We start from the raw sequence: 57671 nt of genomic DNA, 5'->3' as shown, positions 1-57671 counted from the left end.
AAAACCTTTAACGGGTCAGTGGAATTATGATGGTGAAAACCGAAAAAAACTACCCAAAAATCATAAACCAACGCCGCCATTGGTTTTTGATAATAATGTTACTCAAATCGTATCTGAAATTGCGAAAACCGATGTTAAAACCATTGGAAACATTGATGCTACCCATTTTGTTTGGCCGATAAATAGAAAACAGTCGTTGGAATTAGTAGAATTTTTTGTTATAGAATGTTTGCCTTTGTTTGGAAGTTATCAAGATGCGATGACACCCAACGAATGGTCGTTGTATCATGCGCGAGTTTCCTTTTCTATGAATGTAAAAATGATTTCGCCACAAGAAGTAATAAACAGAGCTATCAAGGAATGGGAAGATAGAAAAGACGAAATTGAATACCATCAACTCGAAGGATTTGTGAGACAAATAATTGGTTGGCGCGAATACATGCGAGGCATTTATTGGTTAAAAATGCCCGAATATGAAACGATGAATTTTTTCAATAATCAAGAAAAATTGCCTACTTGGTTTTGGACGGGAAAAACCAAAATGAATTGTTTGAAAGATGCCATCACCCAATCGTTAGATTATGCTTATGCGCATCACATTCAGCGTTTAATGATTACGGGAAATTTTGCTTTGTTGGCCGGAATTCATCCCGATGAAGTGGATGAATGGTATTTAGGAATTTATATTGATGCTATTCAATGGGTAGAAATTACCAATACACGTGGCATGAGCCAATTTGCCGATGGCGGAATTGTAGGAACAAAACCGTATGTGAGTTCGGCGAGTTATATCGATAAAATGAGTCATTATTGTGGCAGTTGTTTTTATGATAAATCTGTTAAAACGGGCAAGAAATCATGTCCCTTTAATAGTTTGTACTGGAATTTTTATGATAAAAATGAAGATAAATTAGCCAAAAATCCAAGAATTGGAATGATGTATAATGTGTGGCGAAAAATGCAACCCGAAGCAAAAGTGGCTTTATTAGAACAAGCTGATTTTTATTTAAAAAATATAGATGATTTATGAAAACAGCTATAGTTTGGTTTAAAACCGATTTAAGATTACATGATAACGAAACATTAGTAAAGGCCATTGCCAAGAGTGATGAAGTTATACCAGTGTATTGTTTTGATGATTCTCATTTTCACGAAACGGAGTATGGATTTCAAAAAACTGGCAGTTTCAGGGCACAATTTCTATTGGAAGCGGTTGCCGATTTAGATAAAAATCTACGTGAGTTGGGTTCGGGATTGATTGTTATTAAAGGTAAACCCGAAATCGAAATTCCTAAAATTGTTCAAGAATATAAAGCGTACAAAGTATTTGCCAAGAGAGAAGTTGCTTATGAAGAAAAACAAACTGATGCTTTGGTTCAAGCCGAATTGTTTAAAGTGAAATGTGAATTTGAAACCTTTAGCACCAGCACTTTGTATCATGCCGAAGATTTACCTTTTTCGATTAAAGATATTCCAGATGTGTTCAGTAATTTCAGAAAAAAAGTAGAAAAAGACTCTACTATTAGAACTGTTTTTGATAGACCAAAAGCCATCAAATCGCCAGAAATTCCCGAAGCTAAAATTCCTTCTTTGGCTGAACTTGGTTTATCGTTTTCAAAAATTGACAAAAGAGCAGCTATCATTTTTAAAGGTGGCGAAAGTGCAGTATTAAAAAGAATGAGTCATTATTTTGAAGGAACAAATGCCATTTCCCAATATAAAGAAACCCGCAACGGATTAATTGGTGCAGATTATTCCTCAAAATTTTCTGCTTGGTTGGCTTTAGGATGTTTATCGTCTAGAGAAATTTATTTTGAATTGAAAAAATATGAGTCTCAACTTGGCGCTAATGATTCGACCTATTGGTTGGTTTTTGAATTGTTGTGGAGAGATTATTTTCGGTTTATGATGAAGAAATATTCTAATAAATTTTTTCAACAAAGTGGCATTCAAGACAAAGGAATTATTGTCAATAAACACAATATTCAACAATTGCAAAGTTGGATTGATGGCACAACAGGCGTTGATTTTGTTGATGCTAATATGCTTGAATTAAAACTAACAGGTTTCATGAGCAATAGAGGACGACAAAATGTGGCCAGTTATTTCTGCAACGATTTGAAACTCGATTGGCGTTATGGTGCAGCTTATTTCGAACAACAATTAATTGATTATGACGTGTCGAGCAATTGGGGAAATTGGGCGTATCTTGCAGGTGTTGGAAATGATCCAAGAGGAAATCGCTACTTTAATATTGACAAACAAGCACAGGATTATGATAGGAATAAATCCTATAGAAAATTGTGGTTGAAAGTATAAAATTTATACTTAAAACTCTTTTATATTTGTTGCTTTATTACAAACATGGAAAAAATTTTCAACAACACACAAGTTGCTTTTGCGTTAAAAAGCGATACCGAGTTAGATAGAGCTTATTTTTTATTCAAAATGATTGCCAATGAGCCGTTAGTTCGAATCGGAACAGCAGTTACCAATTTTGCTTTGAAAGCACATTTACCTGTTGAAGGATTAATAAGGGCTACGGTTTTTGACCATTTTTGTGGGGGAACAACTGAGGATGATTGCCTTTCGGTTGTTGATAAAATGTATGTAAATGGGGTGTCATCAGTCTTAGATTATTCCGTAGAAGGAAAAGAAGAAGAAGAACAGTTTGATGCTGCCTTAGAAATGACCTTAAAAACGGTTGAGTTTGCCAAAGAAAGAAAAGCCATTCCGTTTGCCGTTTTTAAACCTACAGGTTTGGGGCGTTTTTATTTATATGAAAAAATAGGAGAGAAGCAGCCACTAACTATAGAAGAGCAAAAAGAATGGAACCGTGTAGTAAATAGATTTGAATTGATTTGCAAAACAGCTTACGAAAAGGATGTTGCACTTTTGATTGATGGAGAAGAAAGTTGGATGCAAGACGCAGCAGACGAATTGGTTACTGCAATGATGAAAAAGTATAATAAAGAGAAAGCCATAGTTTTTAATACACTACAATTGTACCGTTGGGATAGATTAGACTACCTAAAAAAATTACACAAACAAGCAAAAGAAGAAGGATTTTTTATTGGAATGAAATTGGTTCGAGGTGCTTATATGGAAAAAGAAAATAAAAGAGCCGAAGAAAATGGATATCCAACACCAATTTGTGAAAGCAAAGAAGCTACAGATATCAATTATGACACTACAGTGGAATATATGATGGAGCATTTGGACAGTATGTGCATTTTTGCTGGCACTCATAACGAGGAGAGTTCTTATAAGGTTATGGAGTTGATGAAATCTAAAGGAATTTCAAAGAACGATAATCGAATTTGGTTTGGACAATTATATGGAATGAGTGATAATATCAGTTTTAATTTGGCTTCACACGGTTATAATGTTGCTAAATATTTGCCATTTGGACCGGTTAGAGATGTTATGCCCTATTTAATTCGTCGTGCTGAGGAAAATACTTCTGTAGCAGGACAAACTAGTAGAGAATTAAATTTATTGAAAGCAGAAAGAAAAAGAAGAAAAACGGAAAAGTAATACAAAACCTCATTCATTTGAGGTTTTTTCATTATATTTTCTAGAAATGCTTAAATTTTTTAGTAGAAATATTTATCATTAGTTATCTGATGTTTAATGTATTATGTTTATATTGCTAACCAAAATTGTTCCCCAAATTAATTACTAAATATGTTCATAATGAATTGCAAATCAATACTTAAAAATATATTTATACTAGCATTTTTCTTCAATGCTATTCAAATACAATCCCAAAATTTACTGGTTAATGGTAACTTTGAATCCGGATCTGTTCTTGGTTTCTTTTCAAATGGAGCTGGATATACGAGACTTACGCCACCTTTTTCTGGCTCAACAAATGCTGGAAATTGGGCATTGACTACAAATCCACAGTTAATCAATACAACTTCTTTTGTTTCATCAGGAGATCATACCTCTGGAGCGGGTTTCATGATGGTTATTGATGGAAATACAACGGGTGGACAACAAAATTTTTGGGAAGCAGGAAATGGTGGCGGTGGAGTTTGTGGTTTGACTATTGGTTCAACTTATACTTTTAGTTATTGGATTAGATCTGTTTACGGACCAGTATCAGGAACTCCAACACCAGCCATTATTGGGGTTCAAATTTTAAACGCAAATTCAGTTACACTTGTTTCAGGTAGTTTAACTGCTCCTCCAACAGCAAATGGTTGGCAACAAGTGGTTTTCACTTTTAGACCTAATGGTAGTTGTGTAAATATTAAATTATTCAATAACAATACTAATTTTGATGGTAATGATTTTGCCATTGATGATATGTCGGTAACAGCAATTGCTAACAACGGTCAATTAGGTTTTTGTTCAGGAAGTAAAGGTGAACCGGTTTTTAAAGAAAATTTTGGAAGCGGAACAAACTATGGACCACAACTGCCGGCGGGAACAACAAACTATACATACGTTGGTAGCGGATTTCCACAAGATGGACAATATACGTTGAATTACATAACTAATTTGATTCCAAATTCTCAAAACTGGCATACTTCTTTAGACCATACACCAGATACTGAAATCGATGGTACAAATGGCAAATCATTGATTGTGAATGCAAGCTTTACAACTGGCGAATTTTTCAAAAGAACGGTAACTGGATTGTGTATAAACACAAGATTTGAATTTTCGGCTTGGGTATTGAATATCTACAATTCTGCATCTGGAGGATGTCCTGGAACTGGAATCCCTATCAATATTAGTTTCGAGATATGGAATGACACCGAAACTGTACTTTTACAATCTGGAAATACGGGAGATATTGCAGGAACGCCAACACCAAACTGGATACAATATGGGTTGGTATTTACTACAACAAACCAAACTTCTGTAGTTCTAAAAATGAAGAATAATGGAGCTGGTGGATGTGGTAATGACTTAGCCATTGATGATATCATGTTCCGTTCTTGCGGTGATTTGACTACAGTTTCAAGTCCTTCAGCAATAGGAACCACTTATAGCATTTGTCAAGGATCTAGTCCAGTAAACATTACTCTTCAAGCTAACACGTCTGGGACTTCTAATTATTTTTATCAATGGCAACAAAGCTCAGATAACATCACTTGGACTGATATTCCAGGAGCGAATTCAACAACTTACATTACTCCTGGGATTACTTCTCAAAGATATTACAGAACCAAGGTGGCGCAAGATATAGCCAATTTAAATAATAGTTTCTGTTCAACAATATCCGACATTTTTACAGTTTCCTTTTTACCTTCACCAAATCCACCTACAAGCAATGGCAACGTTACAATTTGTGCTAACCAAACCATTCCTGTTTTATCTGTTACAGCTAATGCAAATCTTGGAGTAAATTGGTATGATGCAGCAACAGGTGGCAATTTATTGCTTTCAAATTCTCTCAGCTATTTACCCACAATTGCGGGGACATATTATGCCGAAACATTCACTTTGAGTGATAATTGCAGAAGTGCAACAAGGACTCCTGTTACATTAACAATAAACCCACTACCAATAGCTATAGTGTCTGTTACACAACAACCAACTTGTACAATAAATACTGGGACTATTGTTTTTACAAGTCCAACAAATACAGGACCGTTACCAACGCCATCAGACTTATTTATTTCAGAAGTGACAGATGAAGATGTAGGCTCATTAACCTATATAGAGATTTATAATGGTACTGGCGCTCCAAGAAATTTATCAAGTTATAAACTCAAAATTTATAATAATGGAAACACATTCACCTCTTGTGAGTTTCCATTAACAGGAATATTAAATAATAATTCGGTTTATGTAATATCTGTGGGCAGTGTTACAAATCAAGGAGGTGTTGTCCCAAATTTAGTAGTTGCTTCCTGTGCAGGAGTAAATAATAATGATAATATTAGATTAACTTCTAGTACGGATATTGAAATAGATATATGGGGAAGAACAGATGGTGTTGTTTTTACGCCCGCAAACCTTCCGGGTTTTACATACAGAAGAAATGTAACTGCTCCACATCCATCAATGACATGGAATCCTGCTGATTGGACTGCTTTAGATCCACAAGATTATACAAATGTGGGGTCATATTCGTATCAATTAAATAATTATCAATACAGTGTTAACGGAACGACTTATCAAGCGAGTCCAACATTTATAGGGTTGGTTCCAGGAACTTATAATGTGACAGTTAAAGATTTAGTTTCTGGTTGTATTTCAACTCCAATTGCTTTAGTAGTAAATCCAATTCCAACAATTGCTGCACCAACAGTCACTCCAATAACCTATTGTCAAAATGCTGTTGCTTCACCTTTAACAGCTACGCCAAGTACTGGAGGAACTCTAAACTGGTATGGAACAAATGCTACTGGAGGAACTGCTTCTGGAACAGCTCCAACTCCATCAACGGCAACAGTAGGAGTTACAACCTATTATGTAAGTCAAACAGTTGGTGGTTGCGAAAGCCCTAGAGCTGCAATTGTAGTAACAGTTGGAAATCAAGCACCAACGCAACCACCATCTTTATTTTGTGATACAGCAAATTCAACGGCAACTGCTGTAGCTTTTGATTTTAATAATATCGGTCAAACTAGTTTTACCTATAGTTATTCTATAAATGGTGGACCTATAGTTACGGGTTCATTAGTTTCTCCATCCAATTTTGTTGTGAATGGAGTAACACCGGGTCAAACAGTTACCTTTACACTTACATGGAATGGCGTTTGTACCCCAAGTCAAACAGCTTCTACAGTAGTACCAACCTTCAATCAAGTTGGACCTATTTGTTCAGGACAATCACTATCACCATTACCAACAACCTCTTTAAACGGTAAGGTAGGAACGTGGTCACCTGCATTAAATAACACGGCAACTACTACCTATACATTCACACCCAATGTGGCGCAATGTGCTTCAATAGCAACAATGACAATTGTTGTGAATCCAAATACCAATCCAACCTTTAATCCTGTAGCTCCAATTTGTAGCGGACAACCTTTGAGTGCATTGCCTACTACTTCATTAAACGGAATAACGGGAACTTGGTCACCAGCATTGAATAATACCACAACAACTACTTATACTTTTACACCAACAGCAGGGCAATGTAGCGCAACAACAACGTTAACAATTACAGTTAACCCAAATGTTACTCCAACATTCAATGCGGTTGCTCCAATATGTTCAGGACAACCTTTGAGTGCACTACCAACAACTTCATTAAATGCAATAACGGGATCGTGGTCACCAGTATTGAATAACTCTGCAACAACTACTTATACTTTTACGCCAACTGTTGGACAATGTGCTACTTCAACAACTTTGACTATTACGGTTAACCCAAATGTTACTCCAACATTCAATCCAGTTGCTCCAGTATGTTTAGGACAAACTTTGACTCCATTACCAACAACTTCATTAAATGGAATAACAGGAACGTGGTTACCAGCATTGAACAATACGGCAACAACTACTTATACATTTACACCAACAGTAGGACAATGTAGTACTACTGCAACGTTAACAATTACAGTTAATCCAAATGTTACTCCTACATTCAATCTTGTTGCTCCAATTTGTTCTGGACAAACATTGAGTCCACTACCAACAACATCTCTTAATGGAATATCAGGAACGTGGTCACCAGCATTAAATAATACTGCTACAACAACGTATACTTTTACCCCAAATACAGGTCAATGTGGTTTGTCTACCACTTTACAAATTCTTGTAAATCCTAATACTATTCCAACTTTTACTACAGTTCCGCCTACTTGTACTGGTTCAGTTATAGCGCCACTACCAACAACTTCATTAAATGGAATAACAGGAACATGGTCACCAGCATTAAATAATACTGCAACAACAACTTATACATTTACTCCTAATGCAGGTCAATGTGCCACCTCAACTACTTTAGTAATTACAATTTTGCAAAAAGTTACTCCAACTTTTAGCCCTGTTCAACCTATATGTGCCGGCGCAACTTTAAACCCATTACCAACAACCTCTTTAAATGGAATTACAGGAACGTGGTCACCTGCTTTGAATAACACGTCTACGACTACATACACATTTACTCCAAATCCAACTGAATGTGCTAACCCAGCCACACTCCAAATTGTAGTTGTTCCGCAGATTGACCCAGTACTTTCTATCGTTGAATCTTGTAATGCTAATTCAGTTACGGTTACTAATCCGATAGGTTTAAATTATCAATATTCTTTGGATGGCAATCCTTATCAAACTAGTCCAGTATTTTTTAATCTTACCGCTGGTAACCATTCAATAGTTGCCCAACAAATAGTAGCGAATTGTTTTTCAAATCCAACTAATTTTGTAATTAATCCTGTTATTAATGATATTGTTGTCAATCCAAATCCGCAACCACTGCGCGAATGTGATGCCAATAATGATGGATTTGCAGATTTTGATTTGACACAAGCGATAAACAATATTACGGGCGGTGTTTCATATACAGTGACTTTTCATGAAACTATTACAGATGCTAACATTGATGGAACAGCTATTCCAAATCCAACAGTCTATTCAAATATCAACCTTTGGACACAAACTATTTATGTAAGAGTCGAGTCTATTACCACAAGTTGTTATGAAGTAGTCCAACTCCAATTAATCGTCGATCCAACGCCAGAAGCCACCACACCATCACCATACGCACTATGTGATTACACAGGCGCTACAGGATTTGAGAGTTTTGACTTAACCACTACGGTACCACAAATATTAGGCAGTATCAACCCAGCACTAACCACAGTAACTTTCCATACCACCCAAGCCGATGCCAATGCAGACACCAATGCCATTAGCAATGTAACGAGCTACATCAACCAAACCATTTGGAACCAAACCCTGTATGTTAGAGTAGAGACTATCGCTACAGGCTGTTATGATACTGTGGAATTAAACTTAATCGTTAACCCAATTCCAAACTCCCTACAACCGAACTACCCACAATACTCCTTATGTGATTACATAGGAGCCATAGGCTTTGAGACCTTTGACTTGGCGTCACAAGTAGCTCCAATTTTGTTAGGACAAACCGGAATGAGTGTTACCTTCTATCCAAGTCTGACCGATGCACAGAATGGTACCAATGCCATTACCAATTTACAATACCAAAACCAAATCATTTACGTTCAAACGTTAGGCGTAAAAATCACCAACACCAATACCGGTTGTTCGGTAATCTCTACGATGGACATCAGAGTAGAACCACTGCCAACACCAATCCCACCAACACAACCTTACACACTTTGTGATGACAACCAAGACGGCTTCACTAGCTTTGATTTAACCACACTAATCCCCGACCTATTACAAGGCGCTGTATACACCATCACCTTCCATGAAACCCTATCCGATGCACAATTGGGCAGCAGTCCTATTGACACCACACAACTTTATGACAACATCAATCCGTTTGTACAACTACTCTACGTAAGAGCCGTTGACCCCAACACTGGCTGTTGGAGTGTCATTACCATAGAACTCAATGTAAACCCAAGCCCAATAGCCCCAGTAGCCTTAAACAACATCGTGGTGTGTGATGATGACAACAACCCACAAAATGCCATTACTGGAGTGGATTTAACCCAACGCACCCCAGATGTGTTAGCCCAACAACCCGCTACAGGCAGTTACACCGTTACCTACTACAACAGTCAACTCGCAGCGCAAGACGGTACAGCACCGATTATACCTGCTACGAACTACATAGGAGCTAATGGAGAGACCATATGGGTTAGAGTAGAAGACAACGCCACGGGATGTTACAACCTAGGAAGCTTCCAGTTAGTCATCAATACCCCATTACAACTCACCACACCAGCGCCATTGAGTGTTTGTGATGACGATGCCAATCCTAATAATCAATTCCACAGTTTTGATTTAACCGTAAAGACAGCCGAAATCACCCAAAACTTACCAGGTTATACCGTAAGCTATTATCCAAGTTTGGCAGATGCCCAAAACAACACCAATGTGATTACCACCCCAACAGCGTACACCAATATCTTCCCAGCAGTACAAACCTTAGGCGTAGTAGTTACCACACCAGCACCAGCCAACTGTCAAAGCATAACTACCTTAGACATTAGAGTATTGCCAGTACCCACACCACGCACCAATCCACCTAGTTTAGGCGCCAAGTGTGACGACAACAACCCAGGCGATTTATTGGAAATCTTTAATCTAACCTTAAATGCCGCCTATATTGCCAATGGCGATCCGAATGTTACCCTACATTATTTCCCAACGCTAGCCGATGCCCAAAACAATGTAGTGGCCAATGAAATACTTACCCCAACAGCCGCATTAGTAGGTGGTAACGTATGGATACGTGTAGAGAACAACAGAGTAGACTACCAAGGCAACCGTTGCGCAGTACTAGTAGAACAACCGCTAACCGTAAATCCATTACCAACGGTTATCCAACCACTAGCACCGTATAGAGTATGTGATAATGATGCCGATGGTATTGCCATTTTTGATATGACCGATCCACAATTGGCGACCGCTATTTTAGGCACTACCCAAAGTCCATCCAACTTTACCATTACCTATTATGCTACCGCACAAGGAGCCAACCCAGTAACCAATACCGGTCAAACCCCACTGCCAGCAAACTATCAAAATACCACACCTAATACACAAAACATCTACATCAGAGTAGTGAACAATGCCACAGGATGTGTTAATGCCACAGGCGTATTGACCTTAGCCGTAGAAGAGTATGCACAAGCGACAGGACCACAAACCTTTGCCAGTTGTGACGATTATCTTGATCCATATGACGGCGTGTACCAATTGGATTTAACCCAATACAACACCGCCATCCTAAACGGACAAAACCCAGCCATTTTCCTCATTAGCTACTATCATACCCAAGCCGATGCTATAGCAGGCACTAATGCCATACCATTAGCCCAAGTTCAAGCCTATATCACCACACCAGACACCGATCAGATATGGGTGAAAGTAGAAAACAGCAGCAACACCATCACACCGTTGTGTTATGCCTTAACAACTATAGACATCACGATAGAGCGTTACCCGAACCCTATTATCACTACACCAAACGGCGTAGATACCATCTGTGTGGACTATGCTAGCAATGTAGTCGTACGACCACTCACTTTGAACAGTGGTATCACCAATGCATCGGCCTATACCTTTGAGTGGTTTGAAGACAACTCCACCACACCAATTACAGGCGCTACAGGACCAACGTATACTGTAGACACCGCATCACCAACAGGTGCTACCCGAACCTACACTGTAAGAGCCACTAGTGTTAGTCCACTAGGATGTGCCACAACATCGGCAGCATTATCCGTGATACAATCAGGACAAGCCGCTATACCAGCAGGCACAGTAGGGTATACCGTAACCAATGCGTTTACCACTAGCCAAATCATAACGGTAACCATAGAAGGCTATGGCACGTATGAATACAGTTTAGACGATGGACCAAGACAAACGAGCAATATCTTTGAAAACGTATCCTTAGGCAGTCATGTCATCCATGTTTGGGATACCGAAGGCGGCATTTACAGTTGTGAAGAACTGATTATCCAAGACGTTCAAATCATCGATTACCCACATTACTTCACCCCAAATGGAGATGGTATACACGACACTTGGAATATTGTTGGACTAGCAGGACAACCGTCAGCTAAGATCTACATCTTTGACCGCTACGGAAAACTAATCAAACAACTTAGTTCCACAGGAACTGGATGGGATGGTACCTACAACGGTCAACTACTACCTTCAACGGATTACTGGTTTAGTGTAGATTATGTAGAACAAAACGTAGCCAAACAATTTAAAGCGCATTTCTCACTGAAGAGATAAAGATATAAGTATGTAAATCAACAAAAGAGCCACTCATTAGAGTGGCTCTTTTGATTTTATAAAGTAAAAATAAATTTACTTTTGATTATAAACTTGTAAAGCATCTTTTAAGATAGCTACAGAACGAATTAAATCATCTTTCTTCAAAACATAAGCAATTCGAACTTCATCCAAGCCTACATTAGGTGTGGAATAAAAACCTGCCGCCGGAGCAACCATAACAGTTTCACCATTATTGTCATAGGTTTCTAATAGCCATTGGGCAAAATCATCAGCATTTTTTACAGGTAATTTGGCTATACAATAAAAAGCTCCTTTTGGAGTAGCTACTTTTACACCTTCAATTTTTTGTAATTCAGCAATTAATGTATCTCTTCTGTCTTTATACTCGGCAATAACATCATCAAAATAACTTTGTGGAGTTTCAAGAGCCGCTTCACTTGCAATTTGAGCATAAGTAGGTGGACTTAATCTCGCTTGTGCAAATTTCATAGCAGTTGCCATCAAAGCTTTGTTTTTTGATACAATACAACCAATACGAGCACCACACATACTATATCTTTTGGAAACAGAATCAATCATGATAGCATGTTCTTCCAATCCGGGAACATTCATTACAGAATAGTGTTTATCATTTTCATCATAGATAAACTCTCTATATACTTCATCGGCTATCAAAAACAAATCGTGTTTCTTAACCAATGCTGCCAATTGCATGATTTCTTCTTGAGAATACAAATAACCAGTTGGATTTCCTGGATTACAAATCAAGATAGCTTTTGTTTTTGGGGTAATCAATTTTTCAAAAGCAGCAATTGGTGGCAAAGCAAACCCTTCATCAATAGTTGAAATAACAGGAACTACTTTTACACCCGAAGCGGTTGAAAATCCATTATAATTGGCATAAAAAGGTTCAGGAATGATAATTTCATCACCCGAGTCCATAGTGCTTCCCATAGCAAAAAGCAACGCTTCCGAACCACCTGTTGTAATGATGATATCTGCTACATCTATTGGCAAACCATGTGCTTTATAATAAGCAGACAATTTCGTTCTGTAACTTTCAAACCCTGCGGAATGACTGTATTCTAGTACTTTTAAATCGGCATTTTTTACCGCATTCAAAGCAACATCAGGAGTTTTAATATCAGGTTGACCAATATTTAAATGATAGACTTTGTGACCTTTCTTTTTGGCAATTTCGGAGTAAGGAACCAATTTTCTAATTGGTGATTCAGGCATTTGCTGACCTTTTAATGATATCTTAGGCATGATGAATTTATTTGTGGTGCAAATTTGCGACTTTTTTAGTTTGAAAACAATCTCTTTTTTGTTTTAACAATTGTTAAAAAATAGGTTCAGACTATTCTTTTTTATTAAATTTATAAAAAATCAGTACCAATGAGAATTGTTTTTGCGTTTTGTCTATATTTTGTTACCTATTTGACTTGTTTTAGCCAATCTAATTTTCAAATAGCAAACGATAAAAAGAAAATCGTTATTCCCTTCAAACTTATTAATAATCTCATTTTTATCCCTATCAATCTCAATGGTGAATCGCTTACTTTTCTGCTAGATACTGGAGTGGAACAAACCATTCTTTTTAGTCTGGACGATAAAGAGCAAGTTAGTTTATTTCATCTCGAAAAAATAAATCTAAATGGTTTGGGAAGTAATGATGCGATTGAGGCCTATAAATCTTCTGAAAACAAAATGGAAGTTAACGGTTATGTCGATTATGCTCATGTTATATATTTAGTTCTTGACCAAGAATTTAATTTCTCCTCTCAGGTTGGAATTCCGGTAAACGGGATTATGGGGTATCATTTCTTTAGGAATCATCCTATCGAGATTGATTATGAAAGAAAAAAGATAATCGTGTATTCCACAACCAATAAAAAGCTTTCCAAAAAACTAAAACGAAATTTTAAAAAAGACTCTATTTCCATAGAAGAAAACAAACCCTACTATATTTCCAATGTAACCACAACAAATTTAAATTATCCTTCTAAAATGTTACTGGATACCGGTAACAGCGATGCTATTTGGCTGTTTCTTAACAAACCAAGTCTGTTGCAATTACCTCCCAAAACCATTCAAGACTACTTAGGAAGAGGGTTTAGTGGCAATGTGTATGGACAAAGAGCAAGAATTCCAAGTTTCACTTTTGGCAGTAAAACATTTGAAAATGGCATTGGAACCTTTCCCGATTCGACTTCTGTCAAAAGTGTCAATTTTGTAAAAGACCGCGCAGGTTCAATAGGAGGAGAGGTACTTTCGAGATTTCAAATTGTCTTTGATTACCCCAATGGGAAACTGTATTCAAAACCAAATTCAAAAAGCAACGAGCCATTCAACTTCAACATGAGTGGTATTGAAGTGCAACACGACGGGTTAGAGTGGGTGAAGGAAACCTATGAAGACAGCCAAAGTAAATCCTCTACTGTCTATAATGGTTATGCTAACGACTCGCGTTTCCAAGACAATCTAAAAATAAAATTTGAGCTCAAACCTATTTTCAGAATTTATAATGTAAGAGCAGATTCTCCTGCAGCATTGGCCGGATTAAAAACAAAGGACAAAATCATAGCCATCAATAAACAAAAAGCGCATACGCTTTCCATCGAAAAAATTAATGAACTTCTCAAATCAGAGGAAGGGAAGACGATTGAAATAGAAATTGAAAGAAGTTCGAGAGTCTATACTTTTAAATTCCAATTGAAAAAGATACTATAAAAAAAAGTCCTCTCGTTTTTTGGAACTAGAGGACTTACTATTATTGCATCATCGGGCTTTTTGTCTTTTTCTCTAAGAGGTTTTCGACAGGTTTCACAACCACCTCGCCTTTAATCTTCAAAACCACACGACCTTCTTCGGCGTTGACAGCATTCGTCTCAACGGTAATCGTTTTTCTAATCGGTCCCGGATTCATATTGTATTTCACATCAATTTTTCCCGTTTTTCCCGGTTCAATCGGCTCTGTAGGCTTGGATGGAACGGTACAACCACACGTCGACTGCACATTGATAATAATCAACGGAGCATCACCCGTATTGGTGAACTCAAAAGAACGCACACCATTATCATCCTCTTTATTCACCTTACCATAATCAATGGTATTGTCTTTATCCTTAAACTCAATTCTCGGTCCAATTTGGGCGAAAACTGCAGCATTGATAAGGATTGCCGTAATGAGTAAAACTTTTTTCATAGGTCAAATTTTAATATTTGGTTTAGTAAAAATACTCTGTTTAAATTAATACACAAAAATTTAATTCTTAATTTTTTCTAAAGTCTTTATTAATTACTTTTGCAGTATAGTTTACAAAAGGCATGCCAATATAATTTGGAGCGAAAGGACAGTGTGTTTCAGCGTTCCATATTCCCGTTTTTCGTTGCAATAACTTTGTCAAAGTTTTAAACTTTGACAAAGTTGATTTCCACTTCAATCGGGGCTAAAAGAAAAGCGTAGCGCACTTTTGTAATCTAAAAATTAATAGCAAAATCAATTACAATTACAATAACAAAAATCATCATTCAAAAATCGTTAATCTTACATCCCCAATCAAAAATCTAATATCTAAAATCTGAAATCAAAAATCATATGATTCCCGCACAATTCAACGCCGCTGCAGTAGAGAAAAAATGGTACGACTACTGGATGAAAAACAACTATTTTCATTCTAAACCCGACCATAGAAAGCCATACACCATCACCATTCCACCTCCCAATGTGACTGGAGTGTTGCACATGGGACACATGCTCAACAACACCATTCAAGATGTGTTGATTCGTCGTGCTCGTTTGAAAGGGTTTAACGCTTGTTGGGTTCCAGGAACCGATCACGCGTCTATTGCTACAGAAGCAAAGGTGGTTGCCAAGTTAAAAAGCGAAGGAATCAACAAAAACGATTTAACCCGAGAGGAATTCCTCAAGCACGCTTGGGATTGGACCAACAAATATGGTGGCACTATCTTGGAGCAGTTAAAACAACTGGGTTGTTCTTGTGATTGGGATAGAACTAAGTTCACTATGGATGCCGATATGTCAGCTTCGGTGATTCGTTCTTTTGTGGATTTGTATAACAAAGGGCAAATCTATCGTGGGTATCGCATGGTCAATTGGGATCCAGAAGCCAAAACTACCTTATCGGATGAAGAAGTTATTTATGAAGAACGCCAAGGGAAACTATACCATTTAAAATACCAAATCGTAGGCAGTAATGAGTTTGTAACCATTGCTACGACACGTCCAGAAACTATATTGGGCGATACTGCTATTTGTATTCATCCCGATGATGAACGCTACCAAAATTTGAGAGGTAAACAAGCTATTGTGCCTATTTGCAACCGTTTTATTCCTATCATCTTTGATGAATATGTGGATATGGAATTTGGTACCGGTTGTTTGAAAGTAACTCCGGCTCACGACATCAATGACAAAGCTTTAGGCGAAAAACATAACCTAGAAATCATCGATATCTTTAATGATGATGCCACGCTCAATTCCTTTGGGTTGCACTATCAAGGCAAAGACCGTTTTGTGGTGCGTGAAGAAATTGCTCGTGAACTAGAGGATATCAACGCCTTAGAAAAAATAGAAAACCACCTCAACAAAGTAGGTACTTCCGAAAGAACCAAAGCCGTTATCGAGCCACGCTTGTCTGACCAATGGTTCTTGCGCATGGAAGATTTGGTAAAACCAGCCATCAAAGCGGTATTGGAAACCAAAGAGATTAAACTATATCCTGCTCGTTTTGACAATACCTATCGTCATTGGTTAGAAAACATCCGCGACTGGAATATTTCGCGCCAATTGTGGTGGGGACAACAAATCCCAGCGTACTATTATGGAGAAGGCAAAGAAGATTTCGTAGTAGCCGAAAATATTGAAGACGCTTTAAAGCTAGCTCAGGAAAAAACTTCCAACTTCCAACTTCGTACTTCCGACTTACGTCAGGACTCTGACGCTCTCGACACTTGGTTCTCTTCTTGGTTGTGGCCTATAGCGGTTTTTGGTGGTATTATGGAACCCGAAAACGAAGATTTCAAATACTATTATCCAACTAATGATTTAGTTACCGGTCCCGATATTTTATTCTTTTGGGTGGCTCGTATGATTATTGCAGGCTATGAATATACCGGTCAAAAACCATTTAGCAATGTGTATCTAACTGGATTAGTGCGCGACAAACAACGTCGTAAGATGTCAAAATCGTTAGGGAATTCTCCAGAACCGTTGGAACTGATAGAAAAATTTGGTGCCGATGGCGTTAGAGTAGGGTTGCTGTTGAGCGCTTCTGCCGGTAACGACATTATGTTTGACGAAGAATTGTGCAACAATGGTAAAGCCTTTGCCAATAAAATATGGAATGCCTTCCGATTAATCAAAGGATGGGAAGTAGCCGATATTCCTCAACCCGAAAGTTCCAAAGTAGCTATTGCTTGGTATGAAGCCAAGTTGCAACAAACCTTAGTAGAAATTGAAGACCATTTCGAGAAATACCGTTTGTCTGATGCGTTGATGAGCATTTACAAATTGGTTTGGGATGATTTCTGTTCTTGGTTCTTGGAAATGATAAAACCGGCTTACCAACAACCGATAGACCGCGCTACTTTCAATAAAGCGATAGAAATGCTCGAGGCCAACTTGAAACTGTTGCATCCCTTCATGCCGTTCTTAACAGAGGAAATTTGGCAACACATTGCCACGCGTACTCCAGAGCAAGCATTGATTATTGCGGAATATCCTGTTATGACTTCTTTTGATGCGGAACTCATTGCCGATTTTGATTTTGCTGCCGAAGTAATTGCCGGTGTACGAACCATCCGCAAAGACAAAAACATCGCCATGAAAGATGCGGTAGATTTGAAAGTGGTGAATAACGAAAAAGTTTCCTCCTATTTTGATTGTGTGATTATGAAACTGGGCAACATCACTTCATTGGAATACATTACAGATAAGATAGATGGCGCGTTGACCTATAGAGTGAACTCCAACGAATATTTTATTCCTGTTTCAGGCAACATTGATATTGCTGCCGAGATTGCCAAGCTAACCGAAGAGTTGAAATATACCCAAGGTTTCCTTCGCAGTGTGCAAGGTAAACTAGCCAACGAGAAATTCGTGGCTGGCGCACCACCACAAGTCATAGACAACGAGCGTAAAAAAGAAGCCGATGCTTTGGCGAAGATTGCTACTATTGAGCAAAGCTTGGCGAGTTTACAATAAAAAGTAACTCTTGTTAACCCTTTAAGTATAAGTATTTAAAAACGTAGGTTCGAGTGTCTCGATTTTTATCGGGATTTATCGAGAACCGTTTTAAATCCAATTTTCCTTGTAATCAATACAATTTTCTTCCAATACCGAAGTCTCGGTTATTTTTTTTATTTTAACTCTAAACTAACCTATAAAGTAGTACTAGTTAAATGTATTTAATGTTATTGTCAACAAATGTACTTTGCAGCTGTTTTGGATGTGTTTTTTGATTAATTTTACTATAGAATTCTAGAACTTAATTAAGCGAAAGCATGAAAATTGAAAAGTTATGCAATGAATTAAATGAGATTTTACAAACTATTATTGACAACGAGTCAAAAATAGATGCAACGCTATCTGAAATTCATGAAGACTACAGACTAAGTGCAAAGAATTTATGCCGGTATTTAATCCTTAGGAGTTTTGATTTAAGAAAATATCATGACAGTCTCTCTGATTATGGAGTATCTTCTCTAGGCACATCAGAAGGGTATGTGTATAGCAATCTGTATAGTGTTGTGAGAAATCTAAAATTAATTCAGGGACTTCCTGTTGAGGAAAAGTCAAAGATTGAAGTGATAGGGTATGAAAGGAGTAAAGAGTTAGTCAAGAGAAATGCCAATAAACTCTTTAATGCAGTAAGAAAAAATCATTTTACAGAAATAATGGTTACGCTACCCGATGAAGCGGCAAACGACAAATCGATTATTGCTGAAATGGTTAAAAGCGGTATGGAAATAGCGAGAATCAATTTAAGTCACGGTGATAGTACTATTTGGACTAAAATGGTACAGTTTATTAACGAAATCAATAGTGAAACCAAGCAGGGAATTAAAATTTACATCGATTTATCGGGTCCTAAGATAAGAACAGCCGATATTAAAATAGCCGATAAGAAAGGAAAAGTAAAAAATGGAATTCCTATTAGAGTAGGGGAGCATATCATTTTAACCAAAAGAAAAACTTCCGGAAAGAAATCAAAGTTCGGGAAAAAGGGTGTCCAACTAAAAAAGGGTGAAATAGGCGTTATGTTGCCCCAAATAATAAATGATGTTCATGTAGATGATGTCATTTTATTTGATGATGGAATGATTAAATCTAGAGTCGTTGCTAAAACAGACGAAGATGTTGAAATTATGATAACCCATTGTTATAAATCTAAATTATTATCTCAAAAAGGGATTAATCTTCCTGATACTAAACTTAACCTGCCTGCACTAACCAAACGAGACATTGAGAATTTGCCTTTTGTGTGCCAGCATGCCGATATTGTAGGCTATTCATTTGTGAGAACCGCAAAAGATGTTCAGTTTTTATTCGAACAATTACAACTGAATCATGCCAAAGAGCTGGGAGTTGTCTTTAAAATTGAAAACAAAGAAGCGTTTGAAAACTTACCATTCATTCTACTCGAGGGAATGAAGAGAGACAACATTGGGGTTATGATTGCAAGAGGTGATTTGGCGGTTGAAATAGGATTTGAAAGAAGCTCAGAAGTTCAAAATGAAATCCTATGGCTTTGCGAAGCGGCTCATATTCCCGTTATTTGGGCTACACAAGTCCTTGAAACACTTGCCAAAACAGGAATTCCAACAAGAGCTGAAATTAGTGATGTGGTTCAAGGCGTTCAGGCGGAGTGCATCATGCTTAACAAAGGTCCTTATATTAATGATGCAATCAAAATGCTCATCAATATATTGGTTCGTATGGAAGCACACTCCTTCAAGAAAAAGAATTCTCTAAGGGCTTTGAACATTGCCAAGAATTCTATAAACCAACTTATAGGTGATTTTAACCCTTAGCCGAAGCATTATTTTTTGAACTCACATTTCTATACAATTACAATGAAAATGTCAGTCTGAGACTGTCTAAGACAAAAAGAAGAGACACTTGGACTCCCGAAGCGTCGGGACAGTGTGACAAGGTGTATTTAATTGTATATGTAATAACAAACCAATACAATTAGAAAGAAAATGTCCCCCTGAGCCTGTCGAAGGGTCAACACTTAACCAAAATAAAGCACTTCGACAAGCTCAGTGTGACAAGGTGCAATTAATTGTATATGTAATAACAAACAAATACAATTAGAAAGAAAATGTCAGTCTGAGCCTGTCGAAGACAAAAAGAAGAGGCACTTGGACTCCCGAAGAGTCGGGACAGTGTGACAAGGTGTATCAATTGTATATCTAGTAATAAGGATTTCTTAATGTTCTTTATTTCCCTGATTGTTATAGGTTATTACACATCTTGGACGTTTAGAGCATTTTGTATGGTTACATCGAGTTTATAAATCGTTGAGATATATAGATTTGCTTTACAACTTAATTAATTTGAATGTTTTTTTGCCATCTACTTTTATAAAATAGGTTCCAGCGGCTAATTCTTGAATGGATACAGGTGATGAGTTAACTTTAAAATCTTTGACTTTAGCTCCTAGAATGTTGAATATTTCTCCTTTGGAATTTGTAGTTGCATGTTGTATGTAAAAATAATCAGCAGTTGGATTAGGATATAAAATAGAAGTTTCAGTAGCAAATAGGGTAGTAGATAAATTCGAAATATTGATTTTAGCGAGCACAGGATAAAACTTGAGCGGATCTGTTTCTAAATGCTGAATGGCATCAAAATTTGAAGTACCACGAACAATTCCAGATACAATTACATCGCCAATAGTGTTTGTCGTAACACCATCGAACCTATCGGTATCTGAACCTCCAGCCGTTTTTGCCATCATGATAGTTCCGTTTGTATCATATTTTAAAAGTAATCCGTCTTGATAGATAGTCGAGGTTGTTGAAATGTTGTTCCCCCAATTTACAGTTCCAGCGGTACTTCCTGCAAAATAAACATTTCCCGAAGTATCTATAGTGAGGTAATTTCTTTTCCCTAAAAAGGCCTTTCCGGCACCTGGAACTTCTCTAACCCATTGAAATGTTCCGGCAGTATTAAGTTTTGCAATAAAAAAATCATAGCTATTATTCGTTGGTCCTTCAGCAATCAGGGTATCAAAGGAATAAGCGCCATAAAGAGTGGAACTAAAATAAACTTCATTCTGACTTTTGGCTTTTACTTGTGGAGAGGAACAAGTAATGTCTTGAACATATTTTACCCATTGATAAACTCCTGTTGCAGTATATTTTGCTACATAGGTATTGTATGAAAATGTTGCGGGTACTAATACATTGGCATATTTTGAATTGGAATTGGCACAAGCACCAGCAGTATAAATATTGCCTTCATCGTCAACACTTACAGATGAAATGACATTTACGTTTTGTTGTTCAATGGTTAAAAGCACGTTGCCATTTGTGTCTAATTTTTTAACATAGGAATAATTATAGTTGTCATAACCTATATAAACCGCATTGTTGTTATCAATAGCTATTGAATTAAAATGATTTATGGCAGAATTAAAGCTTGTTAGTTCTATATTCCAAATAAGGTTTCCATCTGAATCAAATTTTAGCAATACTGGTCTTACTCCTTGGTTACTGGTCGAAATAGTAGTACTTCCTATTGTCATGGATTGAACATAGGAAGCTGCTAAATAGGTGTTTCCAAAAGTATCTGCTTTTATATCATATACTTGTGCTTTTCCAGTTATGGTTTTAGAGAACAATAATTGTCCTGCAGTATCATATTTGTTATAAAACAAATCACCATAAATTTCAGTATAATTAAAAGCATTATTTGCAAAACCAGTAACATATACGTTTCCAAGTACATCACAAGTAGTAGGATAACCAATTAAACTAGGGGAAGAATTGAAAACAATTGGCGGTGTTTTTACCCATTCAAATGATTGGGAATTGATAAAAAGTGTATTTATCAGTGTCAGTAATACTAGAATTTTTTTCATATTCTTTTAGTTCAGAAGATTAAAGATATAAAAAAAAACTTTAATGTATGACCAAAACCTGCCTTTGCATTCAACTTTGTCGGTAGTATCTGAACCTATTAAGTCACAAGTTTAGATATGATTACTCCAAAGGATATAGGCAAGAACAATGTTAGAAAAGTTATTCCAATTTAAAGGTTTGTAAAAAACAAAAATCCTATTCAACCTAATAAATGGTATAAGGATATTACTTTTCTGTAGCTTCTCGATACAATTTTTGAAATAACAAACTATCGTTTGTCATTCCAAAAACTAATCGAAGTGACGTGTTCAGGATGTTTGTATTTATCGTCTTCCGTCTGTTCGAGTGTTTTTTTTGTATCTCGCCCCAAAAGGCGAGATACACAAAAAATATATCGAGAACCGTTATTCAAACTATTCTCCTTGTTCTCGATACAATTTTCTTCCGAAGCTTCATTTGTTTACATGAGCATAATGCTTGAGTATCTATGATTTTACTGTTTCAAAAAGTATTCAATAGAAGTGTAACCTTCTCCGCTTCTTCAATCACAATTTTATTTATTCATTTCATTTTTATACACAACTCCATCCTTCATTACAAACTTCACATGTTCAAGAATGGTAATATCATCCAGAGGGTTACCTTCAACAGCAATGATGTCGGCGAGTTTTCCTTTGGTTATGGAACCTGTTTTGTCTTTCCAGTTCAGTAAGTCGGCGGCATTAATTGTTGCTGCTTGTATGGCCTGTATTGGGGTTAATCCAAACTTTACCATGTACTTGAATTGTTTGCCATTTCCGCCATGCGGATAAACTCCTGCATCTGTTCCATAAGCCACTTTAACGCCTGCATTAACAGCTTTCTGGAAATTCTCGCGTTGCAAACGGCCAACTAGTTTTTCCTTATCAATTATTTTTTGGGGATATCCTTTTTTTGAAAACTCGGCAAGGATGTAATCATCATTATAAATATCAGCTACTAGCCAAATGCCTTTTTGTTTCATCATGAGAATGCCTTCGTAATCAATTAAACTGCCGTGTTCGATGCTAGTAACACCTGCTTCAATCGCCAGTTTAATACCTTCAGTACCGTGAGCGTGTGCAGCAACGTTTCTGCCCCAGCGGTGCGCTTCATCCACAATTATTTTCATTTCCTCAAGAGAATATTGTGGAGCACCAGCACTTTCTTCTTCACTTAACACACCTGCTGTAGCAGATACTTTTATCCAGTCAGCACCCCATTTAACATTGTTGCGAACACGCTTGCGTATTTCATTCTCACCATCGGCAACACCAGTATACTCTTTATTATATTTCCAGTCAATATTTGGATTAAATCCCGTTAAATCGGCATGACCACCGGTAGCACCAAGCGCAAACGTGGACACCAACATGCGTGGCCCTTCAATATCGCCTCTGTTAATGGCATTGCGCAACGAAATATCTATAAGTTGGTCTGCACCCACATCGCGCACCATTGTAAAACCAGCATATAACGTTCGTTTGGCATAAGTGGGAGCAAGGACGGCATAATCAATTGGGGTCTTGCGAAAGATATCTTCATAATAATTATCTCCCGGCTGAAAAGTCAAATGAGTATGACAATCCATTAATCCGGGTAATACTGTGGCATTACTTAAATCAATTATTTCAGCATCTTTAGGAATGGCAATGCCGCTTCCAATTTCAATAATCATTTTATTGTCAATCAAAATTATTTGATTGGTTAAAACTTTTCCGCTTATAACATCAATCACCTTTCCTGCTTTGATTGCTTTGATTTTTGATTGAGCAAAAGATACATTACACGCTACAAGTAAAGTGAGTGAAATAGAGAGGAGTAATTTTTTCATTGTTTGGATGTTTAAGTTAGCATTAAAGTCTTGTATGCGGTTATATGGATGCCAACTTTATATATCTATGAAAATCGTCATACTTTATTCCAAATATAAATATTAATTAACTACAAACAGAAAATGGGGTGATGATATTATTTTTGAACTTACAATTAAATACCATAAGAATGAAAATGTCAGTCTGAGCTTGTCGAAGACTAGAAAAAGAGGCACTTCGACTCCCAAAGCGTCGGGACAGTGTGATAAACTGCATTTATTTGTATATGTAGTAATAAGTGTTTTGAGTTAATTCTCCCTTTAAAAATGGTGTAAAACTTTCCTTTTTTTATATCAAATGGTAACAAAAAGTGCATTTCATCGATTATTTGTGTAGTTAATAGGGAAAGTACGTTACCAATAGATTGTCTGCTTAAATTTGTCTTACCTCGAATGTAAACAGATTCTTAGCCATTTAATTTCAATTGTATGAAATATTCTGCTATTTTTTTAATGACGCTGGGAATAGTTTTTTCTAATGCTGTTTTTGCTCAAAGCAATGACAAAACCCCTATGGAAACTGCTGCAATAGATGATAGAGTTATCATAGCGTATCGAGTTCAGGAAACAATAAACATGAACTTTGGCAGTAGTATCAGAACGTATGAAGTTACAAGTTTAGATATGATTACTCCAAAGGATATTGGCAAGAACAATGTTAGAAAAGTTACCCCTAGGTATGCTAAAGTTAAAGCAAAAGCTATAAATGCAACTGATATTCAAAAAGCAACTACAACTGATGATGCTATTGTTGCCTCTATACCTACTAATACAGTGATAATTCCCCCAGTAGTTAAAGAAAAGACTTTTGTTGATATTGATGTGGTTGAAACCTATGAAAGAATCATGGATAAAGGGTATAAAACAGTTGACATGATTATAAAAGTGGCCGACAAAAATTTTTTTGAAGGGAATATGGACACTGCAGCCAAATGGTATTTAGAGTTGTTTAATGCTACTACTGAGCCTGAAACCATTTATTACTACCGATATGGTCAATCATTGATAGCCACTGGGCAAACCGAAAAGGGCAATGAGATGCTATCGTTATTCAAAACTAAAAGTTTGTAATAAAACAAAAATCACATTCAACCCGTTAATAGTATCAAGATATTATTTTTTGAACTTACAATTAAATACAATTAGAAAGAAAATGTCCTCCTGAGCTTAGTTTACCCTGAGCCTATCGAAGGGTCGAAGGATCGAAGCATCAAAGGGTCGAAAACAAAAAAAAGACACTTCAACCGAAGTGCCTTTTCACATTTAATTAAAAAACAGTTACTAAGCAGTCTTAGCTTTAGCCGCCACAACCTCTGGCATAACTATCGCCAACTCAGTGCGGTCAGTAGCCGTTACAGCAACACTAACAGTCGTCAGGTCATAACCCGATTTAAGCAACTGCAAATCATACACGTCGCTTTCAAGATTCTTAATCTCAAAACCACCGTTCTCAGTAGTTAGCTTACTAATAAGCGTTCCTTTCAAAAACACCTGAACCTTGTTCAACGGTAAACCACTAGCATCCGTTACACGCCCAACAATCGAAAGCGTTCTATAACTCGGTTGAATAACTTTTCTACTCGAAAAATAAGTAGCATAAAAAGCAACATCTCTATACTCTAGCATGTCAGCAAGAACATCCATGGCCTTCAAGAACCCTTCACACTCGGTAAACAAAACCGCCAACTGGTCGGTAGCGCGTTTACGACTTACAATGTTCGTTCTTGGAGCAGGAATAGCTTCAGCAAAATAACGAATGCTCTTATTCAAATCATCCAAAGTGTCCTGCGTCACACCATACGTGTCCAAGTTACCTAATAATTCAGTAGCTTTCGAATGAATAAATCGGCACTTGTCTAAACTACCATTCTCAGAACGATTGGCAAGAAAACTCGCTCTCAAACTCATAGCTTTCTTCAGCGCCATGTCACCAGTGTTGTTAGCAAATGCCTTCACACTCAGGGCAACATTAGCCGCCTTAGTAGCCATATCAAGCTTATAATCTTGCTTGTCTACAACAAAACCATCCCTGCTCCAGGTCTGGACTTCTGCTATTTCATTGATTTCCGCTACCTTAGCAGAAAAATTTTGATAAAATGCCTCAAAGTTAGGCATGTTGGCTATAGTAGCCGCCGGTACAGTTGCGAGATAGTCCTCTACAACCTTGTACATGGAGCGCTTGCGCTCTTGCAATTGTGTCATGATTTGTAGGTATTAAAAATTTATAATCAGTGATTTGGGGCCCCCGACTTCACAAAGGTAAAATGCTTTTTTTGTAATAACCAAATCAAAATCAAACTTTTACGAAATTCTTACAAAAACTTATACTACACTAATATTCCTACAATGAACATCGACCAACTACATAACAAATTACGAAATGTTCAATAAATCCTACATTTTACTGAAACCACTTTTTCCAAATTTCCCCAACTTTCAACCCAATTCCATCCCATTTTTTCCAAAAAACGTCACGAAATCACCTAAAGCACTAAAAACCAACACAAAAACAACCTAAACATTCCCCTCCAAGTTTATCCCGAACTCTATTCGGGAGAGGGGTGCCCAAAGGGCGGGGTGATAAAAATTCCCCTCCATTGGAGGGGTGCCCAAAGGGCGGGGTGGTTAATAATACAACCTTCTTGCTTTACCAATACTTCGCAACCCCAATCTTGTCATGCCGAGGAACGAGGCATCTCATCAAACTAACATCCGTCCGTCACTTCGAGTGATTTTCAAAAGCAAAAAAACATTTTTTGCTTTTGAAAATTTTATCGAGAAGCCGCAACCCACAACCTTAATCTCCGTCACTTCGAGTGATCCTAATTCTCGTTGACTAAACGAGAATGGGATTTTATCGAGAAGCCATAACCCACAACCTTAAATCTCCGTCACTTCGAGTGATCCTAATTCTCGTTGACTAAACGAGAATGGGATTTTATCGAGAAGCCGCAACCCGCAACCATTAACAAAAATTACAAACCCCCACAATAAAGTAACTTTATCAACTAAACTAAATACTAAACACTATACACTCTTTTTAGTAACGCTATAAACGCCACCAACAAATACCACCACCGCCAATCCCAAATACAAATACCCCTCTTGTTTCCCTGACTCGTTCGCAACAGCTACTTTTAGCCCTAGCAAATTCACCTCTTTGCTGTTATCATTAATTTTGTTAAAACCCAAATACCCTACAGCTAAACTGATAATAATCAGTATAGATCCTATTAATTTTGTGGTGCTCATCTTTTATACTTTAGTTATATTTTCTTTAGAAGAAATACTTCAATAGGTAAAAATAAACCAAGGCATGCAGCTTAATGTTATATAGTTATGTCAATAAATTATATTTTAATTGGGTCCATCTCGATACATTCAACAAAAAAGCGAAAGACTCTCATCTCTCGCTTTGATTTTATTATAATTTCGACTAGAATATAACTTAAGCGTTAAATTAATATTTACTAATTATATACCTTATATTTTCAAACTTTAGAATTTCTTCAAATTTTTTAATTAGATTAGTTAGAATTGTAAAAACGGTTATGATAATTCCAAAGTATAAATTTAATTGAAAAGAAGAAATTAATATTATACTATAAAAAATAAAAAGCCCTAATTCTCTATAAAAAACTATAAACTCACTAGTAGTATTTAATGAATTTGCAAGTCTTTCAGAAGAATTCAATGAAAAGTCCCTTTTCTTAAGTAATTGATTTTTAATATTTTTTTGCGTCGAAATATCATTTTTTATATAATTATATTGATTATTAATAAATATTAACTCTTCATAAGCTGCTTTAGCTTTGATATAAATATGATTTATTCTTAATCTCATAATCAAAACCATTATATAAAAGGTGCTACAAATTAATGTTAAGACAGAAATAATAGTATAATATTCCTCTTTACTAAAATTTAAGAGATTTAAGAGACTATTTGAATTATTTTGTTGATTTAAAACTTTAAAAAATATTTGAGAGTAAATTTTTAATAATTCTATAAAAGTATTTTTAATAATATTAATATCAATTGTATTAATTATTGAAAAGAAACCACTAAGTACCAAACCAATTATAAAAATTGATTCTATTGTAACATTTTCAAATTTAGAGTTAAAAGAATTTAATTTGTTTTTAATATGAATTAAATTTAATTCATCTTCATTTGACTTATCGAGAGGAATATACCCTATAGCTTTTTCATTAATTTCATCTAATATTTCTTTATACTCATTATAAATATCTTTTTTATCTATAAATTTTTTACCCTCATGTGAAAATTCATAAACAGTGACAAGTTTTACAATAGTATTTGGTTTGCAATGTATAGTTAGAACATATTCAGCAAATAAAAAAAATAAATATAAACTGGAAATAAAAATAACACCAAAAATATTAATAAATCCCATAGAGATAAATGATGGTATATTTAGAAATAAGATTATTAAAAAATAAACAAGAGATAATTTTAATAATGTTTTTCCACGAATTAAAGGCATGATAAATATTTCTATATCTAAATCTTTTAATTTTGGAAAATTAAATTGTAGTCTTTCTATTAATTTTTTTCTTAAATAATTTCTATGTAAAAACATTAATAATATTAAAATAAAACAATAAAAAATAAATGGATAAATCCATAGTATACCTAGATAATCACCAAATATAAATAACAAAATTTTAAAAATTTGAAAAAGATAAAATGGGTAAGTTAATCCAGCACAACTAAATTCAATTCTTTTGCTTTTTATAATTTCACTCATAATACTTTATTTATTATATTAATTATTTTGCATATTATTTCTTTGGCCTATTATCAGATCCTATTCCTTTCTTAATTTGCTCATTAAGTTCAATTTTTTGCCTCTCTCTTTCAAGCCTTTCTTTTTCAGCTTGAATACGTGCTCTTTCAAGATTTTCTAATTTTCTCTTTTCATCTTCAGTCATGACTTCTTAATTTAAATTATTAATAAATAGTAACAAACATATTATTCCAACAATAAAACTTATGAGGGATATTAGATTGAATAAAGTAGTTAAAACATTAAATACATTTTTATAACAATCATATACTTTATAATTTTTATAATATTTTTTCTTTTCTGTCTCTCTTATTTCTTCTAGTGTATACTTTATATCATAATTATTTGCATAGTATCCAGTAACTTGAGAAAGTAGATTTATAACTAATGCAACTGAAAAAAATATACAAGCCCAAAAAACATTTAATTTATCTATATCCTCAAATTTTTCAAAAAAGGTAGCAGATAATGCAATACCTCCACTTGATAAAGAAATAATTAAAATATCAAATCTTTCAAGTCCATATTTAGCTCTTAATTTTGCACTATTTACATGAGCATTTAATTTATCAATATGAATTTTATCTTCTTCTTTCATATTTTCATTCTCTCTTTTTTGTTCTTTCTCTTCTTTTCCCATAATCTACTTCTTTACTTTCTTCTCCCTCGTAAACAAATCCGCAGTATACTTCTCATACAACTCAAACAAAAACTCCATTCGCTTGGCTTCGCTAGTAAACGCTTGTTTGCTATAAGCAGCATCAACCGCTTTGTCCAACTCATTATGTGCTTTCACTAGGGCAGGAGGCATGGTTAACGGGTCATACAAATCAGCCAACGAACTACTAGGAAACTGCGCTCGGGCATCAAGCACCGCTTGCGCTTTTTCTTCTATGGCTTTAACTTGTTTTTCACTTGGGTTTTCTGGGAATGGAAAACTATGATATATATTTGGAGTATATCTAATATCATTTTTGAGTCTACCACATAAACATCTTGCCCATGTATCATGAATTTTTGATTGTATAATACCAAATAAATATAAACTTGAATCGTTTATAATTTGTAAAGAATTGCTAGCTATAAAATCTTTTGATAAATATGAAATGGGTATATATTTTCTATTAGAAGATGAAGTTTCAGGAACTACAATATATTGAGATTTTGGTTGTCTTATCTGTGTAAATAAATAAGGTGTATTTGCTTCTTTTTTTACACTTGGAGTAGGACTAGACAATCTCATTTTTTTTACTCCTTCTAGTCTTTCCCTAATTTCAATAAAATCTTTCAGTTCTTTAGGGTCTATATCAACAAACCAAAAACAATATCTAATATTATTATTTAATAAATCATAAGCACCCAAATATCTTCTAATATATATACTTAATTTAGGGTTTTTAGTTAAAAGTTCGTTTTTTTCCTTATCATCTAAAATTAAATACCCTCCATCTGTAGGTTGACTACCTTTTGCCATTTCAGGAAACAAATGAATTGGTTTAGAGCGTGAGTCAATAATAATATCTTTTCCTTCTGCTAAATAAGGGTTTATATTTTTTACTAAAATTTCATGTGCTTCTCCTTTTATATTATCATAATCAAAAAGTTTTTTAAGACTTATATCATAATTAGCAAAACCAATTATTACACAGTGAACAGCGGCATTACTTTTAGCTTCATTACTCCAATTAAATGTTCTATGTGCAAAATGAATTTTTATTTTATAAAAATTAAATAATATCGACCATAAAATACTGGCTTGTTCTCCTTGTGATATTGAATTAGTTGAAACAAATGCAACTTTAGATTTTGTATTTTGTATTTGCTGTGCTGCTTTTAAATACCATGCAGCAACATAATCAAGTCTTCCTGCTCTTTTTGCATCGCCAAAGACTGCATTCATATCGCTAACTTGTTCAACGTTTCTAAGTTGATGTCCAATAAATGGAGGATTGCCTATAATATAATCAAAAGTACATTTTCCTCCTTTGGATGATTGTATTGAATGAATTGGATTTACGTTAACAGTTTTTGAATAAATATTTAAAACATCATAAGTTTCTGTTGGTTCATTAATATTGTAGATATTGGTAACATTTGCCTTGATGTTAAATTGTCTAGCATCATCAAGGTTATTCCAATCCACTCGCAACGCATTTCCATGCACAATCTTAGCCGCTTTCTTCAATGGTAAGCGCACAAAATATTGTCCAAACTCATTACTTATCATCATGTTCATTTGGTGGTCTATCAGCCACATCGCCACTTCGGCTATTCGCGCAGGAAACTCTTCATACTCTATCCCATACATCATATCAACATCCAGCCACATAATCTCACGAACGTCTAACACGCCTTGACCAGATTTATAAGTAGCACGCAATATCTCCAATTCCAACAAGCGCAACTCTCTATAAGTTATCACCAAAAAGTTACCACAGCCACACGCAGGGTCTAGAAACTTTAACGTGCTTATGCGTTTGTGAAACTCGGCTAGTTTGTTCTTATTGCTTTTAATACTTTCAAACTCCGCCCAAAGCTCGTCCAAGAACAACGGTTTAATAAGTTTCAAAATATTGGTTTCACTGGTATAATGCGCACCAAGGTTTCGGCGTTCCTTTGGGTTCATCACACTTTGAAACATCGAGCCAAAAATAGCCGGCGATATCTTGCTCCAATCTATATAACAACAGTCCAACAACGCTTGTCGCATCTTGCTGTCAAAACTAGCCGTTGGCAACACCTCTTCAAACAGTTTCCCATTCACATAAGGAAACTCATTCAGTTGCTCATCAAGGTTTTTAAATCGTTTGTCAGCGGGTGTGTTGAGTACTTGAAACAGTTCTTGAATGCGAGCGGCAAGGTCGCTACCGTCTTCGGCGGTACGTTGCTCTATATAATCTTGAAATTGTTGCTTGTTAAAAATGGTGGTGTCTTCCGCAAAAAGACAAAACAAAATGCGCACCAAGTACACCTCTAGCGGGTGACCATCATAACCTATTTCTTCCAACCGGTCATGTAGTTTGCCCATCAACTCCGCCGCTTTGATATTGGCTGGGTCTTGTTCCTTGTAAACTTTCTTTTGGTAACCAATAATAAATCCAAAAAGTTGTACGTTATGAACTAAGTCGGCTAATTTGAAATCAATTATTGTATTTTCATCTAAATCATACAAACGAAAGTTAGCAAAGTCTGAAACTAATATATACTTAGGAAGTTCGCTGTCCTTTATTCCGGGAAAATAATCTTTAGCTTGTTGGTGTGCTTTGTCTAAGTCTTTACCTCTAGATTTGAATTCGATTAAAATAGTTCCTTTCCAAAGCAAATCAATAAACCCTTGTTTACCACCTTCTTTTTTTACATGCTCTTCAAAAGTGGCAACTCTTCTTCTTGGCACTCCAAAAACATTGAAAAAATCATCCATAAATGATTTTGCTTCTGCATCTTCATTAAAATCATGTTCCCATTCTTTAGAAAAGCGTATTGCTCGGTCTTTGATTTCGTTCCAACTTAATGCCATAGTAATTTAAAAAATGTATTCCTCAAACATAACCATTTTTTCTCACAAACACAAAATAAATACCGTGCCTACGGCACTAAAAAAAACTATCCAACATTTACTACCCATATCCCGTTCCCAACGGAACGAAAAACAACAAAAAAACACCACCAACAAGTTCCATAGGAACGAACCATTTTGTAGCCCAGGGTTTCAACCCTGGCAAACCGCCAAACAACCTTCGCGCCTCCGCGTCTTTGCGAGAAAAAAAAATCCGTTTAATCCTTTCAATCCGTGGCAAAAAACCAAAACAATTTGTGCTAATTCGTGGCAAACAACCTTTCGCGCCTCCGCGTCTTTGCGAAAAAAAAAAATCCGTTTAATCCTTTCAATCCGTGGCAAAAAACCAAAACAAATTGTGCTAATTCGTGGCAAACAACCTTTGCGCCTCCGTGTCTTTGCGAGAAAAAGAAATCCGTTTAATCCTTGCAATCCGTGGCAAAAAAAACCATAACAATTAGTGTAATTCGTGGCAAACACCCTCTCAATGTCACTAAACAACTTCTCAATGCCACCAATCAACCTCTCAATCCCACCAAACAACCTCTCAATGTCACCAAACAACTTCTCAATGCCACTAATCAACCTCTCAAACACCCAAAACAACATAAGTATGTCACCAAACACCTTCTCAATGCCACCAAACAACTTCTCAGTGCCACCAAACAGCTTCTCAACGCGACCAAACAACCTGTCAATGCCACCAAACAGCTTCTCAATGTTACCAAACAACGGCTCAATGCCACCAAACAAAGAAAGTGCACCATCCCGCAACCAAACTGTGTCATTCCCACGCAGGTGGGAACCTCAAAACAACAAAACTGCACCAAAAAAAATCCTATTCAACCTAATGAATGGGATTTGATATAGTATAAACCAAGCTAGTTACTAGCAAAACTATGCTCACTAACTACTGAGCACTGAACACTAAGTATTAAAACTGCTCTCTACCAGCAAAATGAAAAGCACCTTCAATAGCGGCATTCTCATCAGAGTCGGAACCATGAACAGCATTCTCGCCTATAGAAGTAGCATATTTTTGACGAATAGTACCTACAGCAGCATCAGCAGGATTAGTAGCACCAATCAACGTTCTGAAATCTTCCACAGCGTTATCTTTCTCCAAGATAGCCGCCACGATAGGTCCGCGGGTCATAAACTCCACCAATTCACCAAAGAAAGGTCTAGCCGAGTGTACCGCATAAAACTTTTGAGCATCAGCTACAGTCAATTGTGTTAATTTCATTGCTACAATTCTGAAACCACCTTCAGTAATCATATTTAGTATTCCTCCGATGTGTCCGTTTTCAACGCCATCAGGTTTAATCATGGTAAAAGTTCTATTTGTTGCCATTGTATTTTGTTTGTTTTTTAAATTTCGTGCAAAAGTAATGCTTTTAAACGAGTTTTAAAAATAGAACGAATATCAATTTTTGATAATTTTTTGCACGGCAAAGTCTAAACCAGCAGTAATCTTCACAAAATATACTCCTGCACTCAAGCCGCTACCGTCCACTTGGAACTCAGTAGCATTAGGCGCATAGCTAGTAATCACTTTCCCCAAGCTATCCATCAATTGAACACTCGAAATAGTATCACTATGTGAGATGTTCCAAACACTAGCCGAAGGATTAGGATAAACCTTCACCGAAGCCATGCTAGTAGACGCTGTCGATAACGTATTGGTAAAGACATAATTCCCACCAGGAATTTCAATAGAGATGTTATAGGTTCCTGCCGTTACCGGAATGTTGGGGCCATCTTGTGTACCTGTTCCAGTAGGAAAACCAGCAGCACCCCAGTTGGTTGCCCAATCGTTATTTTTTCTAAACTTCACTTCACCAGTGGTCAAAGCCAATCCCGCAAGAGTATAATTAAATCCATCGGCAGTAGTCAAATCGGTATCGGCTACATTAAAACCATTTAACCCCGAACCTAGTATGCCAACACTATTGTAGTCAAAGCTATAGGCACCGGTAATTCTATTGAAAGTCACTACCCATTCGCCACCAGGCACAAATAATGATGGACCATTCAACACGGCAGTTCCCGTTGGGAAAGTAGTGCTTCCCCACTGGTTAGTAGTAGCATTATCTTGACGGAAATAACAGTTACCACTGCTAAAATAAAACCCCGAAAGGGTATAGGTAATCCCATCAGTAGTCACCATATCGACATCGGGTGCGCCATAACCCAATTGTGAGTTTACGGCTGGTCCCCAAATCCCAATACTAGGAAAACCAGAAGGAATAAAAGTATAAGTACCATTCACTCTGTTGAACGTAACATCATAAGTACCGGCAACGGTCATGATGTTGGCACCGTTTAGTGTGGCTGTTCCAGAGGGAAAGTTAGCATTACCCCAGTTATTTGTCCATAGTCCATCCTGCCTGAATTTTAATCCTGTAGTGGCAGGATCAGTAGCGGTGGTAACGGTTACATTGTTCAGGGTGTAGGTTACATTGTCGGTAGTATTCATATTGGTATCTACAGACCAACTTCCAGAAGGGCTTGTACTGCCAATCATGGAGATTACTTGTGCGTTACTATGCCACGCAAAAAGGGTAATAAATAAATAAAGTAGTTTTGTTTTCATACTGATAGTTTTGATTAATAAATCAAATGTATACCAAATAGGAATAGGGTAGGAATCAGGGTGTAACCGCAAACGTTTTCGTGTTGAAAAGTTATTGATTTAAAGGGTGATAATAGTGAAAGTTGGCTCTAAAGGGTCTAACGTCTCCGATAGTTTTTCGAGCAGCTCGTTACCATAATCAACATAGAACTCAGCGAAATTGGCACGTCGTTCCTGCAACCCTTGATGAGGAAACAACTCATTTTGAAGTTGGATAATGCGATCCAGTTTATCGGCATGCACTTTCTTTTCGGCTTTGAGCAAACGCTTCTCTAGATTTTCCAAACCTTTGAGTTGTTTTACTTCTTGGGCTTTCACAGCACCGGTAAAGGAGTTGTCGGTTTGGGTAGCGATGTCGTTGAGAGCTGCAAATTGCTTTCTCAATGCTTCTTTTTGCGCTGAAAAGTCAAGATTGAATTGGGAGAACTCTTGAGTCTTATGGTTGAACAACTCTTGTTGGTTGCTGAATAAGTCAGCCCAAGAGAGTTGGAGCTTGTCTGCTTTTTGCGCTTGCTTAGCGGTAGCCAATACCACCGAATTACGCACTAAAAGAATGGGAAAGGTAACGTTATGGGCCTCAAAATTGGACTTTAGTTGCAACCAATAGGCAATTTCGCCACCACCACCAATGTAACATAAGTTAGGAAGTATGACTTCTTCGTATAGTGGTCTTAGGATAACGTTAGGGCTAAACTTTTCGGGACTTTTCTCGAGCATCGCAAGCATTTCATCCTGAGAAAACACCAGTGTAGTATTGTTGATTTTATATTGATTGTTTTCCCATAGTATTCGCTCTCTGAGATTATCTTCAATATAAAACAAATTGATTTCTCTAGGATTTACCTGAATGGTATAATCGGCTAGCGAGGCATTGGTTTCGGTTACTTTATTGAAAGATGTTTGGTTTACTAACTCTTCTTTAGCATAGGGAACGAATAGTTGTTTCAAAGCAGCATCATCGCCATCGAGAATGACTAAACCTTTGTTGCCAAAAAGTTCATTGGCCAAATAGCGAGTAGCATCTGCCAGATTGTTATGTTGTAGATAGGCTTTTTCGAATAGATTTTTCAAATAGGTAGCATTATCACCAACGCCCAACTCCAAAGCGAACGCGGTCAACACTTTATCTAATCCATCCGTTGCCAATCTTCCCACTGGACCAAAGCTTTCTTTGTTCCACTTGATTTTAACGTGCTTGAAATTGAAATAATTAATCTCTTCAAAATCGTGGTCTTCTGTTGCCATCCAATAAATGGGCACAAAATTATAGAGAGGATAGGTTTGTTTTAACTCCCGACAAAGGTTGATAGTTGACACTATCTTATAAAGAAAATACAAAGGACCTGTAAACAAGTTCAACTGATGTCCCGTAGTAATAGTGAATGTTTTGGCATCCTTCAGCAGCGCAATATTACCTTTAGTAGCCTCTGAAATTTCAAAAGCTTGGTATTGCTTAGTAAGCGCCGTTACTAAAGTGCTTCTATTTTCTAGAGGAAAGTTAGTTTCTTTTTCCTTGATTTGACCTTCAAAGTTTTCGATGGATGGAAAGCGATTATAAAGAGCATTCAACTCTGGTTTTTTATCTAAATAATCAATCATTAATTTAGTAAAATACCCTGATTTTTGATAACTGATACAATCGGTTGGCATTTGAAATTTGGATTAAGGATTGGTTATAAAACTTCCAAACAAATAATCATCGCCTAAACTAAAGGTGCTATTATCTTTTTTCAAAGTAACTTTTTTCAAATGAATAGTGTGTTGAAAACCAGTTCCGTAAACGGTTGTAGTTACTTCTATAATTCCACTAACATCGGTCACGCCATCCACGGCATTCCATTGTTGTAAAAGGGCAGGAGTGGTAGGTTGTGGCGTGGTACAAAAGTAGGTGTTGCTAATAGTATTGGAATACAATCGATAGGACAATTTGTTAGTCGCGCTAATCGTTGCTGTTCTTGGATCAGTAGTCACTGCATTTTCAAAAAGGGTAGCATAATCAGCAACATCTAAAATAAAAGCTTCGCCACCCGCAAAATCAAAAATGCGATTGTCACAAGTGCTTTTGTCTACTTCTTCATCAAAACCGAAAGCCAGCGCACTTACCGAAGTGGTGTAATCTCCAAAAACGTAGGTTTCATAGGTTTGATTGCCACTAGGTTTTTGGAACGTGATGTTTTTGAATACGATATTGTGTTTGTAGCCGGTAATTCTAGTAGCATTATTGGCATCGACCGTTTTTATAGACGTGGTTGTGATTTCAATGGTTCCTGATGTAGCGTTCCATTCTTCTATAACATTGGGAGTAGCGGCAGTAACATTGGGACAAATATTATCAGCACTTACTGTACCATTGTATTGTCTGTATATCACCTGATTAGAACTATTTATTTCAACTACTCTAGGAGTATCAGGAAGCGTTTCGTCATTCTTAAATAGCTGAACGTATACTTCTTCAGGAACTGACAAAATTAGCATTTCGGCTTCTTTTGTTTTATAAACAATATATTTATCGCTGCACTTTTGAGCAGGGACATCGGAAAAGTCAATCACATCCACTTTCAAATCACCATCATCACAGGCAGTGATTATAAAAAGCAGCAGTATTGCACTTACTATTCGTTTCATTTGAAATAATTTTTTAGCAAAAATAAGTTTTTTATACTATTAAATTTATCTTTTATCATTTAATTAGGATAGTACTTTTATATTTGCATTATGCAAAAAGTATATCTCGATAATGCCGCTACGACACCTATTCGTCAAGAAGTAATTGATGAAATGGTTAAAGTTATGCAACAAGATTATGGAAATCCCTCTTCCTCACACAGCATTGGTAGAAGTGCCAAAGCTGTTATTGAAACAGGACGAAAAACAATTGCAAAATGTTTGAATTGCAAATCGCAGGAAATACTATTCACCTGTAGTGCAACCGAGGCTACCAATTGGATTTTGCGAAGTGCTGTGAAAGATAATGGCGTAAAGCGCATTATTACTTCCAAAGTAGAACATCATGCTACGTTGTACACGGTATTGGCTTTGCAAGAAGAATTTGGTATTCAGGTGGAGTATGTTGGTGTTTTACCCAATGGTGCTTTGGATTATGCTCAATTGGGCGCATTACTGGCTGTTGAGGTTACTACCTTAGTTTCGTTGATGCACGTGAATAACGAAACGGGCGTTGTTAATGACATCAACCGAATAGGAGCGATGTGTCATCAGAACAAGGCGTTGTTTCATTGCGATACGGTTCAGTCTGTTGGAAAAACAGAAATCGATTTACAAGAAATCCCTATTGATTTTATAGTGGCTAGTGCTCATAAATTTCATGGACCCAAAGGCGTTGGGTTTGCTTTTGTTCGGAAAAGTTTGGTGTTGCAACCTATGTTATTTGGAGGCGAACAAGAGAAAGGTTGGCGCGCCGGAACTGAAGCGGTGCATCAAATTGCCGGAATGGCCAAAGCCTTGGAATTGTCCTATGATAATCTAAACGAAGAAAGGGATTATATTGCTGATTTGAAAAGCTATTGTTTGCAACAGCTTCAAGCAGCTTTCCCTGAAGCCAGAGAGAATGCTTCGACTACTTTTTATAATATTTTGAATGTGTTGTTGCCTTTTTCGGAGAAAAAAACGACCATGATATTATTCAACCTTGATATGAAAGGCATTGCGGTTTCTAGAGGAAGTGCTTGCCAAAGCGGTAGTTTAAAACCTTCACACGTGTTAGCCGAAATGCTTTCGGAAGACGATTTGAAAAAACCAAGTTTGCGTATTTCTTTTAGTCATTACAACACCAAAGCAGACATTGATTACTTGGTAGAAGTGTTGAAAGAGATTTAAAACTATGGTTTTACCACGAATTATGTGGGTAAAACCAAATAGATTATTTTAAGAAACATTGAACACAAATTTTTAAACCATTAAGCGAATTAAGCAAATTAAGACTTAATGAAATTAAAATTACTTAATGGTTTATAATGTGAAATATAATGTTGTAGCTATCAACCCAACCGATTCGTGGTAGAACAAAAACTATTGTTTCTTAGCGGCTTTCTTTTTTTCTTTTTCTTGATCCTTGAAGTATCCTTTGAATAGGAAGTTATGTCGCATGGCTTCCATGTTTTCACTCAATTTTTTACTGGCTTCGTTGATGTTGGTCATGGTTGAGTCTATTTGCTTAACCAGTTTTGGGTCGTTGGACAAATAGTTGATAGCGCCTTTTCCTTCTTTCATATTTAAAATGGTAGCGTTTAGATTGGTTACCATTTTGTTGATTTCTTTACTAGATTGGTCGAGATTGGCCACTACATTTTTTATTTTATTGGCCACTACGGTGTCTTTTAAAACGCCAATGACATTGTCTTTATTGTTGAGAGCAGAAATTTGAGTATTTAGATTATCGATGGTTTGGGTTGTTTTTTGTGTAGTGGTTTTTAAATTGTTTATGGTTTCCTTTAAATCGTTTGCCATGGCTTCGTCTTTCAGTAAAACTCCAATAGTTCCTTTGCCATTATTGATGTCGTTGGTTATTTTGAGTAAATCGGCTGTGAGTTTTGCGGCGTTTTGATTGGTGATGTTCAAGGTGCTCAACATGTCATCGGTTCGTACTCTTTTTGCAGAATTAATGACATCGCCAACTTTAACTTGTGGTTGATTTCCTTTTCCTGGAATGATATTGATAATGACACTTCCCACCAAACCATCAGAACCAATAGACGCAATAGCATCTTTTTTGATGTATGGAAAATAGGATTCGTCTATCTGCATTTCTACGTTTATGGTAGTGTCGTTTATTATTTCGATACCTCGCACTGTACCCACATTTATTCCCGAAAAGCGTACATTGTTGCCCAATTGCAATCCGCCAACATTGTTGAAAACAGCGGTTAAATGTTCTGTTTTTCCAAACATTTGTTGTTTGCTTCCAATAAAATAGACCGCAATCACAAAGAATGACAATCCAATTATGACAAATAAACCCAAACGAATTTTTTCTGATGCTGTTTTTTCCATTAGTATTATTTATTTAAAAAATGCTTTAATTTTCGGATCTTCAGAAGTTGATAGTTCTTCAAAAGTTCCTTCGGCATAGTTAATATTATCGATTAATAAAATCATTCTATTTGAAATCACTCGGGCACAATCGACATCGTGAGTGATAATGATAGAGGATGTGTTGTACTTTTTTTGCACAGACATCATGAGTAAAATTATTTCTTTGGATGTGATTGGGTCTAGACCAGTTGTAGGTTCGTCGTAGAGAATAATTTTGGGTTGTAAAATTAATGTTCTTGCCAAAGCTATTCTTCTTTTCATTCCACCAGAGAGTTCGCTTGGCATTAAATCAATAGCGTGAGCTAGACCAACACTTTCGAGCACTTCCATCACCATAGGTGTGGTGTCTTTTATAATCCCAAACTTTTTGGTGTGACGACGTAGTGGGAATTCTAAATTTTCTCTCACCGACATGGAGTCGTATAACGCGCTTCCTTGGAAGAGAAAACCAATTTCGGTTCTCAGTTCATCTAATGCCCAATGTTCTAATTTGTTGATGTCTTTACCCATTACGAAAATGGTTCCACTATCGGGTTCTTCCAATCCGATGAGACATTTTATCATGACTGATTTACCAGAACCTGATTTTCCCATAATCACCAGATTTTCCCCTTCATACAGTTTCATGTTAAATCCTTCCAATACATGATTGCTTCCAAAACTTTTTTTCAAGTCTTTGATTTCAATGATGGGATTAGATTTATTATTACTTGTACTCATACTATTATCCGTAAAATATATTGGTCACAAAAACGGCAATAAAATCTATAATAAAAAGCAGCATTGACGTATAAACTACCGCTGAATTGGCAGCTAAACCAACGCCTGCTGTTCCTTTTTTGCAATTATATCCTTTGTAACAACCTACTAAACCAATAGCAAAACCAAAGAAGAACGTTTTAATAGTTGTAGGTATCAAATCACTAAATACTAAAGCGTCAAAAACCTGATTGAAATAGAGTAAAAAGGATACATTTCCTTTTATGTTTTCGACTAATGCAGAACCAAATATAGCTATAGCATCACCAAAGAAAACCAATATAGGAAGCATAAAAGTAGTGGCTAAAATTCGAGTTACTATTAAGAATTTGAAAGGATTTGTTCCCGAAACTTCCATAGCATCAATTTGCTCAGTAACTCGCATAGAGCCTAATTCCGCTCCAATTCCAGAACCAATTCTTCCGGCACAAATCAAGGCGGTTATTATTGGTCCCATTTCTCTGATTATAGAAATACTTACCATGGATGGCATCCAAGATATTGCACCAAACTCCAGCAATGTAGGTCTAGATTGTAACGTAAAAACTAACCCAATTATAAAACCAGTAACACTAACCAACAATAAAGAGCGATTGCCCATATTGTAGCATTGTTTCAGGAATTCTTTAAATTCATAAGGTGGTTTTACGACTTCTTTAAAAAATCGTGCGGTAAAATAAGCTAGCTCTCCCGTCTCTTCTAAGAAGGTCTTGAAAGATTCAACAATTGAAGAATTGTTTTGCATCAGGTTGAATTTAGGCTATATTCTAAACCAAATGTAAGGAATTTTAGTGAGATTAGCTAGCTTGAAAAAATAAAAAAAACTGTTTGGTTTAAAAAAACGAAACGGTTTAAATGATTTTTTTTATCACTCTCAATCGGTGTGTGTGTCTGTTTTGTTCGGCATTGTAAATCCCTAAGTGATCTACTCTGTCAATTCTAACTTTTCCACTAGCATGAATGATATAATTGTTTTCCATCATGATTCCCACATGAATGATTTTGCCTTCTTCGTTATCAAAGAATGCTAAATCACCTGGTTCGCTCTCTTCAATGAAGCTCAAAGCTTCTCCTTGTGTGGATTGTTGTGAAGCATCACGAAGTAATTTGTATCCGTTTAGTTTATACACCATTTGAGTAAATCCAGAACAATCAATGCCAAAAGGTGTCTTTCCTCCCCAAAGATAAGGAGCGTTTAAATACATATAGGCAGTGGTTAACAAATTTGATTTTGGCTTTACACCGCTAGTTTTCATTCCTTCAAATTCAAAATTATCCATGTTGACTTCACTATGATTTAAAAACGAGAGTGAAGCGCCAAGTGTAATTGGGAGAAGTAAATTATTAGAATTTGTTACATATTCTACCAAATCAGTATTTAAGATTATAGCGTCTTTGGATAATTCGGTAAAGTTTTTTTCAGAGATAATTTGATATTGTTTTGAATCGACCCAACCTTCATAATCGTCGAATTGCAATTTGATTTTTGACCATTGATTTTTCTTTTCCAAAATTTCAAAATGCTCACCAAACAACACCTGCGAAACGATTTCGCTTCGATCACTAGGTTCGGCTCGTAAAGGGATTATGGCTAGATTACAGATGGCAAACATTTAGACAAATTATGAATTGTGAATTGTGAATTACGAATTAGGGATTATTAATTTGTAATTCACAATTCGTAATTATTATAAAGCTCTTTCAATAACGATTGCAGAAGCACCACCACCACCATTACAGATAGCTGCGGCACCAATTTTAGCATTGTTTTGTTCTAAGACATTAAGTAATGTAACTACAATTCTGGCTCCAGAACATCCAAGCGGATGGCCTAAAGAAACGGCACCACCATTTACATTAATTTTATTGTTATCAAGACCTAGAATTTTGGCATTTGCTAAACCAACTACAGCAAAAGCTTCGTTGAATTCAAAATAATCAACATCAGCAACAGTTAATCCTGCTTTGTCTAATGCTTTTGGTAATGCTTTTGCTGGCGCAGTAGTAAACCATTTTGGCTCTTGAGCTGCATCAGCATAGGATTTTATATACGCCAATGGTTTTAATCCCATTGCGTTTGCTTTTTCTTCACTCATTAATACCAAAGCCGCAGCACCATCATTTATAGTTGAAGCATTGGCTGCAGTAACAGTTCCTTCTTTAGTAAATACTGCATTTAATGTTGGTATTTTATCCAATTTAACATTGGTGAATTCTTCATCTTTTGAAAAAATAATAGGTTCACCGCGTCTTTGTGGAATTTCAACAGGAACAACTTCATTATCAAATTTTCCTTCAGACCAAGCTTTTGCCGAACGTTCATAGGATTGAATGGCGAAATTATCCTGCTCTTCGCGAGAAATTTTATATTCTGAAGCACATAAATCGGCAGCAACTCCCATGGCATTATTGTCGTAGGCATCCACTAGACCATCTTTCTGTAAACCGTCAACCATAGTTGTTGGACCAAATTTCACTCCGTTTCTTAAATGAACATAATGAGGAATTAAACTCATGTTTTCCATTCCGCCAGCAACCACTATTTCTGCATCTCCAGCCATAATAGCTTGTGCGCCTTGCATGATAGCTTTCATTCCCGAGGCACAAACTTTATTTACTGTTGTACATGCCACTGAGTTTGGCAAACCTGCATATAATGCTGCTTGTCTTGCTGGAGCTTGTCCAACACCTGCTTGCACCACATTGCCCATTAGAACCTCGTCAACTAAATTTGGGTCTAAATTTATTTTATCTAATGCCCCTTTGATAGCAGTTGCACCTAATTTTGTTGCTGTAATAGAAGATAATGAACCTAAAAAACTTCCAATTGGAGTTCTCACAGCGGATACTATAACTACTTTTTTACTCATTTTATTTGTTGTTTTACTTCGTTGCACTCCTGATAATTCGGTTGCGAACGTCTTGTGTGTTTGTAATGCAAAACTAATCTTTTATTACAAATTAATGAATTTGAACTTGAATAAATCTTAAATCGAATAGAAAAGGAAATTTTATACAGTTCTACTTAATTGATAGCGAACGATTTTAATAAATATTTATTTTAAATACTAAAAAAAGAAATGAAATAGTTGTGAAATATAGAATGATAAATTACATTTGCAACCGCTTAATAAATTTTCGTTCATTGAGTTTGGAGAGTTGCCTGAGAGGCCGAAAGGACATGTTTGCTAAACATGCGTATGGGGAACTGTACCAAGGGTTCGAATCCCTTACTCTCCGCTTTTAGGTTTTAGTGTAACCTAGTTATCGTGTCCCGATTGCCAATCGGAATTGCATTTGATACTAAAAACACGGGGTGTAGCGTAGCCCGGTTATCGCGCCTGCTTTGGGAGCAGGAGGCCGCAGGTTCGAATCCTGCCACCCCGACTTAAAATTGGTTCCATAGCTCAGCTGGATAGAGCAACGCACTTCTAATGCGTAGGTCGAAGGTTCGAATCCTTCTGGGATCACAACAAACCATCTTGTTAATAAAACGAGATGGTTTTTTTGTTTTATGTAACCTCAATTATTGTATTTCTTTTTCTTTATAATAGTTTATCAATAAATTGACAAATTTACTGTAGCTATCAATACCTTCTTTTTGTTGGTTTGCTTTTAAAAACTGATCATAAAAAGCGTGAAATCCTTTATCGATAATGGTATCATAGTGTTCCCAAAACAAATCACTTTCTTTAAAGTTTTTTATAATTCCGGGATTAATACTCTTTTTTAGTGTTTCAAATTGTTTTTCATTTTTCATACCAACGTTTGACATACAATATCTCAGCGCTGTTGTTAAAGCGGCGTATTGAAAATATAAATCTTCATTTTTAATACAAGCCAAAAAGCCTATGAAGTTACATTCACTTTCACTCGCATAACCAATTTGGTGAGCTATTTCGTGACAAATAACATTGGGAAATCCAAACATGGGTAATTTGTAGTTTACTTGAGATTCATTGGTAAACGGATTTAAATAACCTCCAAAACCCATATAACTCAGAGGTAAACTGAATAAAGATTTTTTTCTGCTTGGAATTTCGTATTTGAAAAATGGATATTGTAGGGCCAAATTATCATAGCCATTTTGAGTTATTTTAAAAATGCTGTCTTGAGAATAGGGATTGGTAACTTTTTTGTTTTTATTATTTGTGATTTGAAACTGAATTTCATTGGTTTTGGTAATTAATTTTTTGGTAAAAGCAAACAAATCTTCATCACTGTAATCGCGCTGAATGTTCATTTTTTCAAATAATGGTTCACGGTAATAATTAAACGCCCAGAGCAAATGAAAGAAAAAATAAAAAACGGATAGGAAACTTAACACCGACCAAAATTTACTTTTCCAATGCAGTTGTCTATTTTTATAAAACCAGTAAAGGCAATAGATAATCAGTATTCCATACATAATATCTCCTACAGAAAAAGGAATTTTGCCTAAAATAGTTCTTGAACCATGTGAAATATACACATACAATCTGTTACTATAAAATTGTTCAACCGTTTCGGGGAAGAATACTAAAAATCTCAGAAAGAGTATCTGAAACAAAAGAAAAACAGGAAATATAAATTTGTGTTTCAAGTCAATAATTTTTATTGTAAATATAAAGACAATATCAATTCACAAAGAAACTAAACTTTGTAACTTTGTGCCTCGATAATAAAAAAAACACAACTATAATGAGCCAAGAAATTAGAAATCTTGAACCAAAAGCACTTTGGAACAAGTTCGCCGATTTAAATGCGGTTCCTCGTCCGTCCAAAAAAGAGGAACGTGTGATTGAATTCATGAAGAATTTCGGTAACAGTTTGGGACTAGAAACTTTTGAAGATGAAATCCGCAATGTTATTATTAGAAAACCAGCAACTCCAGGAATGGAAAACCGCAAAACTATTGTTTTACAAGGGCATTTGGATATGGTTCACCAAAAAAATAATGATACCGATTTTGATTTCCTTACACAAGGTATTGATATGTATGTGGATGGTGATTGGGTAAAAGCTAAAGGAACAACTCTTGGTGCTGATAATGGTTTGGGTGTTGCCGCAATTATGGCAATTTTGGAAAGCAAAGACATTCCACATCCAGCTATTGATGCACTTTTTACCATTGATGAAGAAACCGGAATGACAGGTGCTTTGAACTTAAAAGGTGGCATTTTGAAAGGAGAAATTCTTTTGAATTTGGATACTGAAGAAGACGATGAAATTGATATTGGTTGCGCTGGTGGCATCGATGTAACCGCTACTAGAAGTTATAACGAGGAAGATACTCCCGAAGGTTCTGTTGGTTATACCATCACTGTAAAAGGACTAAACGGTGGACATTCTGGAATGGATATTCACAAGGGATTGGGTAATGCCAACAAGATTATGAACCGCCTATTATTTGACGGATTTGAAAATTTCGGATTGCAAATAGCAGAAATTAGTGGTGGAAGTTTGCGTAATGCTATTCCGAGAGAAAGTGTTGCCAAAGTAATTGTGGCTGGCATGTATGATGAAGCTTTTGTATTTGACATGCAAGAAAGCATTACGGACATCAAAACGGAATTCAAAACCATGGAGCCTAATCTTACTATTGAAATCGTGAAAAGCGATTTACCAAGTAAGGTTATGGATTTAGGTGTTCAGGAAGGATTACTTCGGGCCATTTATGCAGCTCATAACGGTGTTTACAGAATGAGTGCTGATATGGAAGATTTAGTAGAAACGTCCAATAATATTGCTCGTGTGATTGTTAAGGAAGGCGAAATTTCTATCCAAAACTTAACACGTTCGTCAGTTGAAAGTTCGAAAATGGATTTGGCTAACGGCTTACGTTCGGCTTATGAATTGTTTGGTTGTGAAGTTACTTTTGGTGGAAGTTATCCGGGTTGGACACCTAATGTAAACTCTGAAATACTAGATGTTTTGGTTAACATTTACGAAAAACAAAACGGTTCAAAACCCAATGTGGTTGCCTGTCATGCCGGATTGGAATGTGGAATATTAGGAACCAATTATCCAGGAATGGACATGATTTCCTTTGGACCAACCATTCATGGTGCGCATAGCCCAGATGAAAGAGCTTCGATAAAATCTTCTCAGAAATTTTGGAAGTTTTTCTTGGAGATTTTGGCGAATATTCCGGTGAAATAGTATTAAGATTTGAGTATTAAGAATTAAGACCTCGTTTAGAAATAAGCGAGGTTTTTTTAATGTAAATAATTCCGAAATATTATATACTTTTAATACGAATAATACGTTATAACTAAAATTTTAAAAATGAAAAATATACTACTTCTTGGGTTGCTTTCTCTGTTCTTTTTTTCTTGTGAAAAGGAACATAAAATAACGCATGTTGAAAGAGCTTTTTATTATTGGAAAAGTAATAATTGGAGCATGGCTCAGGCGGAAGATTCTGTTTTAACAAAACATAATATTAAGAAGTTGTATGTGAAGTTTTTTGAAGTTGATCATAGCGATGCTATGGGTAATTTCCCTATTTCAAAAACTGAGTTATATTTTTATAAACAAGACAGTATGAATATTGTGCCAACAGTCTATATCAAAAACTCGGTTTTTATAAAAACTACAAAAGGAAGTTTAGACACTTTAGCCGACAATGTGAATTTTTTAATTGATAAATATTCAAAAGAAAAATTTAGAAATCAATCAATGCCAATTGAATATCAGATGGATTGTGATTGGACTTTGAAATCCAAGGATAATTATTTTTATTTTCTAAAGAAACTTAAAGAAATATCCAAAAAACAAATCAGTTGTACACTTCGATTGTATCCGTATAAATATCCTGATAAAATGGGAATTCCACCAGTAGACAAAGTTATGCTGATGTGTTATAATTTGCTTAATCCGTTGCAAAACCACTCCAAAAATTCAATATTAGATTTAAATGAGCTGGAAAGTTATTTGAATGTGGATACAAATTATCCTAAACATCTTGATGTCGCATTACCTATTTATTCCTGGATGCAAGTTTATCAAAATGAACAATTTTCTAACGTAATTTATACTAACAATCAAAAAGCAAAAACTATTTTAAAGGAAATAAAACCATTGTGGTATTCAGTTACTAAAGATACTGTTATCAATGAAACGTATTTGCGAATAGATGATAAAGTAAAATTTGAAGAAATTGATGCCCAAAAAATCAAGCAAACCATTCAGCTTTTAAAGAAGTATATAAATTTTGATAACAACACCACAGTTTCATTATTTCATTTAGATGAACAACAATTAAGTAACTATAGCCATGAAGAACTTTCTAGTTTTTATTCTGATTTTAGTAAGTAAATCGCTTTTTGCTTGTGGTTTTTATCCCTATGGAGAAGAACTTCGTTTTTCTTTTTTTAATCCAGAAATTGCTGGCTATCGTTCGTATGCCGAGTTTTATTATTCGGCAAATTCATTTGAGCCAAAGTCTGTTTATGGCGATTTTGATAAAATGCCCAATGAGGTTTTATGGGTAAATTATTGTAAAAACAAGGTATCCTATAAATCTGTTCAAGAAGTTTTGCAAAGTTTAAGTCTAGGTGATATCAATTCAGGGACAAATAATGAAATGCTACGTTATTTGTATAAAATCAAAGATTATGAAGCTATTAATTATTTGAAATTTGCTAAAAACTGTGAGTTCTTTAATTCTTGGGTTGATGATCCTTGGGAACGAAATGAAGCTATGACATTAACACAAAGAACTAAATTTTTGAATCAAGCCATAAGATTATCAAAGTCAACCAACAATAAAGCATTACAATTTAGATATATTTTTTTGGCTATACGAATGGCTTTTTATAATCATGAATTTGAAAAAATAAAAACACTTTTTGAAACAAATTATCAAACTAAACTTGATAAAGACATTCTCTATTATTGGAGTTTGTATTTTAGAACTTTAGCTGAAACAGACAAAGCCTTAGCCAATTTTTATGCAGCTCAAGTATTTGTAAATGCACCAGATAAAAGGTTTATGGTATCTCAGCAATATAACAATGAAGTAGCTATTGAAGAGGTATTAAAATATGCTAAAACGAATAAAGAAAAAGCAAATGTATATCTTTTGGCAGCTATCAGAAAACATGATAAATCATTAGCATACATCAAAAAAGTATATGAATACCAACCTAATTTTGAAGGATTGAGTTTTCTGTTATTGCGTGAAGTGAATAAAATTGAAGATTGGGTTTTTACGCCTTACTATTCTTTGTTTGAACCATCAATTACTACAAATAACTATTGGGAAAGTGAAATAGACAATGCTTCAGATGTTTTTAAAAGAATTGAAACCGATAGAGTGTATGCAAGTGAATTATTAGCATTTATTAATAATGCAAACTTAACTACAGTTGAAAATCCAACTTTTTGGAAAAGTTGTAAAGCCTATTTGCACTACATAACAAAAGACTATGACGCAAGTTTGACTTTGCTAGAGGAATTAAAATCTAGTAAAAATTCAGAATTATTTTCAAATCAATTAGAAATAATCAAAGCATTGGCCTTAAATGCTAGACAAGAATATGGTAAAGCAATTATTTTAAATGAAATAAAACCAATAATCTTGAAAAATAAAGGCTTTCGAAAATTCATTTTTTCTTTAGGGAAAGAATTAGAATATAAAGGCAATACTAGTGATGCGGCGCTACTTTATTCTACCTTGAATAATCATACTTTTAATGAAAATCACGATTTTTATAATACGATATATTGGAAATCAAATAAAAATAGTGGCGATACTTATTCTGATTTTTATACTGATTATTTTGATTATATTAATGCGGTTTATACTCCTGAACAATTAGAAGTTTTAATTCAAAATATTTACAGAAACAGAGACAAAGAGGATGAATTTTCTAGTTTTAAATACAGTATTTTAAAAACTGAAATTCCAAGATTATATGATTTACTAGGGACAAAATATATTAGATTGAATAAATTAACTAAAGCTTTATATAGTTTTAAGAAAGTTGATAGTAAGCTTTGGAATGATAAATATTCCAATTGGGAGAGAAATGGAAGCGGTTGGTCATATGGCAGTAATGTATTTGATAAAAATCCTTTTTATGAACTTAAATATACACCTGACTTTATTCCAATAAAAGATACCATTCGATTGAATAAATATACTATCACCAAACAATTGATTAAGTATATAAACAAAGCAGAAAACCCAAAAGAAAAAAACAAAGATTACTATTATTTCTTAGTAGCAAATTGTTATTATAACATGACACAATATGGCAACTCCTGGATGATGCGTCGCTATTATTGGACAAGTGATGGAGATAGTTCTACTATGGTAGATGAAAATGAATTTTATCAATGCAATTCTGCAAAAACCTATTATTTGTTAGCACTTAAAAATGCTAAAACAGCTAAATTCAAAGCTTTATGTTTGCGAATGATTGGCCGTTGCGAAAAATATAGATTGCATAATTTAAATGAAGACAGTTATAAAGGCGATTATGATGATTATGAAAAATTTGTATTTGGTAAAAACAAATATTATCAAGATTTGAAATCACAATATCCTGAATATTATAAAGATTTGACCTCTGATTGTACTTTCTTTGAAGATTATTTTAGAGCAAGACGTTAAATTATTAAAAAACGTTTAAATTATTTATTTCCTCTTCATCGGATAACTTTCCGAACTTTTTTTCCCTTGTTGCGTGCCAGAAATTGTGGCAATCAAACTAGTTTCATTTACTTTTTTATACACTATTTTTTGTGGATAATCGTGTTTTGGATTTTCAAAACTATACGTGTTTTCACTTTCGGAACTTAATATAAAATCAACCGGTTCATCATTATTTTGGCCTTTAACAGTTGGTCTATAAACCAGCTCATCATTGAGTTGTGTTAAGATTATTGTCTCTGAATGAACTGTATCTTTAGAATTCACTATAAAATAACTTGTCCCCGAAAAAGTACTGTCATTTTCTTTAGACCATGTTTCGGTTAAAAGTCCATCAGGCATTTTATTTTCCCAATTGCCAATAAGCCAATTCATTTTTTCTAATTGTCCGAAGTTTTTTTCCGATTTATTTTGGCACGAAATAAATAAAACACAAACTACTATAACTATTACATTTTTCATGATAACTTTTTTAAGTGTTACAATACTAAGAAAAAAACTTGAAACCTTTAACTTTAAACTTGAAACAAAAAATTGTATTTTTGCACTCGAAAACTAAAATAGTATGTTAGAAAGATTGCAATATGTAAAACAACGTTTTGACGAAATATCGGATTTGATTATTCAACCTGATGTTATTTCTGATCAAAAGCGTTACGTACAGTTAAATCAAGAATATAAAGGACTTAAAGCGCTTATGGAAAAGCGTGAAGAGCTAATCAACGTTACCGGTAACATCGAAGAAGCTAACGAAATTATAGCGGATGGTTCAGATGCAGAAATGGTAGAAATGGCCAAAATGCAATTGGACGAAGCAAAGGATCGTTTACCCGAATTAGAAGAGGAAATCAAATTCATGTTGATACCTAAAGATCCAGAAGACGCCAAAAACGTTATGGTTGAAATCCGTGCCGGAACTGGTGGCGATGAAGCATCCATTTTTGCAGGAGATTTGTTCCGTATGTATACTAAATATTGTGAAAGTCGTGGCTGGAGAACTTCGGTGGTTGATATGAATGAAGGAACTTCAGGCGGATTTAAAGAGGTTATTTTTGAAGTTACTGGAGAAGACGTATATGGAACGTTGAAGTTTGAAGCTGGCGTTCACCGAGTGCAACGTGTTCCTCAAACAGAAACCCAAGGAAGAGTGCATACTTCGGCTGCAACGGTAATGGTATTGCCAGAAGCTGAAGAATTTGATGTACAAATTGATATGAATGATGTTCGTGTAGATTTCTTCTGTTCTTCTGGTCCTGGAGGACAATCTGTTAATACTACCAAATCGGCGGTTCGTTTAACTCACATCCCAACAGGTTTGGTGGCACAATGTCAAGACCAAAAATCGCAACATAAGAATAAAGATAAAGCATTGGAAGTTTTGCGTTCTCGTTTATACGAACAAGAATTAGCCAAAAAACAAGCAGAAGATGCTACCAAACGTACATCACAAGTAAGTTCGGGTGACCGTTCAGCGAAAATCCGTACTTATAACTATGCACAAGGACGAGTTACCGATCACAGAATTGGTCTAGACGTTTTTGATATGGATGGTGTGATGAATGGTAAAATTCAAAAATTTGTTGACGAACTTCAGTTGGTGAACAATATGGAAAAATTAAAAGAAAGCGAAGTTTTCTAAAATACAAGCCTCATTTTTTGAGGCTTTTTTTATACTATGAAATTAGTAACTTTGTCAAACAACTACACTATATGACAACAACCCAACTTATTCAACAAATCAAACACAAGAAATCCTTTCTCTGCATTGGATTGGATGTGGATTTAACCAAAATACCTCAGCATTTACTAGCTCTTGAAGATCCTATTTTTGAATTCAATAAAGCCATAATTGATGCTACACATGATTTATGTGTTTCCTATAAACCTAATACGGCTTTTTATGAAGCTTATGGATTGAAAGGTTGGCAATCTCTTGAAAAAACCATTAAGTACATCAACGAAAAACATTCCGAAATCTTCACCATTGCCGATGCAAAACGAGGCGATATAGGCAATACTTCCACCATGTATGCTAAAGCTTTTTTGGAGGATTTAAATTTTGATAGTGTGACTGTTGCACCTTATATGGGGAAAGATAGTGTAGAACCTTTCTTAGCTTTTGAAAACAAACACACTATACTTTTGGCATTAACTTCCAACGAAGGTGCTTTTGATTTTCAGACAAAAATGGTTAATGGTGAAGAACTTTATAAAACCGTTATCAAAACATCTAAAACCTGGAAAAATAGTCAAAACTTAATGTATGTTGTAGGTGCTACCAAAGCAGAATATTTTACCGAAATCCGCAAATTAGTTCCCGATAATTTTCTCTTGGTTCCTGGAGTTGGTGCTCAAGGTGGCAGTTTGTATGATGTTTGTTCTTATGGAATGAATGACGATGTAGGTTTACTTATTAATTCTTCTAGAGGAATTATTTATGCGTCCAATGGACATGATTTTGCCCAAAAAGCTAGGGAAGAAGCGTTGAAATTGCAACAAGAAATGGAAATGATTTTAAAAACAGATTTCAAAAAGAATATGGATTAAAGCTCTGAGTATCTCTTTTTTTTCTCTGTGAAACTCTGTGAAACAAATATGAAAACATTTTCGGACCAACTAGGTACTTCCCACACTTTTGAAACTTTACCAAAACGTATCGTTTCACTTGTTCCTTCACAAACTGAATTACTATATGATTTGGGTCTAGAAGAAAGTATTGTCGGAATTACGAAGTTTTGTGTTCATCCATTTCATTTTAAATCTACCAAAAAGATTATTGGTGGTACCAAAAAAGTGCATTTCGAAAAAATCAAATTATTGCAACCCGATATCATTATTGCTAATAAAGAAGAAAACACCAAAGAAATAGTTGAAGAACTTTCTAAAATTTGTCCAGTTTGGGTAACCAATATTATTACTTTGGAAGATAATCTGAAAATGATTGAAGACTTTGGTCAACTCTTTAATAAAAGGACAGAAGCTCAAAAATGGATGGATAAAATAAATTTTGCACATCAGGATTTCAAAAACTTTATTAAAGACAAACCAACACAAAAAGTGGCCTATTTCATTTGGGCAAATCCCTATATGGTAGCAGGAAACAATACTTTTATTAATGAAATGTTGCGCTTAAATCATTTTGAAAATATTTATGCCAATAGAGAGGAACGTTATCCTGAAGTTATCATTCAGAAAATGCGAATTCAAGGTGATCCTGATTTGGTTTTGCTGTCTTCAGAGCCATTCCCTTTTACTGATGAACATGCTTTTGAATTAGGACGATATACACATCATGCCAAAACTATTTTTGTAGATGGTGAAATGTTTTCTTGGTATGGTAGCAGATTGGTAAAAGCGTTTGCCTATTTTAAATTGTTACACTAAAAGCCATTTTTTGAATTTTTCTTTCCTAGTAAATACTATATTTACACCTAATTAATTGATTTACTTGTGATAAATTACACCATATATTCAAACACTAAAAGCACACAATGGGTAACTTTTGTTCATGGTGCAGGCGGAAGTTCGGCTATTTGGTTCAAGCAAATAAGGGAATTTCAAAAAGAGTATAATGTGTTATTATTGGATTTGCGCGGTCATGGAAATTCCAACCAGCAAATAAAAAATGCTTTCAAACAAAAATATACTTTCTCGGCACTTGCAGAAGATATTATTGAAGTTTTGGATTATTTAAAAATTCAAAAATCACACTTTGTTGGAATTTCTTTGGGTACCATTCTTATTCGTCAATTAGCCGAAATGCATCCAGAACGAGTGCAAAGTATGATACTTGGTGGAGCTATTCTAAAGATGAATTTTCGCTCTCAAATATTAATGAGATTGGGCAATATGTTTAAATATGTTCTGCCTTATTTAGTCTTGTATAAGTTTTTTGCCTTTGTAATAATGCCCAATAAAAATCACAAGCAGTCCAGACTTTTATTTATTAACGAAGCTAAGAAGTTGTATCAAAAAGAATTTATTCGTTGGTTCAAACTAACAGCCGAAATTAATCCTGTTTTAAAATGGTTCAGACAAGTAGAAATGAATATCCCAACGCTTTACATTATGGGAGAAGAAGATTATATGTTTTTACCATCAGTTAGAAAAGTTGTCGAAAGTCATTATAAATCATCAAGTTTGGTGGTAATTCCAAATTGTGGACACGTAGTAAATGTGGAGCAACCGTTCACTTTTAATAACAAAGTTATTGGTTTTATTAAAAATCAAAACTAAAAAAAAACTGCCAATTCTTCCCAGACTTGACAGCTCTTTTAACTAACCTAAACCAATATAATAAAAAACCAAATTTATTACACTACAAAGATACAGTGTCTTTTAAGTCTTTTATGTTAAGGTTTTGTTATACTTATGTTATTGATTTCTAAATTTTTAAAAAGAAACTTGTCTTAAAATCGTTTTGCCAAAAGGAGTAAGCGTTACCACTTGTTTTTTGTTTGAATTTAAGTTCTTTAAATTAACCTTTATAGAATTGTTCTCAAATTTTGCTTCATGATTTTCAATAAATTTAAATCGGGTTTTGTCTAATGGTTCATAGTTTAAATCTTCAAATCCTTTAGCATATTCTTTTCCTTTAATTTGTATAGATGAAATTGCTTTAGCATAGAATAGACTTCCGTATGAAAAGAAATGTTCTCCTTTACTATCCGTTATTACTTTAACTTCAGTTTTAAATTCAACGTGAATGCTGTCTATCTTATTAAATGTTCTTTCAATTATTATATAACTGTCATTAGTGGTGTATTTTTCGTTTGTCACAATGGAAGTTGCCCAACTCGGTTTTCTTATTTTAAGAACAAAAGTAGTAGGTTTATCAAGTTGTATCTGAAAATGAATAACATTCTCATTTGGATAATTGGTTTTATTTTCAATAGTAATTTTGGAATCTTTGATAGTAGTTTCTAAACTATTTGGCATTAGTAAAGTTGCTACTAAGGTATTTTCATTTTCTCTCATCCAAGAGGACTGAATAAAATAGGGAGAAATTCTTCCAGCATTAGGATTGCAACAAACCGCAACATCTTGATGTGCTGGAGAATATTTATAGCGTGTTTGTTTTCTGTCAGGTTCTATTTCTCCATTTTTGGTACCCAACATTTCAAAACTGTTATCGGTTTTCAGATAAGCAATACAAGAAGAGTTTGGGTTTCGCGCACCTTGAGCAGCATTATAAAAAATGGTTTCAATGTCATCGCCAATAACTGCATTGCCCGTTTTTTGAAATAAAACAGTGTAACTATCTAATAACTCGTGAATAGAACAATATTCATAACCTGTGTGTGTTGCATCTGCGGTTCTTTCGGCAATCCATTCATCTCCAATTGGTCCACCAGTTGGAGTAGTGGTATTTTTTATTCTTTCGAGGTAAATAGTTAATGCTTTTTGCAAATCCTTATTTTGATAAGCAGCTACAATCAATGGTCGTAAATGCTCATACGTATGAACGCCATGTGATTTTAATTTGTAATTTGGATTTAGAATATTTTTTAGTTGGACATCTTCTTCTGATTGATAGGTTTTAGAAAAATCGTTGTACAAAAACAAAGCATATTCAGTATATTTTTTATCACTAGTAATTTGATACATTTTATCCAAAACATCAGTAAAGGTTAATCCGTGTGAAACTCCACCATTAAATTTTTCTCCTGAACTAAACGGACTTGAAACATTAATAGGATAGTTTTTCATTACATTGTCAACAGCTCTTACTAATGCATTCCATACTTTTTTATCGTTTGTCGCTTCATAATAAGCTAATAAACCACGATATAAAGTAGCCTTTGACCACAATTCTCCATTTTCTGAATTAAAATTATAGCGTAATTCTTTGTCGTAAATTCCTAAATAGCCATCGTCATCTTGAGTGGCTAAAATTCTTTGTACATATTGATTTACTTTCTCAATTCCTGCTTTATCATTTACTAAAAATACATTTCTAATGTAGCCATCCCACCAATTGGATTGGGTTTCTGAATTCCACCATTTGTATTGATCACTTCCTTCGGCATCTCCTTCTTTAAGATTTCCTAAATCTTTCACTTGACTGTTTTTATGCAATCTTCCTGACCCATAAATAGGATCATTAATCAAATCAGGAACTAATAGGTCTAAGTTACCCACAAATCCTTTGACATCCTTTTCCATTTGTAATTTTAGCCAACCTGTTGGTTTGATGCTACCAAAAGGGAACGATTGTAATTTTTCTTGTGCGGTTGTCATAAGTACTGAAAATAGTAGAAGTATTGATGTTGTTTTTTTCATAATTAATTAGTTTTTTGTCATTTCAAATTGAAGTGTTCCTCCAGCCATTATATCTTTATAAGTAATGATTGGTTTTGTAGTTTTAATTCCATTCAGCAATCGATTTTCGTTATAAATATTTTCATTGGAAAAATTATTTGCTTTAATAATAAATTCTTTTCCATTGGTAAGATGAATAATCGCTTTTTTCATTTGCGGACTTCCCAAAACAAATTCTCCATTGGTTGAATTCACAGGATAAAAGCCCAAAGTCGATAGAATATACCAAGCACTCATTTGCCCACAATCATCATTCCCAATCATGCCATCTGGCGTATTGTTATGAAATTCATTAATGACTTTGTGAATGTATTTTTGTCCCGTTTTTGGTTCATTAGAATAGGCATACAAATACAAAATATGATGACTAGGTTCGTTACCATGTGCATATTGTCCAATCATGGCTTCTTGGCCGAGAAACTTATTAGGGTTTGGAGTTTCAGTAGTAAAGAAAGTATTTAAATGTTTGGTGAAATTGGCTTTTCCACCTAATAAAGAAATCATACCGTTTAAGTCATATTGCGCCGGTGTCCAAAAATATTGCCAAGCATTGGCTTCGGTATAATCACCCGGATTATTCATTGGCGATGTTGCGGTTAATGGGTCAAATGGTGTTCTAAAATTACCTTTGGTATCTTTTCCTCGAAACAATTTGGTTTCTGGGTCGAACAAATTTTTATAATAATTGGCTCTTTTATCAAAGGCAATTGTATTGGTTTTATCATTCAATTTTTCCGCCATTTGACTTACACAATAATCATCAAAACCACTTTCTAAAGTTCTTGAAACCGCTTCGTTGTCTAGTTTATCAAAAGGATAATAGCCATATTGATTGTATAATTCCCAATCAGAATTAATATGTGACTTTGTTGAAGTTTCGACCATTGCTGTGAGTGCTTCTTTGGCATCAAAGCCTTTAAATCCATTGTTGTAGGCAGATAAAAGCATCGGGATAGCATGGTTGCCAATCATACAATAGTTATCTTGTCCCCAAGCGGTCCAAATGGGTAA

The 57671-nt window shown here is 35.3% G+C and carries 40 protein-coding genes and 3 tRNA genes (2 of these 43 only partly in view); 20 read left to right on the top strand and 23 right to left on the bottom strand.

Features of this window, described 5'->3' with window-relative positions; all coding sequences use genetic code 11:
• The 4 genes from ACSVH2_RS07505 to ACSVH2_RS07490 form a co-directional block, all read left to right on the top strand.
• On the top strand, positions 1–1030 hold the 3' portion of the coding sequence (locus ACSVH2_RS07505) for a cryptochrome/photolyase family protein (RefSeq protein WP_438092543.1). Its footprint begins 506 nt before the window's first position; only the last 1030 of its 1536 coding nucleotides appear in the window; the start codon falls outside the window, past its left edge; the stop codon is at positions 1028–1030.
• A complete protein-coding gene (locus ACSVH2_RS07500) occupies positions 1027–2319 on the top strand; it encodes a DASH family cryptochrome (protein WP_438092542.1) in 1293 nt (430 codons plus the stop codon). The genes ACSVH2_RS07505 and ACSVH2_RS07500 overlap by 4 nt, the downstream gene beginning before the upstream one ends.
• 45 nt (positions 2320–2364) lie before the next feature.
• Positions 2365–3537, top strand: a complete 1173-nt coding sequence (locus tag ACSVH2_RS07495; protein ID WP_438092541.1) for a proline dehydrogenase family protein — start codon at positions 2365–2367, stop codon at positions 3535–3537.
• Positions 3538–3696: 159 nt separating this feature from the next.
• Positions 3697–11877, top strand: coding sequence for a T9SS type B sorting domain-containing protein (locus ACSVH2_RS07490; RefSeq protein ID WP_438092540.1), 8181 nt, complete (start codon positions 3697–3699; stop codon positions 11875–11877).
• Between the two features lie 75 nt (positions 11878–11952).
• On the opposite strand, the gene ACSVH2_RS07485 is transcribed toward ACSVH2_RS07490, so the two are convergent.
• A complete protein-coding gene (locus tag ACSVH2_RS07485; protein WP_438092539.1) occupies positions 11953–13149 on the bottom strand; it encodes a pyridoxal phosphate-dependent aminotransferase in 1197 nt (398 codons plus the stop codon).
• 129 nt (positions 13150–13278) lie between these two features.
• On the opposite strand from ACSVH2_RS07485, the gene ACSVH2_RS07480 reads away from it, so the two are divergent.
• A complete protein-coding gene (locus tag ACSVH2_RS07480; protein ID WP_438092538.1) occupies positions 13279–14613 on the top strand; it encodes a PDZ domain-containing protein in 1335 nt (444 codons plus the stop codon).
• A 40-nt stretch (positions 14614–14653) separates the two neighbouring features.
• On the opposite strand, the gene ACSVH2_RS07475 is transcribed toward ACSVH2_RS07480, so the two are convergent.
• Entirely contained in the window at positions 14654–15088 is a 435-nt protein-coding gene (locus tag ACSVH2_RS07475) for a DUF1573 domain-containing protein (protein WP_438092537.1), read from the bottom strand.
• Between the two features lie 393 nt (positions 15089–15481).
• On the opposite strand from ACSVH2_RS07475, the gene ACSVH2_RS07470 reads away from it, so the two are divergent.
• Positions 15482–18109: a valine--tRNA ligase gene (locus tag ACSVH2_RS07470; RefSeq protein ID WP_438092536.1), complete on the top strand. Its 2628-nt coding sequence runs from the start codon at positions 15482–15484 to the stop codon at positions 18107–18109.
• Between the two features lie 299 nt (positions 18110–18408).
• Positions 18409–19938 carry a pyruvate kinase gene (locus ACSVH2_RS07465; RefSeq protein WP_438092535.1) on the top strand — a complete coding sequence of 510 codons (1530 nt, stop codon included), beginning with the start codon at positions 18409–18411 and terminating at the stop codon, positions 19936–19938.
• 512 nt (positions 19939–20450) lie between these two features.
• On the opposite strand, the gene ACSVH2_RS07460 is transcribed toward ACSVH2_RS07465, so the two are convergent.
• Both ACSVH2_RS07460 and ACSVH2_RS07455 read right to left on the bottom strand, forming a co-directional pair.
• Positions 20451–21995, bottom strand: a complete 1545-nt coding sequence (locus tag ACSVH2_RS07460; protein WP_438092534.1) for a T9SS type A sorting domain-containing protein — start codon at positions 21993–21995, stop codon at positions 20451–20453.
• A gap of 554 nt (positions 21996–22549) precedes the next feature.
• Positions 22550–23848: a Xaa-Pro dipeptidase gene (locus ACSVH2_RS07455; protein WP_438092533.1), complete on the bottom strand. Its 1299-nt coding sequence runs from the start codon at positions 23846–23848 to the stop codon at positions 22550–22552.
• 468 nt (positions 23849–24316) lie between these two features.
• Between ACSVH2_RS07455 and ACSVH2_RS07450 the strand changes: the two genes are divergently transcribed.
• Entirely contained in the window at positions 24317–24958 is a 642-nt protein-coding gene (locus ACSVH2_RS07450; RefSeq protein ID WP_438092532.1) for a hypothetical protein, read from the top strand.
• A gap of 210 nt (positions 24959–25168) precedes the next feature.
• Here the strand turns inward: ACSVH2_RS07450 and ACSVH2_RS07445 are convergent, their stop codons facing one another.
• The 6 genes from ACSVH2_RS07445 to ACSVH2_RS07420 form a co-directional block, all read right to left on the bottom strand.
• Complete coding sequence (locus ACSVH2_RS07445; RefSeq protein WP_438092531.1) at positions 25169–25876, bottom strand: carboxypeptidase-like regulatory domain-containing protein; 708 nt, start codon at positions 25874–25876, stop codon at positions 25169–25171.
• Between the two features lie 1038 nt (positions 25877–26914).
• On the bottom strand, positions 26915–27139 hold the full coding sequence (locus ACSVH2_RS07440) for a hypothetical protein (RefSeq protein ID WP_438092530.1): 225 nt from the start codon (positions 27137–27139) through the stop codon (positions 26915–26917).
• A gap of 208 nt (positions 27140–27347) precedes the next feature.
• Positions 27348–28658: a hypothetical protein gene (locus ACSVH2_RS07435; protein ID WP_438092529.1), complete on the bottom strand. Its 1311-nt coding sequence runs from the start codon at positions 28656–28658 to the stop codon at positions 27348–27350.
• Between the two features lie 34 nt (positions 28659–28692).
• A complete protein-coding gene (locus tag ACSVH2_RS07430) occupies positions 28693–28842 on the bottom strand; it encodes a hypothetical protein (protein ID WP_438092528.1) in 150 nt (49 codons plus the stop codon).
• Positions 28843–28848: 6 nt separating this feature from the next.
• Positions 28849–29337 carry a hypothetical protein gene (locus tag ACSVH2_RS07425; RefSeq protein ID WP_438092527.1) on the bottom strand — a complete coding sequence of 163 codons (489 nt, stop codon included), beginning with the start codon at positions 29335–29337 and terminating at the stop codon, positions 28849–28851.
• Positions 29338–29340: 3 nt separating this feature from the next.
• Positions 29341–32214: a class I SAM-dependent DNA methyltransferase gene (locus tag ACSVH2_RS07420; protein WP_438092526.1), complete on the bottom strand. Its 2874-nt coding sequence runs from the start codon at positions 32212–32214 to the stop codon at positions 29341–29343.
• A 474-nt stretch (positions 32215–32688) separates the two neighbouring features.
• On the opposite strand from ACSVH2_RS07420, the gene ACSVH2_RS07415 reads away from it, so the two are divergent.
• The gene (locus ACSVH2_RS07415; RefSeq protein ID WP_438092525.1) at positions 32689–33123 is read left to right on the top strand and encodes a hypothetical protein; all 435 of its coding nucleotides are present in this window, start codon (positions 32689–32691) and stop codon (positions 33121–33123) included.
• 64 nt (positions 33124–33187) lie between these two features.
• Here ACSVH2_RS07415 and ACSVH2_RS07410 read toward each other — a convergent pair whose 3' ends face one another.
• The 4 genes from ACSVH2_RS07410 to ACSVH2_RS07395 form a co-directional block, all read right to left on the bottom strand.
• The gene (locus ACSVH2_RS07410; RefSeq protein WP_438092524.1) at positions 33188–33607 is read right to left on the bottom strand and encodes a nucleoside-diphosphate kinase; all 420 of its coding nucleotides are present in this window, start codon (positions 33605–33607) and stop codon (positions 33188–33190) included.
• A gap of 72 nt (positions 33608–33679) precedes the next feature.
• The gene (locus ACSVH2_RS07405; protein WP_438092523.1) at positions 33680–34849 is read right to left on the bottom strand and encodes a T9SS type A sorting domain-containing protein; all 1170 of its coding nucleotides are present in this window, start codon (positions 34847–34849) and stop codon (positions 33680–33682) included.
• Between the two features lie 99 nt (positions 34850–34948).
• Positions 34949–36538 (bottom strand): bacillithiol biosynthesis cysteine-adding enzyme BshC, encoded by a 1590-nt coding sequence (bshC, locus tag ACSVH2_RS07400; RefSeq protein WP_438092522.1) that lies wholly within the window; start codon positions 36536–36538, stop codon positions 34949–34951.
• 12 nt (positions 36539–36550) lie between these two features.
• Positions 36551–37513, bottom strand: a complete 963-nt coding sequence (locus ACSVH2_RS07395; protein ID WP_438092521.1) for a hypothetical protein — start codon at positions 37511–37513, stop codon at positions 36551–36553.
• A 90-nt stretch (positions 37514–37603) separates the two neighbouring features.
• On the opposite strand from ACSVH2_RS07395, the gene ACSVH2_RS07390 reads away from it, so the two are divergent.
• Positions 37604–38725, top strand: a complete 1122-nt coding sequence (locus tag ACSVH2_RS07390; protein ID WP_438092520.1) for a cysteine desulfurase family protein — start codon at positions 37604–37606, stop codon at positions 38723–38725.
• A 192-nt stretch (positions 38726–38917) separates the two neighbouring features.
• On the opposite strand, the gene ACSVH2_RS07385 is transcribed toward ACSVH2_RS07390, so the two are convergent.
• The 5 genes from ACSVH2_RS07385 to ACSVH2_RS07365 form a co-directional block, all read right to left on the bottom strand.
• Complete coding sequence (locus ACSVH2_RS07385) at positions 38918–39898, bottom strand: MlaD family protein (RefSeq protein WP_438092519.1); 981 nt, start codon at positions 39896–39898, stop codon at positions 38918–38920.
• A 9-nt stretch (positions 39899–39907) separates the two neighbouring features.
• On the bottom strand, positions 39908–40660 hold the full coding sequence (locus ACSVH2_RS07380; RefSeq protein WP_438092518.1) for an ABC transporter ATP-binding protein: 753 nt from the start codon (positions 40658–40660) through the stop codon (positions 39908–39910).
• A 4-nt stretch (positions 40661–40664) separates the two neighbouring features.
• A complete protein-coding gene (locus tag ACSVH2_RS07375; protein ID WP_438092517.1) occupies positions 40665–41444 on the bottom strand; it encodes an MlaE family ABC transporter permease in 780 nt (259 codons plus the stop codon).
• Between the two features lie 106 nt (positions 41445–41550).
• On the bottom strand, positions 41551–42312 hold the full coding sequence (locus ACSVH2_RS07370; RefSeq protein ID WP_438092516.1) for an NlpC/P60 family protein: 762 nt from the start codon (positions 42310–42312) through the stop codon (positions 41551–41553).
• Positions 42313–42387: 75 nt separating this feature from the next.
• Entirely contained in the window at positions 42388–43569 is a 1182-nt protein-coding gene (locus tag ACSVH2_RS07365) for an acetyl-CoA C-acyltransferase (RefSeq protein ID WP_438092515.1), read from the bottom strand.
• 283 nt (positions 43570–43852) lie between these two features.
• On the opposite strand from ACSVH2_RS07365, the gene ACSVH2_RS07360 reads away from it, so the two are divergent.
• The 3 genes from ACSVH2_RS07360 to ACSVH2_RS07350 all read left to right on the top strand — a co-directional run bounded on the left by ACSVH2_RS07360 (position 43853) and on the right by ACSVH2_RS07350 (position 44169).
• Positions 43853–43939 (top strand) — tRNA-Ser (locus ACSVH2_RS07360).
• A gap of 72 nt (positions 43940–44011) precedes the next feature.
• Positions 44012–44086: transfer RNA gene (locus ACSVH2_RS07355), tRNA-Pro, on the top strand.
• A 9-nt stretch (positions 44087–44095) separates the two neighbouring features.
• Positions 44096–44169 (top strand) — tRNA-Arg (locus ACSVH2_RS07350).
• 56 nt (positions 44170–44225) lie between these two features.
• Here the strand turns inward: ACSVH2_RS07350 and ACSVH2_RS07345 are convergent.
• Positions 44226–45176 carry a DUF3810 domain-containing protein gene (locus ACSVH2_RS07345; protein WP_438092588.1) on the bottom strand — a complete coding sequence of 317 codons (951 nt, stop codon included), beginning with the start codon at positions 45174–45176 and terminating at the stop codon, positions 44226–44228.
• A 203-nt stretch (positions 45177–45379) separates the two neighbouring features.
• On the opposite strand from ACSVH2_RS07345, the gene ACSVH2_RS07340 reads away from it, so the two are divergent.
• From ACSVH2_RS07340 to ACSVH2_RS07330, 3 genes are all read left to right on the top strand, one after another.
• Positions 45380–46840, top strand: a complete 1461-nt coding sequence (locus ACSVH2_RS07340) for an aminoacyl-histidine dipeptidase (RefSeq protein WP_438092514.1) — start codon at positions 45380–45382, stop codon at positions 46838–46840.
• A gap of 126 nt (positions 46841–46966) precedes the next feature.
• Positions 46967–47998, top strand: a complete 1032-nt coding sequence (locus ACSVH2_RS07335; protein ID WP_438092513.1) for a hypothetical protein — start codon at positions 46967–46969, stop codon at positions 47996–47998.
• Positions 47958–50300 carry a hypothetical protein gene (locus tag ACSVH2_RS07330; RefSeq protein ID WP_438092512.1) on the top strand — a complete coding sequence of 781 codons (2343 nt, stop codon included), beginning with the start codon at positions 47958–47960 and terminating at the stop codon, positions 50298–50300. Before ACSVH2_RS07335 ends, ACSVH2_RS07330 begins: the two co-directional genes overlap by 41 nt.
• Positions 50301–50324: 24 nt before the next feature.
• Here the strand turns inward: ACSVH2_RS07330 and ACSVH2_RS07325 are convergent, their stop codons facing one another.
• Complete coding sequence (locus tag ACSVH2_RS07325) at positions 50325–50801, bottom strand: DUF6265 family protein (protein WP_438092511.1); 477 nt, start codon at positions 50799–50801, stop codon at positions 50325–50327.
• 103 nt (positions 50802–50904) lie between these two features.
• Between ACSVH2_RS07325 and prfA the strand changes: the two genes are divergently transcribed.
• From prfA to ACSVH2_RS07305, 4 genes are all read left to right on the top strand, one after another.
• Positions 50905–51978, top strand: coding sequence for a peptide chain release factor 1 (gene prfA / locus ACSVH2_RS07320; protein ID WP_409818993.1), 1074 nt, complete (start codon positions 50905–50907; stop codon positions 51976–51978).
• Between the two features lie 71 nt (positions 51979–52049).
• The gene (pyrF, locus tag ACSVH2_RS07315) at positions 52050–52886 is read left to right on the top strand and encodes an orotidine-5'-phosphate decarboxylase (RefSeq protein WP_438092510.1); all 837 of its coding nucleotides are present in this window, start codon (positions 52050–52052) and stop codon (positions 52884–52886) included.
• 48 nt (positions 52887–52934) lie between these two features.
• Positions 52935–53723, top strand: coding sequence for an ABC transporter substrate-binding protein (locus ACSVH2_RS07310; protein ID WP_438092509.1), 789 nt, complete (start codon positions 52935–52937; stop codon positions 53721–53723).
• Between the two features lie 66 nt (positions 53724–53789).
• Positions 53790–54575, top strand: coding sequence for an alpha/beta fold hydrolase (locus ACSVH2_RS07305; RefSeq protein ID WP_438092508.1), 786 nt, complete (start codon positions 53790–53792; stop codon positions 54573–54575).
• Positions 54576–54731: 156 nt separating this feature from the next.
• Here the strand turns inward: ACSVH2_RS07305 and ACSVH2_RS07300 are convergent, their stop codons facing one another.
• A complete protein-coding gene (locus tag ACSVH2_RS07300; RefSeq protein ID WP_438092507.1) occupies positions 54732–56621 on the bottom strand; it encodes a beta-L-arabinofuranosidase domain-containing protein in 1890 nt (629 codons plus the stop codon).
• Between the two features lie 6 nt (positions 56622–56627).
• Positions 56628–57671: the final stretch of a GH92 family glycosyl hydrolase gene (locus ACSVH2_RS07295; protein WP_438092506.1), read on the bottom strand. The gene runs 1113 nt beyond the window's last position; 1044 of the gene's 2157 nt are visible here — the last part of the coding sequence; its start codon lies beyond the right edge, outside the window; the stop codon is at positions 56628–56630.

Source organism: Flavobacterium sp. RSB2_4_14 (assembly GCF_051547085.1).
In the GTDB taxonomy this organism is placed as follows: domain Bacteria; phylum Bacteroidota; class Bacteroidia; order Flavobacteriales; family Flavobacteriaceae; genus Flavobacterium.
The sequence above is the reverse complement of the archived record's forward strand: the minus strand, read 5'-3'. Positions and strand labels throughout refer to the sequence as shown.

Coding starts and splice junctions, on each gene's coding strand:
- ACSVH2_RS07500 (WP_438092542.1), top strand. CDS start 1,027: ATGAAAACAGCTATAGTTTGGTTTAAAACCGATTTAAGATTACATGAT.
- ACSVH2_RS07495 (WP_438092541.1), top strand. CDS start 2,365: ATGGAAAAAATTTTCAACAACACACAAGTTGCTTTTGCGTTAAAAAGC.
- ACSVH2_RS07490 (WP_438092540.1), top strand. CDS start 3,697: ATGAATTGCAAATCAATACTTAAAAATATATTTATACTAGCATTTTTC.
- ACSVH2_RS07485 (WP_438092539.1), bottom strand. CDS start 13,149: ATGCCTAAGATATCATTAAAAGGTCAGCAAATGCCTGAATCACCAATT.
- ACSVH2_RS07480 (WP_438092538.1), top strand. CDS start 13,279: ATGAGAATTGTTTTTGCGTTTTGTCTATATTTTGTTACCTATTTGACT.
- ACSVH2_RS07475 (WP_438092537.1), bottom strand. CDS start 15,088: ATGAAAAAAGTTTTACTCATTACGGCAATCCTTATCAATGCTGCAGTT.
- ACSVH2_RS07470 (WP_438092536.1), top strand. CDS start 15,482: ATGATTCCCGCACAATTCAACGCCGCTGCAGTAGAGAAAAAATGGTAC.
- ACSVH2_RS07465 (WP_438092535.1), top strand. CDS start 18,409: ATGAAAATTGAAAAGTTATGCAATGAATTAAATGAGATTTTACAAACT.
- ACSVH2_RS07460 (WP_438092534.1), bottom strand. CDS start 21,995: ATGAAAAAAATTCTAGTATTACTGACACTGATAAATACACTTTTTATC.
- ACSVH2_RS07455 (WP_438092533.1), bottom strand. CDS start 23,848: ATGAAAAAATTACTCCTCTCTATTTCACTCACTTTACTTGTAGCGTGT.
- ACSVH2_RS07450 (WP_438092532.1), top strand. CDS start 24,317: ATGAAATATTCTGCTATTTTTTTAATGACGCTGGGAATAGTTTTTTCT.
- ACSVH2_RS07445 (WP_438092531.1), bottom strand. CDS start 25,876: ATGGCTACTAAGGCGGCTAATGTTGCCCTGAGTGTGAAGGCATTTGCT.
- ACSVH2_RS07440 (WP_438092530.1), bottom strand. CDS start 27,139: ATGAGCACCACAAAATTAATAGGATCTATACTGATTATTATCAGTTTA.
- ACSVH2_RS07435 (WP_438092529.1), bottom strand. CDS start 28,658: ATGAGTGAAATTATAAAAAGCAAAAGAATTGAATTTAGTTGTGCTGGA.
- ACSVH2_RS07430 (WP_438092528.1), bottom strand. CDS start 28,842: ATGACTGAAGATGAAAAGAGAAAATTAGAAAATCTTGAAAGAGCACGT.
- ACSVH2_RS07425 (WP_438092527.1), bottom strand. CDS start 29,337: ATGGGAAAAGAAGAGAAAGAACAAAAAAGAGAGAATGAAAATATGAAA.
- ACSVH2_RS07420 (WP_438092526.1), bottom strand. CDS start 32,214: ATGGCATTAAGTTGGAACGAAATCAAAGACCGAGCAATACGCTTTTCT.
- ACSVH2_RS07410 (WP_438092524.1), bottom strand. CDS start 33,607: ATGGCAACAAATAGAACTTTTACCATGATTAAACCTGATGGCGTTGAA.
- ACSVH2_RS07405 (WP_438092523.1), bottom strand. CDS start 34,849: ATGAAAACAAAACTACTTTATTTATTTATTACCCTTTTTGCGTGGCAT.
- bshC (WP_438092522.1), bottom strand. CDS start 36,538: ATGCCAACCGATTGTATCAGTTATCAAAAATCAGGGTATTTTACTAAA.
- ACSVH2_RS07395 (WP_438092521.1), bottom strand. CDS start 37,513: ATGAAACGAATAGTAAGTGCAATACTGCTGCTTTTTATAATCACTGCC.
- ACSVH2_RS07390 (WP_438092520.1), top strand. CDS start 37,604: ATGCAAAAAGTATATCTCGATAATGCCGCTACGACACCTATTCGTCAA.
- ACSVH2_RS07385 (WP_438092519.1), bottom strand. CDS start 39,898: ATGGAAAAAACAGCATCAGAAAAAATTCGTTTGGGTTTATTTGTCATA.
- ACSVH2_RS07380 (WP_438092518.1), bottom strand. CDS start 40,660: ATGAGTACAAGTAATAATAAATCTAATCCCATCATTGAAATCAAAGAC.
- ACSVH2_RS07375 (WP_438092517.1), bottom strand. CDS start 41,444: ATGCAAAACAATTCTTCAATTGTTGAATCTTTCAAGACCTTCTTAGAA.
- ACSVH2_RS07370 (WP_438092516.1), bottom strand. CDS start 42,312: ATGTTTGCCATCTGTAATCTAGCCATAATCCCTTTACGAGCCGAACCT.
- ACSVH2_RS07365 (WP_438092515.1), bottom strand. CDS start 43,569: ATGAGTAAAAAAGTAGTTATAGTATCCGCTGTGAGAACTCCAATTGGA.
- ACSVH2_RS07340 (WP_438092514.1), top strand. CDS start 45,380: ATGAGCCAAGAAATTAGAAATCTTGAACCAAAAGCACTTTGGAACAAG.
- ACSVH2_RS07335 (WP_438092513.1), top strand. CDS start 46,967: ATGAAAAATATACTACTTCTTGGGTTGCTTTCTCTGTTCTTTTTTTCT.
- ACSVH2_RS07330 (WP_438092512.1), top strand. CDS start 47,958: ATGAAGAACTTTCTAGTTTTTATTCTGATTTTAGTAAGTAAATCGCTT.
- ACSVH2_RS07325 (WP_438092511.1), bottom strand. CDS start 50,801: ATGAAAAATGTAATAGTTATAGTAGTTTGTGTTTTATTTATTTCGTGC.
- prfA (WP_409818993.1), top strand. CDS start 50,905: ATGTTAGAAAGATTGCAATATGTAAAACAACGTTTTGACGAAATATCG.
- pyrF (WP_438092510.1), top strand. CDS start 52,050: ATGACAACAACCCAACTTATTCAACAAATCAAACACAAGAAATCCTTT.
- ACSVH2_RS07310 (WP_438092509.1), top strand. CDS start 52,935: ATGAAAACATTTTCGGACCAACTAGGTACTTCCCACACTTTTGAAACT.
- ACSVH2_RS07300 (WP_438092507.1), bottom strand. CDS start 56,621: ATGAAAAAAACAACATCAATACTTCTACTATTTTCAGTACTTATGACA.